At 67.6% G+C, this 55620-nt stretch carries 52 protein-coding genes, 1 tRNA gene and 1 pseudogene (2 of these 54 running past the window's edge); 21 read left to right on the top strand and 33 right to left on the bottom strand.

The features are described from left to right. Positions 1–184, top strand: the 3' end of a protein-coding gene (locus BS74_RS07905) for a flavodoxin family protein (protein ID WP_038057693.1). 470 nt of this gene lie to the left of the window's left edge; only the last 184 of its 654 coding nucleotides appear in the window; its start codon lies beyond the left edge, outside the window; the stop codon is at positions 182–184. Between the two features lie 4 nt (positions 185–188). Here BS74_RS07905 and tsaB read toward each other — a convergent pair whose 3' ends face one another. Next, positions 189–728: a tRNA (adenosine(37)-N6)-threonylcarbamoyltransferase complex dimerization subunit type 1 TsaB gene (gene tsaB, locus BS74_RS07900; RefSeq protein ID WP_038057691.1), complete on the bottom strand. Its 540-nt coding sequence runs from the start codon at positions 726–728 to the stop codon at positions 189–191. Positions 729–768: 40 nt separating this feature from the next. Here tsaB and BS74_RS07895 point away from each other — a divergent pair, with 40 nt between their 5' ends. The 4 genes from BS74_RS07895 (at position 769) to BS74_RS07880 (ending at position 6397) form a co-directional block, all read left to right on the top strand. Further along, positions 769–1962, top strand: coding sequence for a carbohydrate ABC transporter permease (locus BS74_RS07895; protein ID WP_038059043.1), 1194 nt, complete (start codon positions 769–771; stop codon positions 1960–1962). Next, entirely contained in the window at positions 1952–3145 is a 1194-nt protein-coding gene (locus tag BS74_RS07890) for a carbohydrate ABC transporter permease (RefSeq protein WP_038057689.1), read from the top strand. Before BS74_RS07895 ends, BS74_RS07890 begins: the two co-directional genes overlap by 11 nt. 55 nt (positions 3146–3200) lie before the next feature. Next, entirely contained in the window at positions 3201–4454 is a 1254-nt protein-coding gene (locus BS74_RS07885) for an ABC transporter substrate-binding protein (RefSeq protein ID WP_038057686.1), read from the top strand. A gap of 80 nt (positions 4455–4534) precedes the next feature. Beyond that, complete coding sequence (locus tag BS74_RS07880; protein ID WP_038057684.1) at positions 4535–6397, top strand: aldehyde ferredoxin oxidoreductase family protein; 1863 nt, start codon at positions 4535–4537, stop codon at positions 6395–6397. Between the two features lie 79 nt (positions 6398–6476). Here BS74_RS07880 and BS74_RS07875 read toward each other — a convergent pair whose 3' ends face one another. The 6 genes from BS74_RS07875 to BS74_RS07850 form a co-directional block, all read right to left on the bottom strand. Continuing rightward, a complete protein-coding gene (locus tag BS74_RS07875; protein WP_038057682.1) occupies positions 6477–7151 on the bottom strand; it encodes a DUF58 domain-containing protein in 675 nt (224 codons plus the stop codon). Next, positions 7148–8911, bottom strand: coding sequence for an adenosylcobalamin-dependent ribonucleoside-diphosphate reductase (locus BS74_RS07870; RefSeq protein ID WP_038057679.1), 1764 nt, complete (start codon positions 8909–8911; stop codon positions 7148–7150). Before BS74_RS07870 ends, BS74_RS07875 begins: the two co-directional genes overlap by 4 nt. Positions 8912–8920: 9 nt before the next feature. Next, entirely contained in the window at positions 8921–9889 is a 969-nt protein-coding gene (gene glpX, locus BS74_RS07865) for a class II fructose-bisphosphatase (protein WP_038059040.1), read from the bottom strand. A 109-nt stretch (positions 9890–9998) separates the two neighbouring features. Next, positions 9999–10640, bottom strand: a complete 642-nt coding sequence (hisIE, locus tag BS74_RS07860) for a bifunctional phosphoribosyl-AMP cyclohydrolase/phosphoribosyl-ATP diphosphatase HisIE (RefSeq protein ID WP_038057677.1) — start codon at positions 10638–10640, stop codon at positions 9999–10001. 5 nt (positions 10641–10645) lie between these two features. Further along, positions 10646–11404 carry an imidazole glycerol phosphate synthase subunit HisF gene (gene hisF, locus BS74_RS07855; protein WP_038057675.1) on the bottom strand — a complete coding sequence of 253 codons (759 nt, stop codon included), beginning with the start codon at positions 11402–11404 and terminating at the stop codon, positions 10646–10648. Next, entirely contained in the window at positions 11401–11643 is a 243-nt protein-coding gene (locus BS74_RS07850; protein ID WP_038057671.1) for a hypothetical protein, read from the bottom strand. The genes hisF and BS74_RS07850 overlap by 4 nt, the downstream gene beginning before the upstream one ends. 62 nt (positions 11644–11705) lie before the next feature. Here BS74_RS07850 and trmFO point away from each other — a divergent pair. Continuing rightward, positions 11706–13018 (top strand): annotated as a pseudogene (gene trmFO, locus BS74_RS07845) (methylenetetrahydrofolate--tRNA-(uracil(54)-C(5))-methyltransferase (FADH(2)-oxidizing) TrmFO). Between the two features lie 108 nt (positions 13019–13126). Here the strand turns inward: trmFO and BS74_RS07840 are convergent. The 5 genes from BS74_RS07840 to BS74_RS07820 are packed head-to-tail and all read right to left on the bottom strand — an operon-like array spanning position 13127 to position 18651. Continuing rightward, positions 13127–14581 (bottom strand): Mur ligase family protein, encoded by a 1455-nt coding sequence (locus BS74_RS07840; protein WP_038057666.1) that lies wholly within the window; start codon positions 14579–14581, stop codon positions 13127–13129. Then, entirely contained in the window at positions 14578–15186 is a 609-nt protein-coding gene (locus BS74_RS07835; RefSeq protein ID WP_038057664.1) for a deoxynucleoside kinase, read from the bottom strand. The genes BS74_RS07840 and BS74_RS07835 overlap by 4 nt, the downstream gene beginning before the upstream one ends. 3 nt (positions 15187–15189) lie before the next feature. After that, positions 15190–15798: a deoxynucleoside kinase gene (locus BS74_RS07830; protein ID WP_038057662.1), complete on the bottom strand. Its 609-nt coding sequence runs from the start codon at positions 15796–15798 to the stop codon at positions 15190–15192. Positions 15799–15818: 20 nt separating this feature from the next. After that, positions 15819–16868, bottom strand: a complete 1050-nt coding sequence (locus tag BS74_RS07825; protein WP_038057660.1) for a S1C family serine protease — start codon at positions 16866–16868, stop codon at positions 15819–15821. 4 nt (positions 16869–16872) lie between these two features. Beyond that, positions 16873–18651, bottom strand: a complete 1779-nt coding sequence (locus BS74_RS07820) for an arginine--tRNA ligase (RefSeq protein WP_038057658.1) — start codon at positions 18649–18651, stop codon at positions 16873–16875. A 62-nt stretch (positions 18652–18713) separates the two neighbouring features. Here BS74_RS07820 and BS74_RS07815 point away from each other — a divergent pair, with 62 nt between their 5' ends. Then, on the top strand, positions 18714–19787 hold the full coding sequence (locus BS74_RS07815) for an RCC1 domain-containing protein (protein ID WP_051946814.1): 1074 nt from the start codon (positions 18714–18716) through the stop codon (positions 19785–19787). Here the strand turns inward: BS74_RS07815 and uvrC are convergent. Continuing rightward, positions 19759–21549 (bottom strand): excinuclease ABC subunit UvrC, encoded by a 1791-nt coding sequence (gene uvrC, locus BS74_RS07810; protein ID WP_038057657.1) that lies wholly within the window; start codon positions 21547–21549, stop codon positions 19759–19761. The genes BS74_RS07815 and uvrC overlap by 29 nt on opposite strands. 105 nt (positions 21550–21654) lie before the next feature. Next, on the bottom strand, positions 21655–22875 hold the full coding sequence (locus BS74_RS07805) for an IS256 family transposase (protein ID WP_038055582.1): 1221 nt from the start codon (positions 22873–22875) through the stop codon (positions 21655–21657). A gap of 430 nt (positions 22876–23305) precedes the next feature. On the opposite strand from BS74_RS07805, the gene BS74_RS07800 reads away from it, so the two are divergent. Next, positions 23306–24265: a dipeptidase gene (locus tag BS74_RS07800; protein ID WP_038057655.1), complete on the top strand. Its 960-nt coding sequence runs from the start codon at positions 23306–23308 to the stop codon at positions 24263–24265. On the opposite strand, the gene BS74_RS07795 is transcribed toward BS74_RS07800, so the two are convergent. After that, a complete protein-coding gene (locus tag BS74_RS07795; protein WP_038057653.1) occupies positions 24248–24652 on the bottom strand; it encodes a PaaI family thioesterase in 405 nt (134 codons plus the stop codon). The two genes, BS74_RS07800 and BS74_RS07795, sit on opposite strands and share 18 nt — an antisense overlap. 21 nt (positions 24653–24673) lie before the next feature. Here BS74_RS07795 and BS74_RS07790 point away from each other — a divergent pair, with 21 nt between their 5' ends. From BS74_RS07790 to BS74_RS07780, 3 genes are read left to right on the top strand one after another with little or no spacing between them, the layout of a single operon-like run. Then, on the top strand, positions 24674–25306 hold the full coding sequence (locus BS74_RS07790; RefSeq protein ID WP_038057650.1) for an alpha/beta fold hydrolase: 633 nt from the start codon (positions 24674–24676) through the stop codon (positions 25304–25306). Then, positions 25303–25668 (top strand): alpha/beta fold hydrolase, encoded by a 366-nt coding sequence (locus BS74_RS07785; RefSeq protein ID WP_038057645.1) that lies wholly within the window; start codon positions 25303–25305, stop codon positions 25666–25668. The genes BS74_RS07790 and BS74_RS07785 overlap by 4 nt, the downstream gene beginning before the upstream one ends. 22 nt (positions 25669–25690) lie before the next feature. Continuing rightward, positions 25691–26125, top strand: coding sequence for a hypothetical protein (locus tag BS74_RS07780; protein WP_038059033.1), 435 nt, complete (start codon positions 25691–25693; stop codon positions 26123–26125). A gap of 35 nt (positions 26126–26160) precedes the next feature. Here the strand turns inward: BS74_RS07780 and truD are convergent, their stop codons facing one another. Then, positions 26161–27210, bottom strand: coding sequence for a tRNA pseudouridine(13) synthase TruD (gene truD, locus BS74_RS07775; RefSeq protein ID WP_038057644.1), 1050 nt, complete (start codon positions 27208–27210; stop codon positions 26161–26163). A gap of 14 nt (positions 27211–27224) precedes the next feature. Continuing rightward, the gene (locus tag BS74_RS07770) at positions 27225–28940 is read right to left on the bottom strand and encodes a M3 family oligoendopeptidase (protein WP_038057641.1); all 1716 of its coding nucleotides are present in this window, start codon (positions 28938–28940) and stop codon (positions 27225–27227) included. Positions 28941–29362: 422 nt separating this feature from the next. On the opposite strand from BS74_RS07770, the gene BS74_RS07765 reads away from it, so the two are divergent. Further along, positions 29363–31150 carry an RNB domain-containing ribonuclease gene (locus tag BS74_RS07765; protein ID WP_038057640.1) on the top strand — a complete coding sequence of 596 codons (1788 nt, stop codon included), beginning with the start codon at positions 29363–29365 and terminating at the stop codon, positions 31148–31150. A 22-nt stretch (positions 31151–31172) separates the two neighbouring features. Here the strand turns inward: BS74_RS07765 and icd are convergent, their stop codons facing one another. After that, positions 31173–32450 carry an NADP-dependent isocitrate dehydrogenase gene (icd, locus tag BS74_RS07760; protein WP_038057638.1) on the bottom strand — a complete coding sequence of 426 codons (1278 nt, stop codon included), beginning with the start codon at positions 32448–32450 and terminating at the stop codon, positions 31173–31175. Positions 32451–32585: 135 nt separating this feature from the next. On the opposite strand from icd, the gene BS74_RS07755 reads away from it, so the two are divergent. From BS74_RS07755 to BS74_RS07725, 7 genes are all read left to right on the top strand, one after another. Beyond that, entirely contained in the window at positions 32586–33698 is a 1113-nt protein-coding gene (locus tag BS74_RS07755) for an NAD(P)/FAD-dependent oxidoreductase (protein WP_038057636.1), read from the top strand. Between the two features lie 56 nt (positions 33699–33754). After that, complete coding sequence (locus BS74_RS07750; RefSeq protein WP_038057633.1) at positions 33755–34204, top strand: YbjN domain-containing protein; 450 nt, start codon at positions 33755–33757, stop codon at positions 34202–34204. Positions 34205–34251: 47 nt separating this feature from the next. Further along, positions 34252–34328 (top strand) — tRNA-Met (locus BS74_RS07745). A 154-nt stretch (positions 34329–34482) separates the two neighbouring features. Continuing rightward, on the top strand, positions 34483–35805 hold the full coding sequence (miaB, locus tag BS74_RS07740; protein WP_038057631.1) for a tRNA (N6-isopentenyl adenosine(37)-C2)-methylthiotransferase MiaB: 1323 nt from the start codon (positions 34483–34485) through the stop codon (positions 35803–35805). Between the two features lie 8 nt (positions 35806–35813). Further along, positions 35814–36173: a hypothetical protein gene (locus BS74_RS07735; protein ID WP_038057629.1), complete on the top strand. Its 360-nt coding sequence runs from the start codon at positions 35814–35816 to the stop codon at positions 36171–36173. A gap of 93 nt (positions 36174–36266) precedes the next feature. Next, the gene (locus BS74_RS07730; RefSeq protein WP_038057626.1) at positions 36267–37223 is read left to right on the top strand and encodes an FAD-dependent oxidoreductase; all 957 of its coding nucleotides are present in this window, start codon (positions 36267–36269) and stop codon (positions 37221–37223) included. A gap of 2 nt (positions 37224–37225) precedes the next feature. After that, entirely contained in the window at positions 37226–37783 is a 558-nt protein-coding gene (locus BS74_RS07725) for a molybdenum cofactor guanylyltransferase (protein ID WP_038057624.1), read from the top strand. Between the two features lie 60 nt (positions 37784–37843). On the opposite strand, the gene BS74_RS07720 is transcribed toward BS74_RS07725, so the two are convergent. From BS74_RS07720 to BS74_RS07695, 6 genes are read right to left on the bottom strand one after another with little or no spacing between them, the layout of a single operon-like run. Further along, entirely contained in the window at positions 37844–40702 is a 2859-nt protein-coding gene (locus BS74_RS07720) for a hypothetical protein (protein WP_038057622.1), read from the bottom strand. A gap of 3 nt (positions 40703–40705) precedes the next feature. Further along, positions 40706–41176, bottom strand: coding sequence for a hypothetical protein (locus tag BS74_RS07715; RefSeq protein WP_038057620.1), 471 nt, complete (start codon positions 41174–41176; stop codon positions 40706–40708). Then, a complete protein-coding gene (locus tag BS74_RS07710) occupies positions 41176–41961 on the bottom strand; it encodes a fimbrial biogenesis chaperone (protein ID WP_038057618.1) in 786 nt (261 codons plus the stop codon). The genes BS74_RS07715 and BS74_RS07710 overlap by 1 nt, the downstream gene beginning before the upstream one ends. A 58-nt stretch (positions 41962–42019) precedes the next feature. After that, positions 42020–42700 (bottom strand): hypothetical protein, encoded by a 681-nt coding sequence (locus BS74_RS07705; RefSeq protein WP_038057616.1) that lies wholly within the window; start codon positions 42698–42700, stop codon positions 42020–42022. 12 nt (positions 42701–42712) lie between these two features. Further along, complete coding sequence (locus BS74_RS07700; protein WP_038057613.1) at positions 42713–43450, bottom strand: hypothetical protein; 738 nt, start codon at positions 43448–43450, stop codon at positions 42713–42715. A gap of 55 nt (positions 43451–43505) precedes the next feature. Then, on the bottom strand, positions 43506–44063 hold the full coding sequence (locus BS74_RS07695; protein ID WP_245606094.1) for a hypothetical protein: 558 nt from the start codon (positions 44061–44063) through the stop codon (positions 43506–43508). Between the two features lie 412 nt (positions 44064–44475). On the opposite strand from BS74_RS07695, the gene BS74_RS07690 reads away from it, so the two are divergent. After that, positions 44476–46161: a hypothetical protein gene (locus BS74_RS07690; protein WP_038057609.1), complete on the top strand. Its 1686-nt coding sequence runs from the start codon at positions 44476–44478 to the stop codon at positions 46159–46161. On the opposite strand, the gene lon is transcribed toward BS74_RS07690, so the two are convergent. Further along, entirely contained in the window at positions 46158–48545 is a 2388-nt protein-coding gene (gene lon, locus BS74_RS07685; protein ID WP_038057607.1) for an endopeptidase La, read from the bottom strand. The genes BS74_RS07690 and lon overlap by 4 nt on opposite strands. A gap of 62 nt (positions 48546–48607) precedes the next feature. Next, positions 48608–49126 carry a hypothetical protein gene (locus tag BS74_RS07680; RefSeq protein ID WP_038057605.1) on the bottom strand — a complete coding sequence of 173 codons (519 nt, stop codon included), beginning with the start codon at positions 49124–49126 and terminating at the stop codon, positions 48608–48610. 38 nt (positions 49127–49164) lie between these two features. Here BS74_RS07680 and BS74_RS07675 point away from each other — a divergent pair, with 38 nt between their 5' ends. After that, positions 49165–50208 carry a quinone-dependent dihydroorotate dehydrogenase gene (locus BS74_RS07675; protein ID WP_038057603.1) on the top strand — a complete coding sequence of 348 codons (1044 nt, stop codon included), beginning with the start codon at positions 49165–49167 and terminating at the stop codon, positions 50206–50208. On the opposite strand, the gene BS74_RS07670 is transcribed toward BS74_RS07675, so the two are convergent. The 7 genes from BS74_RS07670 to BS74_RS07635 all read right to left on the bottom strand — a co-directional run. Continuing rightward, entirely contained in the window at positions 50198–50677 is a 480-nt protein-coding gene (locus BS74_RS07670; protein WP_038057600.1) for a Uma2 family endonuclease, read from the bottom strand. The two genes, BS74_RS07675 and BS74_RS07670, sit on opposite strands and share 11 nt — an antisense overlap. 4 nt (positions 50678–50681) lie before the next feature. After that, positions 50682–51965, bottom strand: coding sequence for a dihydroorotase (locus BS74_RS07665; RefSeq protein WP_038057598.1), 1284 nt, complete (start codon positions 51963–51965; stop codon positions 50682–50684). Then, positions 51962–52867 (bottom strand): aspartate carbamoyltransferase catalytic subunit, encoded by a 906-nt coding sequence (locus BS74_RS07660; protein ID WP_038057596.1) that lies wholly within the window; start codon positions 52865–52867, stop codon positions 51962–51964. Before BS74_RS07660 ends, BS74_RS07665 begins: the two co-directional genes overlap by 4 nt. Further along, positions 52864–53409, bottom strand: coding sequence for a bifunctional pyr operon transcriptional regulator/uracil phosphoribosyltransferase PyrR (gene pyrR, locus BS74_RS07655; RefSeq protein ID WP_038057594.1), 546 nt, complete (start codon positions 53407–53409; stop codon positions 52864–52866). Before pyrR ends, BS74_RS07660 begins: the two co-directional genes overlap by 4 nt. A 375-nt stretch (positions 53410–53784) precedes the next feature. After that, positions 53785–54531 (bottom strand): sulfite exporter TauE/SafE family protein, encoded by a 747-nt coding sequence (locus BS74_RS07645; protein WP_038057590.1) that lies wholly within the window; start codon positions 54529–54531, stop codon positions 53785–53787. A 5-nt stretch (positions 54532–54536) separates the two neighbouring features. Then, the gene (locus BS74_RS07640; RefSeq protein ID WP_038057588.1) at positions 54537–55472 is read right to left on the bottom strand and encodes a 2-hydroxyacid dehydrogenase; all 936 of its coding nucleotides are present in this window, start codon (positions 55470–55472) and stop codon (positions 54537–54539) included. Further along, on the bottom strand, positions 55469–55620 hold the 3' end of the coding sequence (locus BS74_RS07635) for a type II toxin-antitoxin system VapC family toxin (RefSeq protein WP_038057586.1). 250 nt of this gene lie beyond the right edge of the window; 152 of the gene's 402 nt are visible here — the last part of the coding sequence; its start codon lies off the right edge, out of view; its stop codon occupies positions 55469–55471. Before BS74_RS07635 ends, BS74_RS07640 begins: the two co-directional genes overlap by 4 nt.

Below are 55620 nucleotides of genomic sequence, written 5' to 3'. Positions count from 1 at the left end.
GGTCTACGCCCACCGCCGGGGGGCGGTGACCCTTAAGGAAAACCCGGAGCTCCTGGAGGATGCCCGCATCGCCGGGGAGAACCTGGTGCTCATGGCGGAGAGACTTAGGGGCACCCCTTTCCAAGAACCCCTTCCCAGCTACCAGTACCGCCTGCCCCGGCCACCCCAGGTGGCCGCCGACTGAGGCCTCAGAGGTAGAGGGGCTCCACCCCCTCGCGGGCGAAGGGCAGGAGCTCGTAGAGGGCCCGGGGGTCCGGGGGTGGGTCCAGGAGGAGGCCCGCTTGGGGGAGCTCCTCCGCTTGGAGCTTGCGGGGAGGGAGAAGCTCTTTGGGCCTTCCCTCCCGCCTGGCGTAGGTGGCCCCGTAGTAAAGGCGGTTCCTGGCGGTGAAGAGGGGGGTTAGGGGAGGGCCGCCCTCCTCTAAAAAGGGCCAGCAGGCGGCCAGGAGGGAGCCCACGCCGTAGACCCTAGCCCCTTGGGCCAGGGCGATGCCCAGCCCCGCGGCCAGGGCGATGCGGAGGCCGGTGTAGGACCCTGGGCCTTCCCCCAGGACCAGGGCCCCGATCTCCTCCTTGCGGGCGCCCACCTCGGCCAGAACCGCGTCCAAGAGGGGGAATAGGGCCTCCTCGTGCCGCCTTTCCACCCGCACCACCCTTCCCAAACCCTCCTCCCCTTGGAAGAGCCCCAGGGAGAGGTAGGGGGTGGCGGTGTCCAGGGTCAGGGTCCACATGGCCTTTATCCTAAAGGCCCTTGATATACTCCGGCTCGGAATGCGCGGGTTTCCGCTCCACCTGCTTCTGAGCCTGGGGGCGTTGCTCACCCTGGCGGCATACGCGGAGCGCCTCCGCTTCCTGCCGCCTTGGGCGCTGGAGGTGGGCCTAGGGGCGTACGCCCTCCTGGCCCTTTGGGGCCTCCGCCATGGCCTGCCTTACGCCCTGCTCCTCCTGGGTCTTTTGGCCCCCTGGGTTCCTCCCGCTCCCTTCCTGGCCCCCCTGCTCTTCGCTGTCTTCTTCGGGCGTACCCTGAGCGAGAAGCAACAGGGAGCCTTCTACGGCTGGGCCCTGGTCTGGCCTGCCTTGGCCCTGCTTTTGGTGTGGCACGTCTTCCCCACCTTTTACGCCTTCTACCTGAGCCTTTTTGAGAAGGTGAACTTCCTGCGTCCCGCGGCCTTTGCGGGGCTGGAGAACTACCGCATCCTCCTCCAAGACCCCCTTTTCTGGAAGGCTTTGGGCAACACCTTCTGGTACGTGGTCTTCACCGTGCCGGTGGGTCTTCTCCTGGCCACGGGGGTGGCCATCCTCCTCAACACCCAGGTGGCCTTCCTGGGGTTCTACCGCACCCTCTACTTCCTCCCCTACATCACCGCCCTCACGGCGGCGGCGGCGGTGTGGCGCTGGATCTACCACCCGGAGTTTGGCTTTCTCAACTGGGTGCTCGGCACCCCAGGCCTAGACTGGCTGAACACCCCCAAGGGGGTGTTTGCCCTTCTCCTCGAGCCCCTGGGGATCCCCCTCCAGGGGTTTTGGGCCGGCCCCAGCCTGGCCTTCGTGGCCATCATGGTCATGAGCGTGTGGCACTTTCTGGGCTACCAGGTGGTGATCCTCCTGGCGGGGCTCCAGGCCATCCCCAAGGAGTACTACGAGGCGGCGGAGCTGGATGGGGCGAGTTTTTGGCAAAAGCACCGGCTTATCACCTGGCCCCTCCTTTCCCCCACCACCTTTTTCCTCTTCACCCTCGGGCTCATCGGCGCCTTCCAGGTGTTTACCCAGGTCTACGTCCTCACCCCCACCGCCGGGGTGTTGCAGGACACCCTGACCCTGGCCTTTTACCTTTACAACAAGGGCTTCCGCGACTCGGATTTCTCCTACGCCAGCGCCATCGCCATGGTGACCTTTCTCCTCATCCTGATCCTTACCTTGGTCCAAAGGCGGGTTTTGGAGAGGCGGGTGAACTATGAGATTTAGACCCGGTGCCCTGCTCGTGCACCTGCTTCTTCTGACGGGTGGGCTGGTCATGGCCTTCCCCTTTTACTGGATGCTGGCCACCAGCCTGAAAAGCCCCCAGGAGGCCCTGCAGGCGAAGCCCATCTGGATTCCCGAGCGCATGAAGCCGGCGAACTGGTTCCAGGCGGCCCGGCTGGGGGATAGCCCCCTTTGGGGTGGGCTGGGATCAGGAAGGAGCGTGGAGCTGGTCTTCCCTGGGGATGCCGCGCGCCCTCCCCGGGCCTTTGTGCCCCGCACCCCTGGGGCTTTCTTTGACCCCCGGGCGGACGGCACCCGGGTGGAGGTGGCCTACCGGGAAGGGGCTTGGCGGGTGCGGCTTACCAACGCCACGGAGGCCCCCTTTCGCGTCCTCCCCCTGGTGGTGCTTTGGCCCAAGGAGGTTCCTCTGGAAGCGCCCTTGCCCCCCGACGCCCTCCGCTCCCAAGGGGAGTACTGGCGGCTGGAGTGGGTGAACGCGGTCCCTGGGGTTTTGGGGTACGTGTTCCACAACTACCTCGAGGCCTGGCACGCTGCCCCTTGGGGGCGCTACTTCTTCAATAGCTTCTTCACCGCCCTGACCCAGGTGGCGGTGGGGCTCTTCCTGGCGGCCTTGGCCGCCTTTGCCCTGGCCCGCATTCCCTTTCCCGGCAAGGAGGCGGTGTTCGTCCTGATCCTAGCCACCATGATGGTGCCGGGGGAGGTGCTCCTCATCCCCAACTACGTCCTCCTGGCCCGACTGGGCTGGCTGGACACGTACTATGCCCTCGTCGTCCCCTGGCTGGCCTCGGTGTTTGGCATCTTCCTCCTCCGGCAGTTTTACCTTTCCTTGCCCCAGGACCTTTTTGATGCCGCCCGGATTGACGGGGCGGGATACCTGACCCAGCTTTTCCGCATCGCCTTGCCCCTGAGCCTACCCGGGCTGGTTTCCTACGGCATCTTCACCTTCCTCGGGGCCTACAACGCCCTCCTTTGGCCCCTCATCGTCACCCAAAGCCCGGAGATGCGCACGGTGCAACTGGGCCTGCAGGCCTTCGTTTCCGAGGCGGGCTCGGATTACGGGGCCCTCATGGCCGCCAGCACCTTCGTGATCCTGCCGGTGATCCTGGGGTACTTCTTCGCCCAGCGCCAGTTCATCCAGGGCATCGCCCGGTCAGGGCTCAAGTGAGCCTGAAGATCTTCTGACAATAGACGCGGTATACTCCCCTTGGAGGTGTGAGGGTATGAAAAGAGTCCTGTTGCTGACCGCGGCCTTGGGCCTGGCCCTGGCCCAACAGGCCAAACCGGAGGACGTCATCAAGGAGCAGTGCGCCAAGGCCAAGGTGGTGGCTGAGCTCTGGCACGGCTTCACCGGCGGGGCGCCTAAGGCCGCCTTGGAAAACCTGGTGGTGGAGTTCAACAAGCTCCAGCAGGGGCGGTGCGTGCGTCCGGTGCCCCAGGGGAGCTACCGGGACCTCTCCACCAAGATCAAGGCCGCCTTCGCCGCGGGGAAGGTGCCGGCCATGGCCCAGGCCTACGAGAACAACATCGCCTTGTACCTGGAGGCCAAGGCCCTTTTGCCCGTGGAGTCCCTGGGGCTCAAGCTCCAGGGGGTGAACCTGAGCTTCCTGAACGCGGTGCGCTTCGGGGGCGTGGTCTACGGGGTGCCCTTCAACAAGAGCATCCAGGTCCTTTACTACAACAAGGACCTCCTGAAGAAGCACGGGGCCAAGGTGCCCACCACCTTGGAGGAGTTCGTGGCCACCAGCAAGAGGCTTTCCCAGGCGGAGGGCGGCCCCGTCTACTGGTTCCAGCCCGACGCCTCCACCTTCGCCTACTTCTTCTTCAACCTGGGGGGAAGCTACCTGCAAAACGGCAAACTGGTCCTGAACTCCAAGGAGGCGGTGGAGGCCCTTACCCTCCTGCAAAACGGGGTGAAGGAGGGCTGGGCCAAGGCCATCACCTCCGGCTACATCAACCAGAACCTGGGCTCCGGCCCCTACGCCTTCAGCGTGGACACCTCCGCGGGCTACACCTATTACCGCCAGGGGGCCAAGTTTGACCTGGGGGTAGCCACCCTTCCGGGCCGCGCCAAGGGGCAGCCGGGCTTCGGCCTGGTCCAGGGCACCAACCTGGTGGTCTTCCGCCAGGCCTCCAAGGAGGAGCAGGCGGTGGCCAAGGACTTCCTCCAGTTCGTCCTCTCCCCCAGGGCCCAGGCGGTCTTCACCACCGCCACCGGGTACGTGCCCGTAACCGAGGCCGCCCTGAAGGATCCCGTTTACCAGGCTTACGCCGCCGAGAACCCCGACTTCGCCACCATCGTGCGCCAAAGCCGCTACGCCAAGTTTGAGCCGGCTTTGGCGGAGTGGGAGCAGATCCGCTTTGACATCCTGGGCCAGGCGGTGAAGGAGGCCATCCTGAACAAGGCCGATCCCAAGGCGGCCCTGGACAAGGCCCAGAGGCTGGCCGAGGATCTTTTGGCGGGGAGGACCCGCTGATCCGCCCCACCCTGGCCCCGGCCAGGGTGGGACCCCGGATAGGCCCCTGGGGCCAAGGCTCCAGGGGTTAAACTTTAGCTATGCCCAAGGGCTATCACGACCGCGTGGCCTTCGTGGACCTTTCCACAGGGCGGATCTGGTATGAGAGCTACGGCGAGGCCTTCTGGCGCCGGTTTCTTGGGGGCAGGGCCCTTTCCGCCCACCTGCTTTTGAAGCATGTACCCAAGGGGGCAGATCCCCTAGGCCCGGAAAACGCCCTCATCTTTGCCCCTGGCGTCCTCACCGGCACCCCCATCTCGGGCTCAGGCCGCAACACCGTGGCCGCCAAAAGCCCCCTTACCGGGGGTTACGGGGACGCGGAGGCTGGGGGGTTTTTCGGGGCCGAGATGAAAAACGCCGGCCTGGATGCCCTGGTGGTCCTGGGCCGGGCGGCGGAGCCCGTCTACCTGCACGTGGAAGGGGGGGAGGTCTCCCTCCACCCGGCCTCCCACCTCTGGGGCAAGGACCCCCTCGAGGTGGAGGCCCTCCTCAAGGAGGCCCATGGGGGCCAGACCCGCGTGGCCCAGATCGGGCTTGCCGGGGAGAACCAGGTCCTCACCGCCAACGTCATCCACGACCTGGCCCACTTCGCCGGGCGGGGGGGCTTGGGGGCGGTGATGGGGGCCAAGGGGCTCAAGGCGGTCTCCGCCCGGGCCCGGAAGGAAACCTTGCCCGCCTACCACGACCCTGCCCTTCTTAAGGCCCTTGCCCGGCGTATGGCGGCGGAGCGCATGGACCGGGCGGCGGGCCTGGTCACCATGGGCACCGTGGGCACGGTGAAGCCCTTCAACCTGCGGGGGGTGCTCCCCAGCCACAACTTCCTGGACGGCTACCTGGAGGGGGCCGAGGCCCTGGACGGCACCAGCCTGGACGCCCTGGGCATCCGCATCGGCCGGGACACCTGCTACGCCTGCGCCATCCGTTGCAAGCAGGTGGTGAAGATCGAGGGCACGGGCAAGTACGACGTGCGCCCGGAGTACGGGGGGCCGGAGTACGAGGGGCTTGGGGCGTTGGGTTCCACCTGCGGGGTCACCGACCCTTACGCCGTGACCAAGGCCAACACCCTCTGCAACCAGTACGGCCTGGACGTGATCGGGGTGGGGGTGACCGTGGCCTGCGCCATGGAGGCGGTGGAGCGGGGCTACTTGGACGACGAGGGCCTGGGCCTACGCTTCGGCAATGGGGACGCCCTCATCGCCGCCATCGAGCGGCTGGCCCGGAGGGAGGGGCGGCTGGGGGAGCTTTTGGCCCAGGGGGCCAGGCGCCTGGCGGAGGCCATCGGCCACCCGGAGCTGGCCATGGAGGTGAAGGGCCAGGAGGTGCCCATGCATGACCCCCGCTTCAAGCGGGCCCTGGGGGTGGGGTATGCGGTGAGCCCCACGGGGGCGGACCACAACCACAACCTCCACGACACCGCCTTCGCCAAGGAGGGGAAGGCGTTGAGGGAGCTTCGCTTCTATGGGGAGGACTTCCAGCCCCTTCCCATAGAGGACCTCTCCGAGGCCAAGATCCGCATGCTCTGGACCAAGACCCGGGAAAGGGGCTTCGTGAATAGCCTGGTCATGTGCGACTTTGTGCCCTGGAGCCCGGAGGAGTGGCGGGAAGCGGTCTACGCCGCCACGGGGTGGCGGCTTTCCCCTGAGGAGATGCTCTTGGTGGGGGAGAGGACCCTGCAGCTCACCCGGCTTTTCAACCTGCGGGAGGGGATTGGCCCAGAAGAAGACCGCCTCCCCGAGCGCTTCTTCCAGCCCTTCCGCAGGGGGAACCCGGAGACCTCCTTGGACCCCGTGGCCTTCCGGGAGGCGGTGCGCACCTACTGGCGGCTTGCGGGGTGGGGGGAAGGGGGCGTGGATCCGGAGAGGCTGAGGGGCTTGGGCCTCGAGGCCTTCGCCCCGGCGCCCTGAGGGCCCACGCGCGGGGGTGGCCGAGGGGCGGGAAGGCCTTTCTGGGGCCCCCGTCGTGGCGCAAGCCACGACGGGGTACTTAGACGGGCTCCACCACACCCTGCCGCAGAAGGGCGGGCAAGGGGGGTTCGCCCACCTTCAAAAGGGCGTAGCGGCCCCGGAGGAGGGCCAGGAGGCGGAGGGCTTTTAGGTGGGCCTCCAGGGCTTCCCGGTAGGCCCTCGCCTCCTCGGGCCCCGCGGGGAGGGTTTCCCCGGTTTCCACGTCCCTTAGGAGGACCTCCTGGAGGGGTGGGGATATCTCCACGGGCGCCAGGATCTGGATCAGGATCGCCCGGCGGGGGAGGATTTTCGGCCAGGGAAGGGGATCTAGGCCATCGGTGATGAGGAGGAGAACCCCCGGGCCGCGGCGGAAGGCCTCGGGCCGGCCCCGGTCCATCCGGGCGGAGGCGTCCTCCTGGCGGGCGAGTTTCAAAAGAAGCCTGGCCACCTCCTCCCCGTAGGCCAGCTTCCCGTGGAGGCGCATGCTGGGGCTTTCGTCCAGGTGGATGCGGAACCGGCTCCTCCTGGGGGCGGTCTCCACCCGGGTGTAGAGCCTTCCCGTCTTGGCGTAGGCCCGCCAGTGCACCCGCCTGACCTCGTCCCCCGGGGCGTAGGGGCGGAGCTCGTAAAACTCACCCCCCAGGCCCTTCCTGCGGGCCAGGCGTTCCCCGGGGTAGGGGAGGTAGGGTTGGGTGGCGATGCGGTAGCGGGTCATGCCGTCTGGCAGAAGGTGCAAACCCCCACCGGGGGCAGGGGTTCGATGACCTCCTCCCGGCTTCCCTCCCGGAAGACGGTGATCCCCTTGCACCCCTCCTTCCAGGCGGTGAGGAAGAGCCTTTCCACCACCTCCTTGGGGGTTTCCCGGGGCAGGTTCACCGTGGAGGAGATGCTTTGGTCCACGTGGCGCTGGAGGGCGGCTTGGAGCCGCACCCGCTGGAAGGGGTCCACGGCGTGGGCGGTGGGCCAATCGGGTATCTCCCCGCCCCGCTCCTTGCGGTAACGCTGGAGGAGGGGGTGCTCCGCCAGGAACACCTGCCCCCCGGCGTGGCGCAGGTAGGTGAGGGCGAAGATGGGCTCTATGCCGCTCGTGACCCCCGCCAGGATGGAGATGGAGCCCGTGGGGGCGATGGAGAGGAGGGCGGCGTTCCTCAGGCCCTTTTCTATGGCCCGGATGAGGGCCTCAGGAAGGGCTTGGATGAAGGGGCTTTCCAGGTGCTTCCTGGGATCAAAGGCCGGGAAGGAACCCCTTTGCCTCGCCAGGTGGGCGCTTTCCCAGTAGGCGGTTTCCTTGATGCGGCGCATCACCGCCTCGGCAAACCTTAGGCTTTCCTCGGAGCCGTAGGGAAGCCCGAGCATGGCGAAGGCGTCCGCCAGGCCCATGACCCCGAGGCCGATGCGGCGGCTTTTCAGGGAGGCCTCCTTTTGCGGGCGGAGGGGGTGGCGGTTTTTGCCCAGGTCCACCACCGCGTCCAAGAAGCGCACCGCCAGACGGGTGGCCTCCTCCAACCCTCTCCAGTCCAGCCACGCCTTTTCCGTGAAGGGCTCCCGCACGAAGGCCGCCAGGTTGAGGCTTCCCAGGTTGCAGGCCCCGTAGGGTTCCATGGGGACTTCCCCGCACACGTTGACCCCCTCCACCTCCATCCCCCCGTACTGGGCCGTGGCCCAGCTTCTCACCCGGTCCCAGAAGAGGAGGCCGGGTTCGGCGCTGGCCCAGGCGGCTTCCACCAGCAGGTCCCAGGCTTCCTTGGCCCGGAGGGTGCGGGTTATACGCTCCCGGGGCGTGGTAAAGGAAAGCGTCCAGGGCTCGTCGGCCAGGGCGGCCTCCAAAAAGGCGTCCGTGGCCCTGAGGGAGAGGTTGGCGTGGCGCACCCGGCTCCGCTCGGGGTCGGTTTTGGCCTGGAGAAAGGCCAGGAGGTCGGGGTGGCGGTCGGAGAAGGTGAGCATGAGGGCGCCCCGCCGGCCCCCGCTTGCCCCCATGACCCCGGCCAGGGTGGAGAAGAGCTCCATGAAGCTCACCGCCCCCGAGCTTTCCACCCCGGCGTTCCCCACCTTGGCCCCCTTGGGCCTTAGGACGTCGGCGTTGGTGCCCACCCCACCCCCGTAGGCGAAGGTGCGGGCGGCCTCGTCCAGGAAGCGGGTGATGCCCCTCACGGAGTCCTCCCGGATGGGGATGTAGTAGCAGTTGAAGAGGGTGGACCGGCGCCAGTTTCCTAGGCCAAAGAGGATCCTCCCCCCGGGGACGAAGCGGAAGCCGGAGAAGAGCCACAAAAACTCCCGCTTGGCTCCCCTTTCCACCCGGGCGGCCCCTTGGGCCAGTCGCTGCCACATCTCCTCCGGGGTGGCCTCGAGGATCCTCCCCTCGGGGTCGCGGAGGGCGTAGCGGTTCAGAAAGACCGAGGCCCTGAGCTCATCCCCCCCGAAGAAATCCAGGGCGGCCCTCAGGGCTTCTTCCTCGGCGTAGGCGTGCCGGGGCACGCCCTCAGTCTACACGCGGATGGTGACCCGGGCTCCGGTTTCAAAGAGGTGGATGGAGTCAATAAACCGCACGGTGCGGGTGGCGTGGCCGAGGACGATGGAATGGGTCCGGGCCCCACCCCCAAAGAAGCGCACCCCCTGGAGGATGTCCCCGTCGGTGATGCCGGTGGCGGCGAAGACGATCTCCTTGCCCGGGGCCAGGTCCTCGGTGCGGTAGATGCGGTTCTCGTCCCCGCCCATGGCCCTAAGCCGGGCCCGCTCCTCCTCGTTTTGCGGGGTGAAGCGGGCCTGGATCTCCCCGCCCAGGCACTTCAGGGCGGCGGCGGCCAGGACGCCTTCCGGGGCCCCGCCGATGCCCATCACCGCATGCACCCCCGTGCCCCTTATGGCGGCGGCCAGGGCGGCGATCACGTCCCCGTCGGAGATGAGCTTCACCCGGGCCCCCGCCTCCCGGATCTCCCGGATGAGCCGCTCGTGGCGGGGGCGGTCCAGAACCACGATCACCAGGTCCTCCACGGCGCGTTGCAGGGCCAGGGCCAGGGCCTTCAGGTTGGCAGAAACGGGCCAGGTGAGGTCCACGAGCCCGGCGGCGGGCGGGGGGACGATGAGCTTTTCCATGTACATGTCGGGGGCGTGGAAAAGGCCCCCCCTCTCGCTCAAGGCGATCACGGTGACCGCGTTGGGGAGGCCCTTGGCGGCGGTGGTGGTGCCCTCCACCGGGTCCACGGCGATGTCCACCTCCGCACCCCCTTGGCCCAGGACCTCCCCGATGTAGAGCATGGGGGCCTCGTCCATCTCCCCTTCGCCGATCACCACCGTGCCCCGTATGGGAAGCTCGTTCAGCACCCGGCGCATGGCCTCGGTGCCCGCCTCGTCCACGGCCTCCTTGTCCCCCTTGCCCGCATAGCGGCTGGCGGCCAAGGCCGCCTGCTCCGTGACCCGCACCACCTCGAGGACCAACCGGCGCTCGATTTCCATGCTTCCATCATAAGGGGTGCCCTCGGCGGAATAGGCCGGGTGGCCCACGGGCAAGGCCCTTCCCGAAAGGGCGGCGGCCCCCGTGGCGGCGTAAGCCAGGATGGGGCCCTTAGCCGCTTGGCGGGGCTTCGGAGGCGGAAGGCTTATGGCGCGCCCAGAGGGTCTGGGCCAGATCCCCCGGCTCCAGCCCCATTTCCGCCAGGACCAGGAGGAGGTGGAAAAGGAGATCGGCGGCCTCCCAGCGCACCTCCTCCGGGTTTTGGTTCTTGGCGGCGATGATGAGTTCCCCCGCCTCCTCCCCGATCTTCTTCAGGATGCGGTCCAGCCCTTCCCGGTGGAGCCTGGCCACGTAGCTCCCCTCGGGAAGGGTCTTAAGGCGCTCCTGGATGGTGGCGTAAACCTGGCCCAGCACGAAGCCCAGGCCGGGGGTCCCGGGGAGGAGGGGGCGGTGGAAGCAGGTGCGCTCCCCGGTGTGGCAGGCGGGGCCCCGGGGGATCACCCGGTAGACCACGGCATCGCCGTCGCAGTCCAGCAGCACCTCCACCACCTCCTGGGTGTGCCCCGAGGTCTCCCCCTTGCGCCAGAGGGCCTGGCGGCTGCGGCTAAAGAAGGTGCTCTGCCTCGTCCTTAGGGTTTCCTCCAGGGCCTCGAGGTTGGCGTAGGCCAAGGTCAGGACCTCCCCGGTGCGGGCGTCTTGCACCACCACCGGGACGAGGCCCCGTTCGTCAAAGCGCACCGCGCTCAGGTCCATAGGCCTTAGTCTAAGCGCACGTGCACGCCCTTTTCCGCCAGGTAGGCTTTGAGCTCGGGGATGGGGATCTCCCCGAAGTGGAAGACACTGGCGGCCAAGGCAGCCTCGGCCCCGGCGGCGAAGGCCTGCAGGAAATGCTCCTTCCGCCCCGCCCCCCCGCTGGCGATCACGGGCACCTTCACCGCCTCGGCCACCTGCTGGGTGAGCCTGAGGTCGTAGCCCTCCTTGGTGCCGTCCCGGTCCATGCTGGTGAGGAGGATCTCCCCAGCGCCCAGCTCCGCCCCCCGCACCGCCCATTCCACCGCGTGCAACCCCGTGGGGATCCGCCCCCCGGCGATGTAGACCTCGGGGAAATCCCCCTTCCAGCGGGCGTCAATGGCCAAGACCACCGCCTGGGCGCCGAAGTGGTCCGCGAGCTCCGCCAGGAGCTCAGGGCGCCGCACCGCCGCCGAGTTCACGCTCACCTTGTCGGCCCCGGCCAGAAGAAGCCGCCGGGCGTCCTCCAGGCTGCGTACCCCGCCCCCCACGGTTAGGGGGATGAAGACCCTTTCCGCCACCTGGGCCACCACCTCCAGGAGGATGGCCCGCTCCTCGTGGGTGGCGGAGATGTCCAGGAAGACCAGCTCGTCGGCGCCGGCCTCGTCGTAGGCCCTTGCCGCCTCCACTGGGTCCCCCGCGTCCTTGAGGTTTACGAAGTTCACCCCCTTCACCACGCGGCCCGCGTGGACGTCCAGGCAGGGGATGATGCGCTTGGCCAGGCTCATAGGGGAGGGGTCCAGAGGGGTTCCGCCCCAGGAAGGGGGGTGATCCCTTCGCCGAAGGGGCAAAGGGGGCGGAGGTGGGCGCGGCTGGCCAAGGCCTGGGGAAGCCCGTCCGGTAGCCTTTTGTGCTCATGGGCGATGGGGGCCATCTGGTAGTCCTCGCCTTCCGGTAACCCTCGGCGGGCTTCCGGCAAAAGGGCCGAAAGGGCTAAGGTCTTTGCCAACCGGGGCCGCACCGCCATAGGGCCATTCTACCCACTGGCGGCCCTTTTCCCAAGGGCAGCTGGATGGTAGCATCTAAAGGATGGAACGGGTAACGGTGGTGGGCGGGGGCCTCGCGGGGAGCGAGGCCGCCTGGACCCTGGCGCGGCTTGGGGTGCCCGTGCGCCTTTTTGAGATGCGCCCGAAGAAGATGACCCCGGCCCACGCCACGGGGCGGCTGGCGGAGATCGTCTGCTCCAACTCCTTGGGGGGCGAGGGGCCCACGAACGCCAAGGGGCTCTTGCAGGCGGAGATGCGCCGGGCGGGGAGCCTCATCATGGAGGCGGCCTTCCGGGCCCGGGTGCCCGCGGGGGGGCCTTGGCGGTGGATCGGGAGGAGTTTAGCCAGTACATCACGGAGAGGCTTTCCCGGCATCCCTTGGTGGAGGTGGTGCGGGAGGAGGTGGCGGAGGTGCCTAGGGGCCTGGCCATCCTGGCCACGGGCCCCCTCACCTCCGATGCCCTTTCCCAGGCCATACGCCGCCGGTTTGGCGACCACTTCCTGAGCTACTTTGATGCCGCAAGCCCCATCGTCCTCTACGAGAGCATTGACCTCACCAAGTGCTTCCGCGCGGGGCGCTACGGGCAGGAGGCGGACTACCTCAACTGCCCCCTGACCGAGGAGGAGTACCGGCGGTTCTACCAGGCCCTCCTCGAGGCGGAGGAACACACCCCCCACGAGTGGGAGAAACGGGCCTTCTTTGAGGCCTGCGTGCCGGTGGAGGAGCTGGGAAGGAGGGGCTACCAAACCCTTCTCTTCGGCCCCATGAAGCCCGTGGGCCTCAAGGACCCGAGGACCGGGAAGGAACCCTTCGCCGTGGTGCAGCTCCGCCAGGAGGACAAGGCGGGGCGGATGTGGAGCCTGGTGGGCTTCCAGACCGGGCTCAAGTGGCCCGAGCAGAAGCGGCTCATCCGGATGATCCCGGGCTTGGAAAACGCCGAGATCGTTCGCTACGGGGTGATGCACCGGAACACCTACCTGAACGCCCCTCTTCTCCTGCGGGAGACCTTGGAGTTCAAGGAGGAGGAAGGCCTTTTTGCCGCCGGGGTCTTGGCGGGGGTGGAGGGCTACTTGGAAAGCGCCGCCACGGGATTCCTGGCGGGCCTCAACGCCGCCCGGCGCTACCGGGGGCTGGAGCCCGTGGCCCCGCCGGAGGAGAGCCTCCTTGGGGGGTTGGTCCGCTTCCTGGCCACCGCCAACCCCCAGGGCTTCCAGCCCATGTACGCCAACTGGGGGCTGGTGCCTCCCGTGGAGGGAAGGATGGCCAAGAAGGAGAAGCGGGAGGCCATGTACCAAAGGGGCCTCAGGGCCTTTGAGGCGTGGGTGGCTTCCCTAGGGCTGCTGGCCGCCATCTAAGAGCCCCGTCGTGGCTTGCGCCACGACGGGGGCCCCAGAAAAGCCCTGCGCATGCCCTTTATTTCCCGGCTATGGCTCCCGGGCTAGGCCCGTATCTTGCGGCAACCCCTACGCCTCGGTACCAAGGCCCAGGGCCTTAAGCCCTTCCAGGGCCACCGCCCTTTCGTCCCAGGGCAGGGCCAGGGTGCCCCGTTCCAGGGTGCGCTCGTGCCCCTTGCCGGCAAGGAGCACCGTGTCCCCCTCCCGGGCCTCGGAGAGGGCGCGGAGGATGGCCTCCTTGCGGTCGGGCACCAGCTCGTAGGTGCCCCCCTCCCGTGCGGCCGCCTCGGCCATGGCGTGGAGGATGGCCCTGAGGTCCTCCGTGCGGTGGTCCTCCTCCGTGAAAAAGGCCTTGTCGGCAAGCCTCGCCGCCACCCGCCCGATGTCCTCCCGCCTCCTGGGGTCCCGTTCCCCCGCGGCCCCCACCACCAGAAGAAGCCTTCCCCGGGTGGTGGCCCGTAGGGTCCTTAGGGCCTCCTCCAGGCTTTTTCCCGTGTGGGCGAAGTCAATGACCACCCGGAAGGGCTCCTTCTGCACCGCCTCCATCCGCCCCGGGACCCCGGGGAAGGTGGCGAGGCCCTCCAGCACCCTTTCCAGGGGAAGCCCATGGGCCAAGGCGGCGGCGCTTGCGGCCAGGGCGTTATCCAGGTTGTACCCCCCCAGCATGGGCAGATAGGCCTCCCCCGAGCCCCAGGGGGTGCGGAGGGTGAAGCGGAGGCCTTCCGCCTCCTCCCGTAAGCCCTCCCCAACGACCTCCCCCCCGGGCCCGAAGAGGAGGTGGGGCCGCGCCTTGAGGCGCTCCAGGTGGGGAAGGGCGGTGCTCAAGACCGCAAGCTCCGAGCGCTCCACCAATAGGGCCTTGGCCCCGAAGTAGGCCTCCGGGGTGCCGTGGAGGTCCAGGTGGTCGTCGGGGTAGAAGCTCACGAAGACCCCGATGCGGTAGGAAAGCCCCTCCACCCGCTTCAGGGCCAGGGCGTGGCTGGAGACCTCCAAGACCGCAGCCACAAGCCCCCTCTCCGCGGCCTCCCGTAAAAACCCGTACACCTCGGGGGCCTCGGGGGTGGTGAAGTGGCCAAAGGGGGGGTGGGCCTCCTCCCCCAGCCTCAGGGCCACGGTGGAGAGGAGGGCCGCCTGCTTGCCCCCGGCTTGCAGGAGGTGGTGGAGGAGGCTTGCCGTGGTGCTCTTGCCCTTGGATCCGGTGACCCCGAAAAGCTGTAGCCTCCGGTCGGGCTCCCCGTGAAACCGCCGGGAGAGTTCCGCCAGGGCCTGGCGGGCGTCCGCCACCTGCAGGTAGGGAACGGGAAGGCTCAAGGCCCTCTCCCCCACCACGGCGATGGCCCCCCGCCCCAGGGCCTCCGGGATAAAGGCGTGCCCGTCCAAGGGTTTGCGGTGGGGTAGGGGCACCCCCGGCACGGCCACGAAGACAAAGCCCGGCTCCACCCGCCTCGAGTCCAGGGTGAGGCCCAGGACCCTACGGGGCGGGGCCTTTAGGCCATAGGGGGCGAAAAGCTCCTCCAGGGTCATGGCCCGATCCAGGGACGCAGGGCCGCAAGAAGGGCTTGGCGGTCCTCCTCCCTCTCCACGAAGTCTATCCGGTCCGCCTCCACCACGAGGACGGGGGAGAGGTTCCAGGAGGCGATGAGCTCCTCGTAGAGGGCGTTGAGGCCGAGCAGGTAGCGGTCGGGGAGGTTTTGCTCAAAGGGCCTTCCCCGCTTCCGGATCCGCTCCCTGAGGGTGGGAAGGCTCGCCCGGAGGTAGATGAAAAGGTCGGGCTTGCGGAGGGCTGGGGATACGCTATGGAATAGCTCCAGGTAGGTCCGCCAGTCCCGTTCCTTAAGATGCCCCTGCCGGTAGAGGTTCTGGGCGAAGACCAGGGCGTCCTCGTAGACGGTGCGGTCCTGGACCACGGCCTGGCTCCCGTTCACCTCCAACAGGTGCTGGCGCACCCTACGCGCCAGGAAGAAGACCTGGGAGTGGAAGGCGTAGGCCCCCATATCCCGATAGAAGTCCTCCAGGTAGGGGTTCTCGCTCACCGCCTCGTACACCGGCTTCAGCCCGAAGGCCTCTGAGAGCAAGGCGGTGAGGGAACTTTTGCCGCTACCGATGTTGCCGGCGATGGCCAGGTACATGGCTTAAGGCTGGGTTTCCCCTTGGAGGAGGCGGGTTTTCACCAGGGCCACCACCCGCTCCTGGTCGGGGCCGGGCCGGCTATAGTCCAGCTGGTCCGCCTCCAGGACCAAAAGGGGATGGGGGTAGCGGGCGAAGTGGCGCTCGTAGGCCTCGGACAGGGCTTCCAAATAGCCAGGGTCCATCCCCTCCTCAAAGGGCCTGCCCCGTTTCCTTATCCGTTCCAACAGCACGGGCACCGGGGCCCGCAGGTAGACGGTGAGGTCGGGCGGGGGGAGCTTTAGGGAAAGCTCCCGGTAGAGGTCCAGATACAGGTCCCATTCCGGGCCTTCCAGATTCAGGCTGGCGAAGATGGCGTCCTGGTCAAAAAGGTAGTCCGCCACCACCCCGCCGAAGAGGGGCCTTTCCCGAAGGCGGGAAAGCTGCCGGTAACGGGATAGGAGGAAGAAGACCTGGGTTTTGAAGGCGTAGCGCTGCCGGTCCTGGTAGAAAAGGGGCAGGAATGGGTTTTCCTCCACCACCTCCAAAAGGGGCTCGGCCCCAAGCCTATGGGCCAGAAGCCGGGCCAGGGTGGTCTTGCCTGCGCCGATGGGGCCTTCTATGGCGATGTACACCCTTACCTCCGCAAGCCAACCTAACGGCTGGCGGGCCTGGCCACCATGGTGAGGGTGACCTCCAGCCGCCGCCCGTCCCGCCAAAGCGTGAGCCGCACCCGGTCCCCGGGGCGGTAGCGGGCGATGAGGCGCACCACCTCCGCCTTGTCCTTGACCCCCTTGCCGTTTACCGCCAGGATTACGTCCCCGAGGGCCAAAAGCCTCCCTTGGGCGTCCCGCTGGGCGCTCCGCAGGCCGGCCCGGGCCGCGGGGCTTCCCGGCTCCACCCGGTCCACCATGGCCCCCTGGGTGGTGGTGAGGCCCACCGCCCGGAGGAGGACCGGCGGGAGCTCGTCCAGGCTGACCAGGCTGGCCCCCAGCCAGCCCCGTTGGGGGATGCCAAAGCGCTCCAGGTCCTGGACGCTTTGGGCCACCAGCTCCGCCGGGATGGCCACCCCGATCCCTCCTACCCCCGAGGGGCCGCCCACCACGTCCGCCACCACCCCGATCACCTCCCCTTGCAGGCTCAAGAGGGGGCTTCCCGAGTTGCCCACGGTGAGGGGGGCATCGGTGAAGAGGTACTCCCCCACCTCGGCCCCCACGCTGGGGTCGGGGGAGGGGACCTCGAGGGGGCCTATGCCGGAGAGGATCCCGTAGGAGGCCAGGGGTCCTTGTCCGAAGGGAAACCCCACCAGCACCACCCCCATGCCCAGGGGAAGGCTGGCGCTGGGGGTTTTGCTGAAGGCCAGCACCCGGGGGGCCTGGAGGCCGCGCACCGTAAGGAGGGCGATGTCAATCCCTGGGTCCACGGCGAAGCGCTCCGCGGGGAAGGCGCGCCCGTCCGTGAGGCGCACGGTAAGGTCGGTAAGGCCCTGGACCACGTGGTAGTTGGTGACCACCCGGAAGGGGCTCACGAAAAACCCCGTGCCCACCACCTGGTTCTCCCCGGGGACGCTGGGGGAGCCCTGGACCCGGACCACCGCCGGCAGGGCCTTCTGGATCACCTGGCTTCGGGCCACCTCCTCGGGGGAGACCAGGCGCTGGCCCAGGGCCAAAAGGAAAAGGAGGAGGGCGGCGAGGGCAAGGCGCATGCCCTTACATTACCTCAGGGGCGGGGATGCCCAGGAGGGAAAGCCCCGTCTTCAGGGTTTGTTGCAGGCTTTGCACCAGGCCGAGGCGGAGCTCCTTTAGGCCCGGGGGTGCCGTGAGGACTGGGGTGGCGGGCCGCCCATCCTCCTTGGCGTTGTAGTAGGCGTTCCAGCTGCCGGCCAGGTCCAGGAGGTACTGGGCCAGCACGTGGGGCGTCCTCTCCTCCGCCGCTTCCAAGACCGCCTCCTCAAAGTCCAAAAGGGCCAGGGCCAGCTCCCGCTCGTAGGGGGTGGCCTGGGAGAGGTCGGGCTCGCCCCACTCCCCCGCCTTGCGCAGGATGCTGTGGGCCCGGGCGTGGGCGTACTGCACATAAGGCCCCGTGTCCCCTTCAAAGGAGAGGGCCTCGGCGTAGCGGAAATCGATCTGCTTCCGGGGCTCGGTCTTCACCATGGCGAAGCGGATGGCCCCCAGGGCCACCATCCTGGCCGCCTCCTCCTTGGCGGGGTGCTCGGGGTTCTTCTCCTCGATGACGGCGAGAGCCCGGCGCTCGGCCTCCTCCAAGACCTCGTCCACGCTCACCGCCAGGCCCTTCCTTCCCGACATTTGCTTGCCCTCCAGGAGCACGGTTTCGTAGGCCAGGTGGAAGGCGCCCTCGGCCAGGTCCGGCCTTCCGCTTAGGGCCAGGGCCGCCCGCACCAGGGCCTGGGGATGGCTTTGGCGGACGTCGATGACGTTGATGGTTTCCCGGGCCTTCGGGGTATAGGACTCCCCTGTGGGGGCGCTGGTCTTGAGGGCGGGGTAGTAGGGGTTCTCGTAGGGCCGGAAGTACAGGCCCTCCAGGAGGCCCATCTTCCAGAACTGGAAGGCGATGTCCTTGGCGTAGTAGGTGGCGGCCCCGCCGGAGCGCACCAGGACGAAGTAGGGATCCTCGAGGCCCGGGATGAAGGGGCTTGCGTTCATGACCAAGGCCCCGGCGTACTTGCCCTCCGTGGGGCGGAAGACGTGGGGGCTTCGCTTTAGGATCTCCAGGGCCTTGCCCAGAAGCCCAGCCCGCACGATGTCCGTCTCCCAGACCAAAAGGTCGTAGTGGGCCCCCAGGGCCTTCATGGTATCCATCTGGGCCAGGAGGATGCGGTTTACCTCCTCCCTCAGCTCCCCCCGCTCCAGGGCGTGGAGCACCTCCTCAATCTCCCCCTGGAGGTTCTCGTAGTCCGGGTCCTGGTGCAGGCGCACGTAGGCCCTCCCGGCGAAGTGGTCGTACTTTTCCTTTCCGTCCCAGGTGAGGCCGTAGTGCCTGAGGGCAAAGAGGGTTTCCGCCGCCTGGCGGCCCGTGTCGTCGATGTAGTTCAGCACCAGGACCTCCCGCCCGGCGTAGTCCAGGATGCGGGCCAGGCTGTCCCCCAAGGCCAGGTTCCGCAGATGGCCCACGTGGAGCTCCTTGTTGGGGTTCACCGAGGTGTGCTCCACGAGGACCAGGCCTTCCCGCTTGGGGAAGGGCTTCTTGGGCCTCAGGGCCTCCTTTAGGAGGTCCTCCGAGCGGATGCGGAAGTTCAAATACCCCCCCACGGGGATGGCCTCCTCCACGAAAGGGGGCAGGTCCAGGCGGTCCTTAAGCTCGAGGGCGATGGCCTGGGGTGGCTTTTTGAGCTCCTTCGCCAGGGCGAAGAGGGGTACCCCGTAGTCCCCAGGCTTGTCCTTGGGGGCCCGGGCCACCTTCAGGCGAAGGTCCAGGCCCAGCTCCTTTAGGGCGTGGTGAATGGCCTCTTCCAGGGCGCGGCGCACCATCAGGGGGTTATCTTACCCCAGGCTTTAGGCGGGGTTTAAACCCGTGGGGTTAACCTGGGGCCATGGGATGGCCAAGGTGGGGCGGGTTGGCCTTAGGGCTTTTGGGCATGGCCCTTGCCCAAGGGATGCTGGCGGCGGGTTCTGGGCACAGCCTTTTCCTTAGGCAAGGGGTGGTCAAACTGGGGGCCCTTTGGGGCTGGGGTTGGAACTACCATGGCCAACTGGGCGACGGGAGCTTCCTGAACCGCAACCGTCCGGTGCTTTTGCTCCAGGGTGTGGTGGCCGTGGCGGCGGGCGAGGCCCACACCCTGGCCCTGGACCCCGAGGGGAGGGTGCTGGCCTTTGGCCGCAACGAGGAGGGCCAGCTGGGCCTGGGTTCCCGGGCCAGCCAGGGCCGGCCGGTGCGGGTGGAGGGGTTGCCCAGGATCGTGGGCGTGGCGGGAGGGTATGGGCATAGCCTTTTCCTGGCGGAGGGCGGGGCGGTGTACGCCTCGGGGGCCAATGGCGAGGGCCAGCTGGGGGATGGGACCCTCGAGGGGCGGAGCGCCCCTGTGCGGGTCCAGGGGCTTCCCCCCGTGATGGCGGTGGCGGCGGGGTATTTCCACTCCTTGGCCCTGACCCGCGAGGGACGGCTTTACGCCTGGGGGGCCAACCTTTCGGGGCAGCTGGGGGACGGCACCGTGGAGTCCCGTTCCCGGCCCTTGCCGGTGGAGGGGTTATCCCGGGTGGTCCAGGCCGTGGGCGGGGGTAGCTTCAGCGCCGCCCTCTTGGAGGACGGCTCGGTGTATGTCTTCGGCCTGGATTCCGCTACCCCAAGGCGGCTTGCGGGCTTGCCCCCCGTGGTGGCCTTGGCGGCGGGCCGGGAGCACCTGCTTTGCCTGACCAAGGAAGGGGAGGTTTGGGCCTTGGGGGCCAACGAGGCCGGCCAGCTGGGGGACGGCACCCAGGAAGGGCGCATGGAGGCCCGCCGGGTGGAGGGCCTAAAAGGGGTCGTGGCCATCGCTGCCGGGGACGCCCACAGCCTGGCCCTGACCGCGGAGGGCCTCCTTTATGCCTGGGGAAGGAACGAGTACGGGCAACTGGGGGACGGGACCCGGGAAAACCGCCTCAGGCCGATGGCGGTGAGGTTTCCGTAGGGGGGTTTTCCAGGGCGGCCTTTAAGGCCTCCGCCGCCTTGCGGTTCATCCCGGGCAGGCGGGCCAGCTCCTCCAGGGAGGCTTCCTTTAGGGCCCTAAGCCCCCCGTAGCGCTCCAGGAGGAGGCGCTTGCGGGCTTCCCCAATGCCGGGGATGCCCGCAAGCACCCGGAAAAGCTCCTGGCTCCGCTGCTTTTGGTGGTAGCGGAGGCCGTTTTGGTGGGCCTCGTCCCGCAGGTGGATGAGGAGCCTTAGGGCGGGGTGGGTGAGGGCGAGGCGGATCTCCCGCCCCTCCGGGGTGATGAGGACCTCCTCCTTCTTCGCCAGGCCCACCAGGGGGATGCGCAGGCCCGCCCTTTCCAGGGCCCGGGCGGCCGCCCGCACCTGGCCCAGCCCCCCGTCGATGAGGAGGAGGTCGGGGAGGGGCAGGTCCTTGAGGCTTCCCGTAAAGCGGCGAAAGACCCCCTCCTCCATGGCGGCGTAGTCGTCGTTCCCCGCCTTTAGGCGCATCCTGCGGTACTCGGCCCGCTTGGGCCTTCCCCCCTCAAAGACCGCCAGGGAAAAGACCCGGGCCTGGCCCTGGAGGTGGCTTATGTCGTAGCCCTCGAGGCGGTAGGGCCTCTGGGATAGCCCCAGGATCTCCTGGAGGGCCTTGAGGGCGGGGTGGTCCCCCCGCCTTTCCCTTTGCTTGAGCTCGGTTTCCAGGGCCAGGCGGGCGTTCCTTTCCGCCAGTTCCAAAAGCCTTACCTTCTCCCCCTTTTGGGGTACCCTTAGCTCCACCCTCCGCCCGGCGCGGCGGCGGAGGAGGGCGGCTAGGCTTTCCAGGTCCTCCAGGGGGAAGGGAAGCAGGACCAGGGGGGGTAGGGGGGAGGCCTCCAGGTAGTGGTCCCGCAGGAAGGCCCAGAGGATTTCCTCAGGGCTCGCCTCCTCCTTTTCCACCACCCGGCTGATGCGCCCCAGGATACGCCCGGAGCGCACCTGGTAGAGCTGGACCACGGCCAGGGGGCCCGCCTGGGCCAGGCTCAGGAAGTCCAGGTCCCCCAGCTCCGGGTCAAAGGCCTGCTGGGCGGTGGCGAAGAAGGCCTTTAGGGCTTCCATCTGGTCGCGGATCTCCGCCGCCCGCTCAAACTCCAGCCTCTTGGCCGCCTCGCGCATCTTGGCTTCCAGCTCCTTTAGGAGCCCGTCCACCTTCCCCTCCAGCACCGCCTCCACCTGGCGCACCACCTCCCCATAGGCCTTAGGGTCCGCCAGGCCCACGCAAGGGGCCAGGCAGCGGCCCATGCTGTGGTTCAGGCAGGGGTAGCGCCGCCTTTTCATGGGGTAGCCCGAGTTCTTGCGCAAGGGGAAGAGGCGGTCGATCAGGGTCTTGATGCGCCTGAGGGCGCCCGCCTCGGGGAAGGGCCCATAGTACTTGGCCCCGTCCTCCTCCACCCTCCGCACCACCAGGAGGGTGGGGAAGGCCTCCCGGGTGAGTTTCAGGAAGGGGTAGTGCTTGTCGTCCTTCAGCAGGACGTTGTAGGGGGGGCGGTGGACCTTGATGAGGTTGGCCTCCAGCAGGAGGGCCTCCACCTCGTCCCGGGTGGCGATGAACTCCAAGGCGGTGGCCTCCTCGGCGATGCGGGCCGCCTTGCCCTCGGCGTGGAAGTAGCTCCGCACCCGGGCGCGGAGGTTCTTGGCCTTGCCCACGTAGAGGACCTCCTCCCCCCGTTTCCAGAGGTAGACCCCGGGGGTTTCCGGGAGGGGGGGAAGGTCAGTAGGTATCACGTCTTTTCATTTTAACTTGACACACTTCACAAAGGATTTGCTATACTTTGTTTGCAATGAAGACAGTAGCTGGGTGTATCGGCTTATTGCTTGCTCTTGGTCGTGTCAAGATTTATGTGTAAGCGTCTGTGTACGGGGGGCATACCTCTCCAGAAGCATCTTCTCCAGCACTTCCCGCACCTCAGCAAAGCCCTTCAATCGCCGCTCAGACCACCTCCCCTCCTGACGCTCCGCCTCCAAGTAAAGGAGCTTAAACACAGACTCGGGTCGGGGGAACTTATGATCCCGCACCTTCGTCCCACGCCTCACCTCCCGGATGAACCTCTCCATCAGGTTGGTGCTCCGCAGATAGGGCCAGAGCACCTGGGGGTAATCGTGGAAACGGAGCAGAGCCCCCGAGTTCTCCCACCAGGAGGCCACCAGGGAAGGGTACCTGGCACCCCAGGCCTCCCTCAGCCTCTCCAAAGCACCCAGGGCTTCCTGTCGGCTCCCCGCCATGTACACCCCCTTCAGGTCTTGGGCCAAAAGAGCCCTGTCCCGGGAACGCACCTGCCCCAGGCTAGAGCGCACCATGTGCACCACGCACCGCTGCCACCCCGCCATGGGATAAACCCTCCTGATGGCCTCCTCTATCCCAGGTAGACCATCGGTGACCAACAGCAACACCCGCCTTAGCCCCCTTTCCCAAAGCTCCTTCAGCACCTCCCCCCAGGCATGGGCGTTCTCCGTGGGAAGGAGCCAGAAGCCCAGAACCTGCCTCTCCCCTTTGGGGGTCACCCCCAGGGCCACGTATACGGCCGCCCTCTCCACCCCAAGTCCCTCCCTGAGCACCTTCAAGAAAAAGCCATCCAGGTAAACAAAGGCCATCTCCTCCGGCAAAGGCCGCTTCTGGAAAGCCTCGGCCGCTTCCAGCACCTGGTCGGTGATGGCGCTGATGGTTTCGTGGGTGTACCGGTGGCCCAGCAAGAGGCTCATCACCTCCGCCGCTTTGCGTTGACTCACCCCAGCGGCGTAAAGGGCAATGGCCACCTCCCCCACGTCCACCTGACGGCGGGCATAGGGTTGAAGGAGGCTGGGATAGTATTTCCCTTCCCGATCCCGGGGGATGGCCAGCTTCACCTGGCCAAAGGCGGTCTCCAGCTTGCGGGGGTAGTAGCCGTTCTTGCGTCCCCCGTGCTGGCGCAAGAAGGCTTCCCGGTCGGCGTCCAGGAGAATCTGCAAGACCTCGGTCACCGTCTGCCTCACCGCTTCCCTTAGCATCACCTGCAAGGTATCCTGGTCCACGGGGTACCTCCTTCCTAATCCTGGTACCCCCCTTTTATACACAAACCCCTACACATAATTCCTTACACGACCTTGCTCTTTGGGTGTTTTTATTTTCTTCTGCCACCGCTCAGGTGCGAAACCTTAAAAGCAACTTCCACGGACTCGTTGTACAAGAAGCCATACAAACTAACAGCAAAAATATCCATGCCATAGCCGAAGCGTTAGACTTGTTAGTTAAAAACCAAGGACAAAAATGCAAAAAGTTTGAGGGTTACACTTTACCAAGAGCCACACCCTCGTTTCAGGCCTTTCAAATGGATGCCAAACGAAAAGGGTTTAAATATCAGCTTTTGATGCGACAACAAAACCCCACGAGTTTAGTTGGGTTCTTTGTCCTCCGGGGCCCTAGGAAGCCGGATGTATATGGGGTATGGACTGTTCTTCTAGACCAGGATTTTGGCACTTTAGTTTTGTGTACACCTTGAGTTCGTTGGAGCCCCTGATAGACGCTCACCTGGACCTGGCCTATAACGCCCGGGCCCTAGGGCGGGACCTCACCCTCCCCCTGGACCGCCTCCGGGAGGTGGACCCCCACCCCGAAACCCCCTTGGTGACCCTAAGGAGCCTGCAGGAGGCCGGGGTGGCCGTGGCCTTCGCCACCCTCTTCGTGGACCCCCGGGAGGGGGGGCGGGAGGACTGGGAAGAGGAGGTCTGGGCCCAGCTCCACCTCTACGAGGCCTGGGAGGCGGAGGGGTTGGTGCGCCTTCTGCGGGACGGACGGGAGCTGGAGGCCCACCTAAGCCGCTTCCCCCAAGACCGGGTGTTGGGGCTGGTGCTCCTGCTGGAAGGGGCCCACGCCCTGGCCGCCCCGGAGGACCTCCTGCCCCTAAGGGAGCGGGGCCTAAGGCTCCTTTCCCTCACCTGGGCCACGGGGAACGCTTACGCCGGGGGCAACGCGGAGGAGGGCCCCCTGACCGAGCGGGGGAGGTCCCTCTTGGAGGCGATGGAGGCCCTGGGGATGGCCCTGGACCTTTCCCACCTGGCAGAGGAAGCGGCATGGCAGGCCCTCGAGGTCTTCTCGGGGCCGGTGTGCGCCACCCACGCCAACGCCCGGGCCCTGGTGCCTTCCCCAAGGCACCTTTCGGATCGGCTCATGGAGGCCCTGAGGGAGCGGGATGGGGTCTTGGGCCTGGTGCCCTTCAACGCCTTTTTGGACCCCAACTGGAAGCGGGGGGATCCCAGGCTTCCCCTCGAGGCCTTCTTCCGCCACAAGGCCCATGCCGAAGCCCTCCTGGGCCCCGGGAGGGTGGGCCTGGGTTCGGATTGGGATGGGGGTTTTGGCCTGGAGGCGGTTCCCCAGGGCCTGGACCGCCACCGGGACCTCCGGGCCCTGGGGGATGAGGGGTTTCTGGGGAGGAACTGGCTCCGCTGGCTAAGGGGCTGGTTCTAGGGGCACCACCGCCAGGGTGCACCGGCTGGCCGCCACCAACCTTGCCTCCTCGTCGTAGACTTTCACCTCCCACACCTGGGTGGTGCGGCCCACGTGCAAGGGCCTTCCCACCGCCCGGATGACCCCCGTTTGTTTCTTGCGGAGGTGGTTGCAGTTGATCTCCAGGCCGAAGGCGGCGTGCCCTGGCGGGCAGTTGAGGAAGCCTCCCACGCTGGCCACGCTCTCCGCCAGGGCCACCGTGGCCCCCCCGTGGAGGAAGCCGAAGGGCTGGTGCACCCGGGGGGTTACCTCCAGCTCGGCCACCACCTCCTCCTTTTCCAGCTTCAGGTAGCGCACGCCCAAGGTGCGGTCCAGGGTTTCCCGCTCTGGGATAGCTTTCCCTTCCATGCCCTGGAGTATAAAGGGGGCGTGGGTGAGATCCGCCTTTTCCCCGGCCTTCTGGGACCCCCTGCCGGCCTGGATTTCTTCCGGGACCTTCCCTCGGAGGAGGGTCTTCACCTCATCGCCTTCGCGGAAGGGGCCTTGCCGGCCTTAAGGACCGCCTTCCAGGAGGAGGTGCGGAGCCTGGTGCTCCTTTCCCCCATCCTGAGGCGGGATGCCCTTCTCTCCGCCAAGTTGGCCGCATTGAGGTTGGGCCTAGAGGCCTTGGGGCTGGAGGGATTCGCCCGGGTGGGGCGGGCCCTTTTCTTCGGCCCCCGGGCAGCGGCAAGCGAGGAGATCTTCGCCGTGTGGAAGGAGGGGTTATCGGAGGAGGGGGTCAGGGTCTGGCTGGACGCGGTGGAGGGGATTTCCGACGAGCGCCGCTGGCTTAGGGGTACGGAGGCCCGGGTCCTGGTGGTCCAGGGGGCCTGGGACGCCTTCACCCCTCCTTTTTACGGGAAGGAGGTGGCGGATTTCGCCAAGGGGGAAGCGGTGCGCTTTACCCTGGAGGAGGCCGGGCACCTGGTTCCTTGGGAGGCCAAGGAGGAGGTCTTGGACCTGGTTGGGGACTTCCTCCTGGGGGAGGCCTTCCGTCCCTTGCCTGGGGGTCTTGCCCTATGAGGCGGAGGGGGTACCTCCACCTCTACGGCCTGAACCTGGTCTTTGACCGGAGGGGAAGGGGGCCAGCGGTGGTCCTTCTGGCGGAGGAGGCGGCCGCTTGGCCCGAGCCCCTTCCCGAGGGGTTTACCTTTTACCTTCTGGACCTCCCCGGCCACGGTCGTACCGGGGGGCCCAGGATGGCCCCGGAGGAGCTGGCCGAGTACGTGGTGGGCTTTCTGGTGATGCTCAACCTGGGCTCCCCTCCCATCCTGGTCCGGGGGGTAGGGGAGGCGGTGGGGGAGGTGCTTAGGGGGCGGGGGTATCGGGTTTTTCCTGGAGATTCCTTAGGGCACGGCTTGCAAAAAGCCTTGAATATGGAGTAAAATCCACATGGGAGGTTTGGCCATGCGGAGGATTCTAGGGGTTTTGACGGTGGTGTTGGGCCTAGGTTTGGCGCAGTTTTCCGTGGAGAACTTAAAGCCCTCCCTGGCGGTGGTGGGGGGTACCCAGGGCTTTGGCGCTGAGCTTTCCTGGCACTGCCTCCTGTTCCAGCCACCCGTGGGGGAGGTGCGGCCGGCTTTGGACGTGGCCTATGTGGTGAACGGGGCCGTGAACGGGGCTTTTCTCTTCCGCTACCTCTACCCCCTGGCCGAGGGGCTGAAGGCGGGGGTGGGCCTGGGGGTGGCCTTCCCCGGCTTCCAGAGCGCCAACTTCTACTTCCGCGCCGATGCGGAGTACGACCTGAAGGCGGCTTTGGGCCTGCCCGTGTTCCTGGGCGGGGACGTGGGCTTGGCGGGGGGCGCCCTCGCTGCCCAGATGAAACTGGGCTACCGCTTCTAGGGGATCGGGCTCCATGGGGAGGGCGCGAGCCCTCCCTATTCTTCTTCTAGGGCTTCCTCAGGGGCGTCCACCTCCACCTTCATCACCTCCCGTAGGAGGCTGGTGGCGTAGGAGCCTTTGGGGAGGAAGAAGGAGAGCCATAGCCCCTCGGGAACCTCCTCCACCCGCCACTCCTGGAGGGGAACCCGGATGGGGCGCCTTGCCCCCCGCCTGAGGGCGAAGTCCTCGCGCCTGAGGTCGTAGCGGGCCAGGACCTCGTCCTCCAGGGCCCGGGCCGCCCCTTGGGCCTCGGGGTATTTCTTGCCGAAGAGGGGTCCCGTGGCGCTGATCTCCAGGCGCAGGGCCCTTTCCGCCTCCTCGGGGCGCTCCACCAGGAACTCTCCGCCCGTGGCGTGCTTCTTGGCCCAGTCCCCGGGGATGACCCGGTCGTATAGCCCCCGTTCCATGCGCAAGGCCACCCAGTCGTTGAAGAGGAGGCTCTGCAGGCTTCCCACCAGGAAGCGCTTCAGCCAAGGGCTTCCCCGCCCCTTGCCCCGCTTCACCAGCTCGTAGCCCCGCACCGGGTTCTTTCCCCCAAGGCCAAAGCGCTGGGGGCCGTAGTAGTTGGGAAGGCCCTTTTCCGCCAGTACCCTTAGGATGGCTTCCGCCTTCTCTTTGCCCTGTGCGCCCCGGATCAGGATGCGGAAGCGGTTTCCCTTGAGGTGGCCGGTGCGGAGCTTGTTGGTGTGGAGGCCGGCGTCCAGAAGCCTCACCCCGCGGAGGTTTTCCAAAAGGCAGAGGGCGTCCTCGTGGGTGCGGGGGATGGAAAACCACTGCCGGGTACGGGCGTGCTTGTCCTTGAGCCCCGCCACCCCGATCTCCTTTTCCGGCACCCCCACCTCGTCCCTTAGGAACTCAAAGACTTGCCGGGTGGTGAGCCCTTCCTTCTCCAGGAATAGGTAAAGGTGCTCCCCTTCCCCGCTGGGCAGGTAGGCGGGCACCTCCTCCACCTGGAAGTCCTCGGGGAGGAGGCGGATGGCTCCCCCCACGCCGGGGAGGTCTTGGGTGAGGTAGGGGTAACGCCCGGGGCGATAGACGAGGTCCATCCCCCTATTTTGCCTTAAGGAAGGGCCTTAAGCCAAGACTCCAGCACCCCGAAGCCGTAGCCGAAGAAGGCCTCGGAGGCCAGGTCCACCCCGGCCTTGGCCAGGATCTCCTTGGGACTGGCGCTTTCCCCCGCCTCGAGGACCTCCAGGTACTTGGGCACGAAGGCCTCCCCCTCCTCCCGGTACTTGCCGTAAAGGGCCAGGACCACCAGGTAGCCCAGGGCGTAGCTGTAGGTGTAGAAGCGGTAGTGGACGAAGTGGGGGATGCCTGCCCAGGCCGCTTGGTCCAGCTCGGTCCACGCCACCGCGTCCCCGTAAAGCCTTTCCTGTTCCTCCTGCCAGATCCCGTGGAAGGCCTCGGGGGAGAGGGCCGCTTCCCGGCGGGCCTCGAGGCTCCGCCGTTCAAAGAAGGTGTACATCACCTGGCGGAAGAGGGTGTTGACGGCGTCCTCCACCCTTTCCGCCAAGAGGAGGGTTTTTTCCTCCGGGGAAAGCCTCTCCAGGAGGAGGTCGTCCAGGAGGATCTCCGCAAAGACGCTGGCGGTCTCCGCCAGGGGGGTGGAGGCCCCGAAGTTGAGGAGGCGCTGCCTCCTGGCCAGGTAGAAGTGCACCCCGTGCCCGAGTTCGTGGGCCAGGGTGTGGGCCGCGTCCAGGTCGTCGGTGTGGTTGAGGAGGACGTAGGGGTGGGTGGAGGGAAGCCCCCCAGAGCAGAAGGCCCCGCCCCGCTTGCCGGGCCGGGGGTAGACGTCCATCCAGCGCCTTTCAAAGAACTCCCGGGCGATGGCCGCCACCCTGGGGGAGAAGCGGTGGAAGGCCTCCAGGACCAACGCCTTGGCCTCCTCAAAGGGCACCTTGGGCTTTTCCCGGCCCAAGGGGGCGAGGAGGTCGGGGCTCGCCACCCGCTCTTCTCCCAGGCGTTTGGCCTTCCAGCGGTAGTAGGCCTCCACCAAGGGGTAGTGGGCCCGGGTGGCCTCGAGGAGGGCCTCGATGTCCCCCACCTCCACCTCGTCCCTGAGGGCCACGGGCTCCAGGGGGTGGCGGTAGCCCCTGAGGCGAAGGTCCTGGAGATAGTCCAGGTAAACCGCGTTGAAGACCGCGCTGAGGGTGGGAGCCTCCGCGATAAGCTTCCCGTAAAGCGCCCGGTGGGCCTCCCGCCGCACCTCGGGGTCAGGGTCCCGGCGGAGGGCGCGCACCTCCATCTCGGTGAGCTCCCTTTCCCCCACCCGGAAGCGGAAGCGGCCGGTGTACTCCGTGTAGAACTGGCTCCAGGCGCTCCTTCCCACCAGGCCCTTGAGGTTTAAAAGCTCCTCCTCCCGCTCGGAGAGGGTGTGGGGGGCGTAGGCCCGTTGCCTTTGCAGGAAGTGGCGGAGGTCGGCAAGGCCCGGGTGGCGCAAAAGGGCCTGAAAGACCTCCTCGGGGAGCTTGCGCAGGGCCACCTCGAGGGGCAGGAGGCGGTTTCGCACCTCGGTGTAGCGGTTCCTGACCCGGTCCAGGAGGGCCTTGGCGGTGGGGTCCTGGGTGCGGGTGGCGAAGTAGAGGGAAGCGTAGTTCAGGGGTTTGTAGGCCTTCTCCAGGGCCTCCTCGTAGCGCCCCAGGAGCACCGCGGCCCGGCTGGGGTCGTGAAGGTCTTCGGGGTTTAGACCTTGGGCCAAGGTGAGGGCGGCCTCGAGGTCCTCGGCGATCCGGGGGTCCTCAGGCCCCGCGTAGAGGTCCGAAAGGTCCCATTCCACGTCGCCAATATACCTTTTTCCTAAGTGGCGACTAGGGGCTGGACTTCTGGCTTGAAAGGGGTCTTCCAACCCTTGCGCGCTTGGGCGGGGGCGCTGGCTCAGTACCCCGTCTTGGCCCAAGTCAAGACGGGGACCCCAGAAGGACTTTGGGCATCGCCCTTATTCCCTGCCCATTGCGGCAACCTCTATGCGCCAGCACTTAGAACCCATGAGCCATCCGGGGAGGGCTTGCCTTCAGTTCCTGCCCGGGGGTGGGCCATCGGGGCATGGGAGGTGGGCCTGGGTTTCCCGAGGGGGATTTGGCGGGGTGCTACCAGAGGGCTTCCGAGGGATCCTTTCGCGGACGAGGGGCTTCCTGGGAGCAACAGGGGGTCTCCCTCGGGGTGGGGGATAAGGGCGGGCCGTAGGGTATCCTTGGGGGCGTGGCCGCGCTCGTCATCTACAAGGGCAAGCCCGCCTTGGCGGAGGAAAAAGGGGACAGGCTGGAACTCACCCTTCCCGGGGGGGAACGGGCCAGGGTGCGCCCCAAGGATGTCCTCTGGCTCCATCCGGGGCCGGCCTCCTTGGACCTCAAGGTGCCTCAAGGGGAGGAGGAGGCCGCCTGGGAGCTCCTGCAGGGCCAGGCGGTGAGCCTCAGGGAGCTGGCCGAGCTGGTCTATGGGGCCTTCACGCCGGAAGCGGCCTACGGGGCCTACCTCCTGGCCCAGAGGGGGGAGCGCTTCCTCCTGGAGGGGGGAAGGGTGCGGGCCCGGACACGGGAGGAGGTGGAGGCCCTCCTCGAGGCCAAAAGGGAGCGGGAGGAAAGGGAGCGGCGGTTTGCCGAAGGGGTGGCCCGCCTGCGCCAAGGCCTTTTGGCCCCGGAGGACCGCCCCTTGGTCCAGGAGGTGGAGGCCATGGCCCTGGGGGAGCGAAGGGAAAGCCGGGTGCTCAAGGCCTTGGCCCTTCCCGAGACCCCGGAGGCGGCCCACGCCCTCCTCCTCCGCCTGGGGGTTTGGCGGTGGGAAAACCCTCACCCCAGGCGGCTGGGTCTGCCCCTGACCCCTCCGGACCTGTCCCTACCCCCCCTGCCGGAGGAGGCCCGGGAGGACCTCACCCACCTTCCTGCCTTCGCCATAGACGACGAGGGAAGCCAGGACCCGGACGACGCCGTCTATGCCGAGCGGGTGCCGGAGGGCTTCCGCCTTCTGGTCCACGTGGCGGACGTGGCCGCCCTGGTAGCTCCGGGAAGCCCCCTGGACCTGGAGGCCCTCCGCCGCGGGGCCAACCTTTACCTCCCCGAGGGCACGGTGCCCATGCTGCCCCAGGCGGCCACCGAGCGCCTGGGCCTGGGCCTTCAGCCGGTGTCCCCCGCCCTCACCTTTGAGCTTTGGGTTTCCGAGGAGGGGGAGCTTCTGGAGGAGCGCCTTTACCCCTCCTGGGTCCGGGTGCGGCGGCTCACCTACCGGGAGGCCCTGGGGGAGCCTGCCCTTGGGCCCTTGGCGGAACTGGCCCAGGCCTTTCACCGCAGGCGCCTGGCCCAGGGGGCCTTGGACCTCAGCCTTCCAGAGGTGAAGGTGCGCCTGGAGGAGGGGGAGGTGCGCCTCACCCCCTTGCTCCCCTACGAGAGCCGCCTCTGGGTGCGGGAGGCCATGCTCCTGGCGGGCTACGCCGCCGCCCACCTGGCCCTCAGGGAGGGCCTGCCCTTTCCCTTCGCCACCCAGGAGGCCCCTTCCCGGAGGGTGGAAGGGGAGGGCCTCGCCGCCATGTGGGAGCAGCGGAAGGCCCTGAAGAGGGCCCAGCTCAAGGCGGTGCCCGCCCCCCACAAGGGCCTAGGCCTTCCCCTTTACGCCCAGGTGACGAGCCCCCTGAGGCGCTACCTGGACCTGGTGGCCCACCAGCAGCTGAGGGCCTGGCTCAAGGGGGGAAAACCCCTTTCCCAGGAGGAGCTCCTGGAGCGGGTGGGGGCGGCGGAGGCCATGGCCGATATGGTGCGGGAGGGGGAAAGGAAGAGCAAGCTCCACTGGACCCTGGTCTGGCTGATGGAGAAGGGGTACGAGGGAAGGGGGGTCTTGGTGGAGAAGAGGGGAGGGCAGGGGGTTTTCCTCTTGCCGGAGCTGGGTCTAAGCGCCCAGGTGGCCTTGCCCAGGCCCTTACCCCTGGACGCGGAGGTCACCCTCCGCTTCCTGGAGGCGGACCTGACCCGCCTCGAGGCCCGCTTCGCCCTTGGCTAGGGGCCGATGCCTGGGGGTGGCCCTACATGTGCTCGATCAGGGCCCGGCCGAACTCGCTGGTCTTGAGGAGGGTGGCGGGCTTCCCCTCCGCCTGGAGGAGGCGGTGGAAGTCGTAGGTGACGAGCCCCTTGGCGATGGTGCGCTCCATGGCCTGGAGGATGAGGTCGGCGGCCTCGTTCCAGCCCAGGTAGCGGAGCATCATCTCCCCGGAGAGGATGACGCTGGAGGGGTTCACCTTGTCCTGGCCCGCGTACTTGGGGGCGGTGCCGTGGGTGGCCTCAAAGACCGCATGCCCCGTGAGGTAGTTGATGTTGGCCCCCGGGGCGATGCCGATCCCGCCCACCTGGGCGGCCAGGGCGTCGGAGATGTAGTCCCCGTTGAGGTTCAAGGTGGCGATCACCGAGTACTCGTCGGGGCGGAGGAGGATCTGCTGCAGGAAGTTGTCGGCGATCATGTCCTTGATGACGATCTCCCGGCCGGTCCGGGGGTTCTTCAGCACGTGCCAAGGGCCCCCGTCCAGGGGTACGGCCCCGTACTTTTCCCGGGCCAGGGCGTAGCCCCACTCCCGGAAGGCCCCTTCCGTGAACTTCATGATGTTGCCCTTGTGCACCAGGGTGACGCTGGGGAGGTCCTCCTTGATGGCGTACTCAATGGCCGCGGCCACCAGGCGCTCCGTGCCCTCCTTGGAAACCGGCTTGATGCCGATGCCCGAGGTTTCGGGGAAGCGGATCTTGGCGTAAGCCTTGGGGAACTCCCGCTGGAGGAAGTCCAGGACCTTTTTGACCTCCTCGCTGCCCGCAGGCCACTCAATCCCGGCGTAGATGTCCTCGGTGTTTTCCCGGAAGATGACCATGTTGACCAGCTCCGGGTGCTTCACCGGGCTTGGCACCCCTTTAAACCAGCGTACCGGGCGCACGCAGGCGTAGAGGTCCAGCTCCTGCCTCAGGGCCACGTTGATGGAGCGGATGCCCCCGCCCACCGGGGTGGTCAGGGGGCCCTTGATGGCCACCAGGTACTCCCGGATGAACTCCAGGGTCTCCTCGGGAAGCCAGATGGGTTCCCCGTAGACCGCATTGGCCTTTTCCCCGGCGTAGATCTCCGCCCAGGCGATCCTGCGCTTGCCGCCGTAGGCTTTCTCTACCGCCCTATCCAGCACAGGCTGGGCCGCTCTCCAGATGTCCGGGCCCGTGCCATCCCCCTCGATGAAGCCGATGATGGGGCGCTCAGGAACCTGGAGCACCCCGCCTTGGATGGTGATCCTTTCGCCGTCCTCGGGGATCCGGATGTGCTTGTAGGCCATGGCTTACCTCCGGGGCATAGCATACCCTCTTTGGGGGGGAAAGGTGTCCTGGGGGCCCCCGCGTGGCGTGCGCCACGGCCGGACTCCAAGAAGAGCCTCCCTCCCCTTGGGGCAACCCCCGCTTAGACTAGGGGCATGCCGGAGGCCCTGGTGGTGGGGGCGGGGATCGTGGGGTCGGCCTGTGCCTACCGCTTGGCCGAGGCGGGGCTAAGGGTCTTGGTTTTGGAAAAGGAGGCCACCTTTGCCCAGGGCTCCACGGGGAAGAGCGCCGCCGGGGTGCGGGTGCAGTTTTCCGAGCCCCTGAACATCCTTCTTTCCTACCATTCCATCCTGGAGTACCAGAAAATCCCCGAGGCCGGTTACCGGGCCATCGGCTACCTCTTCCTGGTGCCCCAGGGGTTGGCGGGGGTCCAGGAGGAAGCCTTGGCCACCCAGCGGGCCTTGGGGGTCCCGGTGGCCAAACTTTCCCTGGCGGAGGCCCAGGCCCATGTGCCCTTCCGGGAGGAGGGCTTGGCCTACGCCACCTTTGGCCCCATGGACGGGGTCATCGACCCCCATGGGGTGACCGCCTACTACCTGCGGGAGGCCAGGCGGCTGGGGGCCGAGGTGCGCTTTTCTGAGCCCTTGCTCTCGGCCCGCAGGGGCAAGGGCGTGTGGCGGGTGAGAACGCCCAAGGGGGAGTGGGAGGCCCCCTTTCTCCTCCTTTGCACCGGGGCCTGGACGGGGGAGGTGGGGCGGAGGCTGGGGATGCACCTTCCCGTCTACCCGGTGCGCCGCATGGTCTTCGCCACGGCGCCTGCCCCTTTCCCCCACGCCTTCCCCCTCACCATCGACCTGGCCACCGGCTTCTACCTGCGCTCGGAGGGGCCCCGGCTCCTCCTGGGCCGCTCCAACCCCGCGGAGCCCCCGGGCTTCCGGGAGGGGATGGACTGGGAATGGCTAGGGCCCACCCTCGAGGCGGGCCTTTCCCGCTTCCCCTTCCTGGAGGGGCTCGCCCTGGACCGGAGGGCCAGCTGGTGGGGTTACTACGAGGTGACCCCGGACCAGAACCCCATCCTGGGCTTCGTGGAGGAGGGGCTTTTGGTGGCGGCGGGCTTTTCCGGCCACGGGGTGCAGCAGGCGGCCATGGTGGGGAGGCTCATGGCCGAGGAGGTGGTCCACGGGCAGGCCCAGAGTCTGGACATCCGCCCCTTTCGCCTGGACCGCTTCCGCGAGGGGCGTTTTCTGAAGGAGCAGGGGATCGTGTAGGCTAAAGGGGTCCTGCAAGGTAGCCTCTGGCCTGGTCGGGACGGAAAAGGGGTTTTATGAGGGTGTGGCTGGCGGGATTGCTGTTTTTGGGATTGGCCTGGGGGCAGGCCCTGGTCAAGGGCTTGACACCCGCCGAGACGGAAGAGGTGTTGAAGGGGGCGGGCTGGGCCTACGAAAAGACGGACCTCCGGGAGTTCCGTCTGGAGATGGCCGGCCTGGAGAAGGTTTGGCTCTCCTTGGACTATTGCCAGGAGGAGCGCTGCGGGGTTCTCACCCTAAGCGCCGGCTTCACCTTGGCAAAGCCCTTGGGCCTCGAGGCGGTGAACGCTTGGAACCGCGAACGCCGCTTCAGCCGGGCCTTTTTGGACGAGGAGGGGACGGTGTGGGTGGAGTCCGACCTGGACCTCACGGGTGGGGTGAGCCTGGGGGCGGTGGAAGCCTTCTTGGAGCTTTTCGCTGCGGAGACCCTTCCTGCGTTCATGGACCACATCGGCTTTGAGCCTTGACCGCTTGGGGGCCCTCCCCTAAGATGGGGAGTGCCTGGTGCGCCTAGGGCGGCGTAGCTCAGGTGGTCAGAGCACACGACTCATAATCGTGGTGTCGTGGGTTCGAGTCCCACCGCCGCCACCAGCATCAGGACGCAAAGCTTCACCCCCCGGTAGCGTGGCCGGGGGGTGTTGCGGTTATTGGGAAGGGGGCGTGGGGACCGGGTGGCTTCGCGGGCTTGGGGCTTGCTACACTGAAAGGACGGGCCCGGGATCCCCCCGGTCGCCCTAGGAGGCATATGCGCGCCCACATCATTACCTTCGGATGCCAGATGAACGAGTACGATTCCCACCTGGTGCAAAGCGAGCTGGTGAGCCTGGGGTGGGAGTTGGTGGACTCGGTGGAGGAGGCGGACTTCGTCCTGGTGAACACCTGCGCCGTCCGCGGCAAGCCCGTGGAGAAGGTGCGCTCCCTTTTGGGTCAGCTCCGGAAGGAGAAGGAGCGCCGGGGCCTCCTTGTGGGCCTCATGGGTTGCCTGGCCCAGCTGGACGAGGGCCAGCAGATGGCCCGGAAGTTCGGGGTGGACGTGCTCTTGGGCCCCGGGGCCCTCACCTCCTTGGCGGAGGCCTTGAAGGGGAACGGGCGCTTCTGGGACCTCACCTTTAAGGAGGACCTTTTGGACTACATCCCCCCTCCTCCCAAGGGGGCCCTGTCCGCCCACGTGACCATCATCCGGGGGTGCAACCACCACTGCACCTACTGCATCGTGCCCACCACCCGGGGGCCCGAGGTTTCCCGCCACCCGGACCTGATCCTGAAGGAGATCGAGCAGCTGAAGGCGGCGGGGGTGGTGGAGGTCACCCTCCTTGGGCAGAACGTGAACTCCTACGGCAAGGACCAGCCGGGCTTCCCCTCCTTTGCCGAACTCTTGAGGATGGTGGGGCGGATGGGCATCCCCCGGGTGCGCTTCCTCACCAGCCACCCCGTGAACTTCACCGACGACATCCTCGAGGCCATCGCCGAAACCCCCGCCATCACCCGCTACATCCACCTGCCGGTGCAGTCGGGCTCGGACCGGGTGCTCCGCCGCATGGCCCGGGAGTACCGGCGGGCGCAGTATCTGGAGCGCATCCGGAGGATCCGGGAGGTTTTGCCGGATGCGGTGCTTTCCACGGATATCATCGTGGGCTTTCCTGGGGAGACGGAGGAGGACTTCCAGGAAACCCTTTCCCTTTACGACGAGGTGGGCTACGACCAGGCGTACATGTTCATCTACTCCCCGCGGCCTGGAACCCCTGCCTACAAGCACTTCCAGGACCTGCCCCGGGAGGTGAAGGTGGAAAGGCTCCAGCGCCTCATTGAGAAGCAGAAGGAGTGGAGCTACCGCCGCAACCTGGGGTGGGTGGGGAAGACCGTGGAGGTCCTGGTGCGGGGCGTGGCCAAGGAGGAGGGGTACGCGCAGGGGCATGACCGGGGGAACCACCCGGTCCTGGTCCCCGCCCACCAGGCTCCCACCCCTGGGCTCTACCAGGTGGAGATCAAGCAGGCCACCCCGCACCTGCTCTTTGGGGAGGTGGTGGGGGCCCGGGAGCCTGCCCCCATCCCCCTGCCCGTGGCCTAGGAGGGAGCGTGGGCCGGCACCTTTTGCCGTTGAGCGGGGCTTTGGCCCTTTTCCTGCTCCTTTTTGCCAGTTTTCGCTTCAGCCCTGGGGGTTTTCTCCTGGCCCTTTGGCTTTCCCTGCCCGTGTACCTGGGCCTACTCCACTGGCAGGGGAGGATCCTGTCCAGGGGGCCTTCCCGGGTAGCCCTGGAGCGGCTCGCCATGAGGGAAGCCTGGCGGAGGGGCGGTTTCTTGCGCCCAGAGGACCTGAGGCCCTTCCTGTCCCAAGGGGAGGCCCAGGAGCTTCTCCAAGGCCTTAGGGAGAGGGGGCTTTGCCAGGAGGAGGGGGAGGGGTACCGGTTTTACCCTACCCCGCCCCGGTCTGGTTAGGCGCCGAGAGGGGGCCGCTTCAACCCGGGGGGAAGTGGGCCCCGGCAAGGCCTTTTCCAAGACCTCATCCTGGGCCGGTTAGGGGAGGAGGGGATGGCGGGGTTAAGGGGGGAAGCCGAGGTGGTGGTCCTGGGGGCCGGGGTGGTGGGGCTTACCGCCGCCCGGCTCCTTAGGGAGAAGGGCCACCGGGTCTTGGTGGTGGCCCAGGGCCTGGGGGAGGCCAGCCGGGTGCCCGTGGCCTTGGTCAACCCCTTGCGGGGCACGCGCTTTACCCTGGCGAGGAGGGGGGAGGAGGCCCTCGAGGCGGCCCTGAGCTTCTATGGCCGCTTCGTGCCCCTACACCTGGGCGTGTACCGCCCGGTGCCGGAAGGGGAGAGGGGGAAGGTGGCCTCCCGGCTTGGGGGGCTTAAGCACACCTGGGAGAAGGGGGGCGTTTGGCTGGAGGAGGCCTTCTGGCTAGAGCCCAGGCCCTTGTTGGAGAGGCTTGCCCAGGGGCTTCCCCTCCTTAAGGCCCGGGTTTTGGCCTGGGAGCCCCCCTATTTGGTCTTGGAGGGTGGGGCAAAGGTCTTTGGGGAGGTGCTGGTCTATGCGGGTGGAGGCCAGGGGGCTCATCTTTTAGGCCTTTCGGGCCGGTACATTCCGGGGCTGGTGCTCACCCTTTTGGACTACTTCCCCCGGGCCATCAGCTACCGGGTCTACCTGGCAGGGAACGTCCTTGGGGGAAGCTACCTCCCCCACCAGACTGCCCCAGAGGCTCCGCCCCCCACGGAAGGGGAGGCGGAGTGGCTCCTGAAGGGTGCGGAGGCCCTTTTGGGTTACCGGCCCCAGGTGGCCTCGGCCTGGCGGGGGATGCGTTTCCGGTTGGCCCATCCCCCTGAGCCCTCCGGCAAGGGGGAGGCCCCGGGGGATGGGCCCCGTGCCCTTCAAGGGGCGGACCTTCCCTACCTTTTCCCCGTGGAGGGCGGTTTTGCCCTGACGGGTTTGGGCTCCACGGGGTTTCTTTACGCTCCCTGGTTGGCGAAAAGGCTTCTTGAGGGCCTAGGATGGTAAGCGTGTACTCGGGGGCGGTGATCGCCGGGGGGCTTTCCCGCAGGTTCGGGGAGGATAAGGCCCTTTACCCCTACCGGGGTAAGCCCCTTCTGCAATGGGTCTTGGATAGCCTAGAGGAGGCGGGGGAGCGCTTCATCGTGGCCAACCGGCCGTACCCCGGCTTCGGGGTGCCCGTGTACCCCGACCTTTGGCCAGGGGCGGATAGCCTTTCCGGCCTGCACTCCGCCCTCGTCCACGCCCGGTTCCCCTGGGTGGCGGTGGCGGCCACGGACCTCCCCTTCCTAACGCCAGCCTACTGGGGCTTCCTCTGGGAGCGCGCCCGCACCTCCCCCTACCCGGTGGTGGTGGCCTACAACCCCGAAGGCCATCTGGAGCCCCTCATGGCCTTTTACCACAAGGACTGCCTGCCCCAGGTGGAAAGGCAGCTTCGGGAGGGGGACTTTCTCCTCCGGCGGGTGATGGAGGCCTTGGGGGCCACCTACGTGCCCGCAGAGGAGGTGGTGGAGCGGTTTGGGGCCCAGGTCTACCTCAACGCCAACCGCAAGGAGGAGCTCCCCTGAGCCCCCTGCCCCGGGGGGAAGGAGCGGGCTTGGCCCCTTGGGGGCCCCACGACGGGGTACTCAGTCCCGCACCCGGATGCGGGCGGTGGTGGCCCGGGTGCCGTCCAGGTAAAGCTCCAGCTCGTAGCTTCCAGGGGTCTTGGGGGCCAGGAGGGTGCCGCGGAAGGTGAGGTCGTCCACCCGGTCTAGGGGGACGATGAGGGGTCCTAGGCGCACCTCCACCCGGTTTGCCCGCCGCAGGAGCCGGGCCTCGAGGCGCACCTCCTCTCCCGGGTCCAAAAGGGCCGGGGTCACCAGAAGGGTGGCCAAGGGGCCAGGGCGCACGGTGAGGTAGGCCCCGGCCTCGGCCCGCTCGGCTCCCCGTTCGGCCACCACCTTCAGCTCCAGGCTCCCCGGGTCCTCCACCGGGAGGTAAGCCCCGTAAAGCCCTTTCTCCAGGGGGCTCAGGGGGTAGGTGCGCCCCCCAAGCTCGGCCCAGACCCGGCTGGGCCCTCCTTGCACCTGGACCCTTAGGGGAAGCTCCGCCCCTGGCGGCAGTACCGCGGGCAGGGGCCCCAGGACCACGGCCAGGCTCTCCTCGGTGAGGGTGCGCACGATCTCCCGCACCACCGGCCTGGCGGCCAGGAGGACCTGGGGCAAGGGGCCGGGCTTTAGGTCCAAGGCCACGGGTTCGCCGGGCTCTTGCAGCTTGTCCAGGCTGGCTGGGTCCAGGCTCAGGGTGTAGCTCCCCGGGAGCAGGCCACCCATGACGAACACCCCCCTGCCGTCGGCCAAGGCGGTGCGGGTTTCGGCTCCTTGGAGCCTCACCCGCACGTAGGGGAGGGGAACTTCCCCCTCGTCCTTTTGGCCGTTGCGGTTTTCGTCCAGGTAGACCTGTCCCATAAAGCCCACCACCGTCTCCACGGGGAGGTCCAGGGAGAGGGTCCTTCCCCGCTCCACCCGCACCTCGGCCCGGCGGCGCAGGGCCAGGCTGGCCTCGAGGCCCCCCACCTCCAGGCGGTAGGTCCCGGGGTAGAGCTCCAGGCGGTACCGTCCTTCCCCGTCCGCGACCGCTTCCAAACTACCCACCTGCACCTTGGCCCCGGGCAGGGGGGGTTCTTCTATCCCCTTCACCCCGTCGCGGTTCCGGTCGTGGAAGACGACCCCTTCCACGTACCCCGTGGCCCGGCCCCCAAAGGCCTGGACCAGGGCCTCGGGGGTGTCAAACCCCCCCTTGGTCTCCAGGCCCCCCAGGGCCGAAAGCCTCAGGACACCCTCCGCATAGGCCCCCTCCAGCCCCAGGACCAGGCCGCCTTCCCGGTAGGCCAGGCCAAAGCGCGCCTCTGGGCGCTTTTGGTCCAGGTTGTAGCCCAGGCTGAGGGTGCCTTCCCAGGGGGGGAGGGCGCCCTGTGCGGCGAGCTGGATCTGCCGGCCGCTGGGGAGGGCGGTGTAGCCCCCCTGTAGGGCATAGTCCCGCTCCCGGTAGGTGGCGTACAGGGAGAAATGGGGCCCCTGCGGGTTGCGCCCCAGGGTCCCCCCAACCTCCACCCCGCCTTCCCGGTAGCGCCCGGAAAGGCCCACCACCAGGCCCCCTTGGGCACCCAGGGTGCCGCTGAGGGAGAAGGGCTGCCCGGGAGGGCGGTAGGCCAGCGTGTACAAAAGGCCGAGGTTATCGGCCAAGCGTAGGGAGAGGTTCTGGGTGGTGGCCTCGTCCAGGCGCGCGCTCAGGGTGGCGGAGCCTTGGAGCTTTCCCCTCTCGTAGGCCACCTCGCCCTTCAGCCCCCAGGGCTCCTGGGACCGGGTGGCGCCCGTCAAGCGGAGGCGGAAGCCGTCCAGGTATTCTGCCCTGCCCGAGAGGCTGAAGTCGCGGTGTTCCCACCCGCCCTCCAGGCCCACCCCTGCCCGCACCGCCTCGGGGTCCGCCTGGCGGCTCGCCACCCCGTAGGGGACCAGGGTGAGCCCCCCCTCCTTCCAGGCATAGCCCAGGCTGAAGCGCTGGCCCAGCCCACCCGCGTGCCCTGAGACCCGCCACGGGCCTTCTTGGTAGGTGCCGCCCACGCTCAGGCCGCCCCCCGCCCAGGCGGCGTAGCCTTGGAAGGGCCCAAACTCCCCGTCCAGCCGGTAGACCCCCGGGTACCCCCGGAAGTCCAGGGCGAAGCCCTCACCGAAAAAGGCCAGTTCCCCTACAGGCCCCTCGGGCTTCAGGGCCAGGCTAGAGGCGAGGCGCACGTAATCGGAAAGGGCGCCGGAGAGGCTGAGCGCCACGTTGTAGGCCAAGGCGCCCTGCCCGTACCGGCCCGTGAGGCCGAAGCGGTAGTAGAGGGCCTGGCGGGAGAGCTTCTCCGCCCCGGCGAAGGGCTGGATCACGGTTTCCAGCACCCCATAGGCCCGCACCTTGGGGTCCAGGCCCGAGTAGGCGAAGACCGTGGCCGTGTCCCGGTTGCGCCCCACCAGGCGCACCTCCAGGGTGACCTCCTTGGCCTCCCCTGGGGCCAGCTCCAGCACCTCCTGGGAGAGCCGGTAGGGAAGGAGGCTTCGCACCTCGAGGCGCACCCGGTCCTGGGCGTTGCCGGAGTTGCGGACGCTCAGGGTGTAGCTGAGGCTTTCCCCCTCCACCCCCTCGGCCCCGGGGGGAACCCGGAGCTCCACGCCGGCCCGCACGGGGATGCGCACCCGCACGATGCGGGTTTCCCGCGCGTCCTTAAGGACCAGGGTATGCTCCCCGGCCAGGGCCTCGAGGCCCACCAGGAAGTTCAGCACCCCCTCCCCTTCCACCCCCTCGGTGAGGGGAATGAGGCCCCTGGGGACCTCCGCTGCCTGGATGCGCCCTTCCCCCCGCACGGGCACGCTGAGGAAGCCCCCTGGCTGGGCCTCCACGGCCTCGGGGGCCTCGAGGGCCAGCCCCAAGCCCAGAAGGAGGAGGAGGGCCAGGGTGCGCATGGCCTAAAGCCGGCTTAGGGTGAAGAGGAGGCTACCCCGGTAGACCCCGGGCACCTCCTGCCCCGTGAGGACCAGGCGGAACTCCAGCACGTAGCTTTGGTATCCCGCCGTAGGCCCGCTTCCCGTGAGGAGCACCACCTTGGGCCCCAGGGGGATCCAGGGTCCGCCGTTCAGGCGGTACTCCACCTGGCTGGCGGGGATCTCCCCCCCGCTCTCCGCCAGGAGGGGGGTAGCCTCCACCTCCACGGCGAAGCCCCCCTCGAGGTTGGTGAAAAGCCGCAGGGTCAGGGGGCCTTGGGGAAGGGTGGGGGCGTAGGCGTAAGGGAAGCTGGGCGGGGGGTAGGGGCTTTGGGTGAGGTCAAAGACCACCTCCTCCGCGCTCAGGGAAAGGCTGGTGCCTTCCGGCAGGTTCACCCCAATGGGCACCTGGGCCAGGGCCCAGGCCAAAAGTAGCGGCAGCGCCAAGGATCGCATCACTTCACCTCAATCCGTCCTTCCCCGGCGATGAGGCTCGGGCTCCCGTAGTCCAGCACCGCCAGGACCAGGTAGCGCCCCGCGGGCAGGGGTTTTTCCAGCGGGGCCGGCAGCTCGTGGGTGGCCCCGGGGAGGCTGGCGGTCTCCGGCACCTCCCCCCGGGCCAAGACCCCCCCTTGGAGGTCGCGCACCTCCACCCGTCCCTTCAGGCGCAGGAGGCCCGTGCCCGTGTTCTGGAAGACCAGGCGCACCTGGGCCGGCCCTTCCCGGCTTGGCGGCAGGTAGCGGAAGCCCTGGATCCTTCCCGAGCGGCTCACCTGCCCCACCTCCACGTAGACCACGTGCCCCACCCGGGTCTTCACCCGGATGCCCAGGCCTTCCGCGCCCTGGCGGCTTCCCGCCGGCGCCGATTCAAAAAAGATGACGCCCCAGTACGTGCCAGGCTGGGCGTTGGCGGGTACCTGCACCGTGTAGCGCACCTCCTGGGTGCCCTGGGGCTGCAGGAGAAAGGCCAGGGGGGTCACGGAGAGCCAGCGGGTGAGGGAGCGGGGGTGGCTGCCCGGGTCCAGGTAGAGGGGCCTGCCGTCCGCCTGGAGGAGCACGTCCTGCAGGAGGGTTTCCACCTGCAGGGTGCCGCTGCGGCCCGGGTGGTCCACCAGGATGCTCCCCGTGAGGCTGGCCCCAGGGGTGGCGGGGTAGAGGGCCCTGGGGGGGCTCACCCCCACCCCGGTCTGGGCCTGGGCCGCGGTGAGGAGTAGGGCTAGCAGGGGAAGGGTTTTTCTCATGGCTAGATTCTAGTGGGGAAAAAGCCGCCCCCGGAAGCCCGGGGGCGGCCTTTAGGCTTTAGAGGGCAGCCAGCTGGAAGAGGAAGTTGAACTCGTAGGTGCCTGCCACCTCGGAGCCGTCAAACCAGAAGGCCTCGATGATGAGGTCGTCCAGCCAGCCGGGGAGGCGTTCGCCCAAGACCTTAAGGAGTTCCAAGGGGGTGCCGTCGTCCACGCCGTTAAACTGGACGAACTTCTCGTGGTTGAGGTCTTCTGCCACGTCCACAACGCCCCCCTGGCCGTAGTAGGGGCCTCCCACGGTCCGGGTCACCTTGAGGTCCAGTTCGCAGCCGTCCCCGTTGTTGCAGAACTTCTGCAGGACCTTCTGGTTGAGGCAGATCACGGTGCCCTTCTCGCCCTCGTCGATCTTGCCGTTACCGTTCAGGTCCTTGATGGCGGGGTAGGTGTCGATGGGGGTAAATGCGCCCGCCAAGGCGTCTTCTATGGCGTCCTCGAGGGTCCCCTCGTACCCCTTGGGCACCAGGTAGCACCCTTCGCCGTTCTGCCCAGGCACGGGGTTATTCAGGTCCACGATCCACTCGTCCTCCGTGAGGTGCAGGGCCACCCGCTGGGGGATGGTGAGGTTGATGCGCTCGGTGACGGTGGCCTGCTGGTCGCCCACGTTCCACTCCTCGCCGCCGCCATTGGCCAAGGCCAGGGCCAGGAGTGCGCTAACCGCCAGAAGGAAAAGCTTCCGCATGGCCCACCTCCTTTAGAGACCCGCCAGGGTGAAGGTGACGTCAATGGTGTAGGTGCCGTCCAACTCGGAGCCGTCAAACCAGAAAGCCTCCACGATCAGGTCGTCCAGCCAGCCGCCCGTGGGGCCGCTGCCCTGGGCCACCGCCACCGGGCCATAGGGCAGGGAGTTGGTGTAGAACCCACCCATGGGCATGTAGTTGATCAGGTCCGCCAGGCCAAACCAGCCGAAGCCGCTTGCGGGCGTGCCCGTCACGGAAACGCTCAGCTGCCAGCCGTCCGGGTCGTTGGAGAACTTCTGCAGGATCTTGTGGTTCACGCAGATGAGGGTGCCCTTTTCCTCATCGGAGAGCTTGCCATCGTTGTCGTAGTCCTTGGCCGCCGGGTAGGCCCCGATGGGACGGAAGATGCCGCCACCCAGGGCGTAGTTGATGAGATCCTCAGGGCTTTTCACCGTCTTGGGCACCAGGTAGCACCCTTCCGCGGGAGGCTTGGGGTCATAGGGGTTAAAGGTGTAGGACTCGGGTGCCTCAGGGGGTTCATTCAGGTTCAGGTTCCACTCGTCCTCGGTGAGGTGGAGGGCGTAGCGGGGCGGGATGATCACCTTCACCTTTTCCTTCACCGCCGCCTGGTCGTGGTTGTCGTCCCAGAGCTCCTCAAGCTCCCCATCCAGGTCGCCTTCCGAGGGGAAGTTCACCTGGGCGTAGCCCACCGCCAGGGCCAGGGCCAGAGCCAGAATCAGCCACTTCCTCATGGTCTCCTCCTTTACTTTCGCTGAGAAACCGAGAAGCCTCATGCCGAAAATCCTCCTAAAGGAGCGTGAGGGTGTAGACCAGCCAACCCTCGTACTCCCCTGGTGCCTCGGAACCGTCCAGCCGCAGCTTGATCCCCAGGGTGACCGACTGCCAGCCCCCGGGATGGTCGGTGACCTCCTCCAGGAGCACCCCGCCCTCCGGGCCGGAAGGCGCCGGGCAGATGTGGGAGGGGGGGCGGTCCCAGTCCGGGTGGTAGGCCAGGCACTTCCACTGGGGGGTGGGCGGAGCGCCGCCCCGCCCCGTGAGGACGGAGTGCATGGCGAAGTGGCTGGCGTCCAGCACCGCACCCTCCGGGCTAATGGGCTCGGTCTCAAAGGCCACGGAAAGGGCCCAGTGCCGCCTTTGGGTGAAGACGTGGAGCCGCATGGAGGGGTGGGTGAAGTACTGGGGGAAGCGCTTGGACCCAGGGATCACCCGGCCCTCCCCGTCCAGGAGAAGGGGAGGGTAGGGGCGTCCCTCCTCGTCCAGGAAGCGGCCATCCCCCCCATAAAGCCCCACGCAATGGGGGGGCACAGGACCCAAGGTGGCGCACCGGAGGTCAAAGACCACCACGGGATCCCGCAGGCAAAGGGTGGGGTCGCTGGGGTCCCGAGGGCAGTAGGGGGGTTGGCTGGGTTTCCCTCCGCCCCCCCTGCTGGCCCACAAGGGGCCTGCCGCTTGCCCACCTACCGCTGGGGGTTCCAACACCAGGGCCGCGCGTTCCGGAATCCGAACTTCCAGCCGCAAGGAGGCTTGGGGGCCGGCTGCCCCTAGGATGAAGGGGAGCAGGAGCCACACCCATGACCCAAGCCTCACCGTCCCACCTCCTTTCGCCTAGGAGGCTAGGCAGGGGAGCGTTAAGGGGGCGTTAAGGGGGGATGTGCTTTTTTGACGCCGGGTTGATCTGGGGGCGTTAAACTTAAGGCCAGGGGTGAGAGGGTTCTTAACGGTTTCTTAACGTTAGGGTTAACGGGAAGAGGAAGCCATGAAGGTCCGGTTACCCCTCTACGGTCCCGCCAGGGCGGAAGGACCCTTGGGTCCGCTTCCCCTGCGGCGGAAGGCCCTGGCCATCCTCTACTACCTGGCCCTCGAGGGGCCCACCCGCCGGGAGAAGCTGGCAGACCTCCTATGGGGCCACGGGGCGGCCCTACAGAACCTGAGGGTGGAGCTTACCCACCTCCGCAGGGTTTTCGGGCAGGGGACCTTTCAGGGAAGGGTCCTGGAACTTCCCCCGGGGGTGGAGCTGGATCGCACTCCAGGGGGTGAGGAGGTGTTGGAGGGCCTCGAGGACCTCTCCCCCTCCTTTGACGACTGGCTGCACCTGCAAAGGGCCCGCCTTGGGGTTCCAGAGGACCCCCTTTCCCTTCCCGAGCGGCTCCAAGGGGTGCGGCCTCCGGCCTTGGTGGTGCTCATCGGTCCCCCTGGGTCGGGGCGAAGGGCCTTAGCCCGGAAGCTGGCAGAAACCCTGGGCCTGCCCTTCCACGAGGGGCTGGGCCAGGGGGCGGGGGTCTTTTACCTTGCGGACCCTTTGCCCCCCCAGGAGGAAGCCCTTCGCCTTAAGCCCTCTCGTGGGCAGGTTTTGGTGGTGGCCAGGAGCCTTTTTGGGGAGGATCCGGCCTTTCTCCTGGCCTTGCGGGCCCGCTTCCCCGCGGAGATCACCCGGGTCTTAAGGGTTCCTCGCCTGGAGTTTTCCGAGGCTCGCCGCCTCTTTCTCCGCAACCTGCCTTTTATGGAGGCGGCCCGTTACTACCTGGCCAGCGGAGGCCGCCCGGAAGTGTTGCAGGAACTTTTGGCCATGAGGGATCCCTCGGCCCTGCCCCAAAGGGTGCGGGCCATGGTGGCCCTCGAGGCCCGCCACCTTTCCTTGGAGGGGCGAAGGGCCTTGGAGATCCTTTCCCTACACCCTGGGGCCTTCCCCTATGCCCTGGCGGAGGGGCTTGGCCTGGCGCAGCACCTGGACGAGCTGGAAAACCGGGGTTGGTTGGTCTTCGCGGAGGGGCGGTACCGCTTTAGAGAACCTCAGTTTCGCCCCTACCTGGCGGCCCAGCGTTCCCTGGGGGAATGCCTCCGTTGCCACCAGCGCATGGCGGAGGTGTTCCGAGGCCTCAAGGACCCGGTGGCGGAGGCCTACCACCGCAGCCGGGCGGGGGAACCCGTGGAGATCCAGGCCCTGGCCAAGGCCTTGAAGGAGTGGCGGAAGGTAGTCGCAGACCCGGGCTTTCCCTGGTCGGACTTTCCCCCGCAAACCCTTCTTTTAGGCCTGGGGCCTTCCTTGCCCTTGGAGGTTCCTGAGCCCCTTACCCTGGTTTCCTTGGATGGCGAGCCCGTGGAGGTCCCGTTGGTTTTGCAAGAACCCGCGGTGGTGCGCCTTTCTGGGCAGGTTTACCAGGAGCTTCCCCTGGGGCTTGGGGTGGATGCCCAAGCCTTTCCCCTGCGCCTTCTGGGGGAGGGGCGGGGCGTGTTTTTCCTGCCCACGGAGGCTAGGGCGGGGTTGTTCTGGGGAGCCGTGCTTCCCCAAGCGCCTTTGGACCATCTCTTCCTCCTGCCCCCCGGGGTTTACCGCCTGGGCCTGGGAACCCGGGGCTTGGCGGAGCTGTACCTCCAAGCCCACCGGCCGGTTCCGGGGGCGCTGCGGGTCCTGGCCCCTTTGGGCCAGGCGGTGGAGGTTTAGGCGCCGGCGCTCGGCTGGGGCCGGTCGGCGGGGGGCACCGGGGGCGGGGCGGGAGGCAGGAGGAGAAGGCGCAACACCTCCCCCACCTCCTCCACGAAGGTGATCTCCAGGTCCTTGAGGATCTCCTCCGGCACCTCCTTGAGCTCCGGCTCGTTCTCCTTGGGCAGGATCACCCGGAAGATGCCCGCCTGGTGGGCGGCGAGGAGCTTCTCCTTGACCCCGCCGATGGCCAGGACCTTGCCCCTAAGGGTGATCTCCCCGGTCATGGCGATGTCCATGCGCACCGGGCGGCCCGTGAGGGCGCTGGCCAGGGCGGTGGCCATGGTGATGCCGGCGGAGGGGCCGTCCTTGGGGGTGGCCCCTTCCGGCACGTGGATGTGCAGGTCAAAGTCCTTGTGGAAGCCCTCGGGCAGGCCCCACTCCTCCCGGTGGGCCCGCAGGTAGGTGAGGGCGGCGTGGGCCGACTCCTTCATCACCTCCCCCAGGTTCCCCGTGAGGTTCACCTTGCCCGTGCCCGGCACCGCCACCGCCTCTATGGTCAGCAAAGCCCCCCCGTAGGGCGTCCAGGCCAGCCCCTGGGCCGCGCCCAGCTGGGGGGCCTTCTCCGCCCGGTCGGGGCGGTACTTGGGCACGCCCAGGTAGGCCTCGAGGTCCTGGGCATCCACCACCCGCACCCCCTCCCAGGGGCTTTCCAAGTAGTCCTTGGCCGCCTTGCGGGCCACCTTGGAGAGCTCCCGGTCCAGGTTCCTCACCCCCGCCTCCCGGGTGTACTCCTGGATGATGCGCTCTATGGCCCGGTCGGTGATCTCCAGCCGGCCCTCGAGGCCCGCCTCCTTCACCTGGAAGGGCCAGCGGAAGTGGCGGGCTATAGAGCGCTTCTCCGGCAGGGTGTAGCCGGGGATCTCAATGACCTCCATCCGGTCCAGGAGAGGCCTGGGGATGGTGCTTAGGGTGTTGGCGGTGGTGATGAAAAAGACCCGGGAAAGATCGTAGGGCACGTCCAGGTAGTGGTCGGTAAAGGTGTGGTTCTGCTCGGGGTCCAGGACCTCCAGAAGGGCCGAGGCCGGATCCCCCCGCCAGTCGGAGGAGAGCTTATCGATCTCGTCCAGCAGGAAGACGGGGTTCACCACCCCCACCTGCTTCATCCCCTGGATGATCTTCCCCGGCAGCGCCCCGATGTAGGTGCGCCGGTGGCCCCTGATCTCCGCCTCGTCCCGCACCCCGCCCAAGGAGATGCGGTGGAACTTGCGGTTCATGCTGCGGGCGATGCTCTTGCCCAAGGAGGTCTTGCCCACCCCTGGGGGGCCCACGAAGCAGAGGATGGGGGCGTGGCCCCGGACCTCCTTGCCCTGGGTGAGCTGGCGCACCGCCAGGTACTCCAGGATGCGCTCCTTCACGTCCTTAAGGCCATAGTGGTCCTCGTCCAGGACCCGCTTGGTGACGGCGATGTCCAGGACCTCGGGGTCGGCTTCGGTCCAGGGAACCTCCAGAAGCCAGTCCAGGTAGGTGCGGCTCACCGTGGCCTCGGGGGAGCCGGGCTGCATGCGCTCCAGGCGCTTCAGCTCCTTTAGGGCCTTTTCCTTCACCCCCTCGGGCATGCCCTTCTTTTCTATGCGCTCCCGGAGCTCCTCGATTTCGCTTAGGAAGTCCTCCCCGCCACCAAGCTCCTTCTGGATGGCCTTCATCTGCTCCCGGAGGTAGTATTCCCGTTGGTTTTGGTCCATCTGCTCCTTGACCCGGGCGGCGATCTTCTTGTCCAGTTCAAAGCGCTCAAGGTCCCTTAGGAGCAGGGCCAGCACCTTCTTAAGCCTTTCCTCCACCTCCGGGGTTTCCAGGATTTGCTGCTTTTCCTCCAGGCTCCAGGTGGCGTGATGGGTTACCAGGTCCGCCAGGATGGCGGGGTCCAAGGTGCTCTTGACCGCTTCCTGCTGGTAGCGGTCCAGGCGGAGGGTCTTGTGGTTTTGCAGGTAGCGTTCAAAGGCCTCCTGCACCTCGTTCACCAAAACCCGGGCCAGGTGGGGGTCCTGAAGGGGGGGCTCGGGAAGCACCTCCCCCACGCCCCTCAGGTAGGGGGCGGCCACGTAGGCCACCAAGCGGGCCCGGTTCCTGGCCTCCACCATCACCTGGAGGGTTCCGTCGGGTAGGCGCATGGCCTGCTTGACCACCGCCAGGGTGCCCACGGGGTAGAGGTCCTCCGGGGTGGGGTCGTCCACCTCGGGGTCCTTCTGGGTTACCAGGAAGAGGTAGCGGTCGGCGTTCAAGGCCTCCTCCACCGCCCGTTTGCTCTTGGGCCGGCCCACGTCCACCCCGGTGGTGGTGTGGGGGAGGATCACGGTGTTCCTGAGGGGAAGCACGGGAAGTTCCAGGCGCAAGACGTCCTTCATCTACCCTCCATGATAACGCCTCCCCCAGGGCCGAAGGCACCCGGGGGCACAAAGGAGGGCGGTTAGAGGCCCACGGTCACGGTGGCCTTCAGGTTCTTGAAGGTGAAGTCCACGGGCCCGGCGGGCAGGCCTTGGTTTACCTCCACGCCCAGCCAGAGTTTGCCCGCTTGCACCCCTTGGGTGAGGTTCTGGCCGTTTAGGGCGAGGGGGCTGCTTTGGCTAAGGGTGAAGGAGGCGCTTCCCACCTTTTCGTCGTCAGGGCCCACGGGGCAGGCGTAGGCGTAGACGGTGGTGAAGTCCGAAAGGGCGATGCAGTTTGGGTCGCTGGCGGGATTTGTCAGACGGGCGTAGAGGTTCAGGGTGAGGGTTAGGGGCTGGTTGGCCTCGAGGACCCCGGAAACCTCCACGCCCTTCACAGGGACGCCGGGGAACTCCATGGGCTTTGCGGGGTAGACCACTCGCCCCAAGGTATCCCCCACCGCGGCCAGGGTCACCCTTTGTTCCGGAAGGGGCACGGTCACGCTCACCGAGCAGGCCGCAAGGAGAAAGGATAGACCAAGGGAGGCTAGCAAGCGCTTCATGGGCGCATTTTACCGGAGGAGCCCTTAGGATGAGGGGGATGCACCGCCTGCTCTTCGCCTTGGACCCGGAAACCGCCCACGAGCTCGCCTTGAAGGCCCTGGCCCTGTGGTCGGAAAGGGGACCCCTGCTGGAGGTGCCCGCCAGGCTCCTCAGGGTGGAGGATCCAAGGCTTGAGGTGGAGGCCCTTGGCCTCCGCTTTCCCAACCCCTTGGGCCTGGCGGCGGGGATGGACAAGGACGCAAGGGCCCTTGCGGCCTGGTGGGCCTTGGGCTTTGGCTTCGCCGAGGTGGGGACCCTTACCCCTAGGCCCCAGGAAGGGAACCCCAGGCCCCGCCTTTTCCGGCTTGTGGAGGACCATGCCCTCATTAACCGGATGGGCTTCAACAACCAGGGGGCGGAGGAGGCGGCAAGGAGGTTGAAGAGGTTTCGGGAAAGGGGGCTTTTTTTCCCCGTGGGGGTGAACCTGGGAAAAAACCGGGATACCCCCTTGGAACGGGCGGCGGAGGACTACCTAAGGGCCCTCCAGGCCCTGGAGTCTTACGGGGACTATTTCGTCCTCAACGTGAGCTCCCCCAACACCCCGGGGCTACGCACCCTGCAGGAAGGCCCCTTCCTGGACGAACTCCTTGCCCGTCTGCGGCCCGCCACCCGGAAACCCCTCCTCCTCAAGGTGGCCCCAGACCTCACCCTTGCGGCCTTGGACCAGGTGGTGGCCCTGGTCCAGAAGCATGGCCTCGAGGGCCTGGTGGCGGTGAACACCACCCTGGGCCGGGAAGGGCTCAAAAGCCCCCTGGCGGGGGAGGCCGGGGGGCTTTCGGGTAGGCCCTTGAAGGGGAGGGCCCTGGAGGTTTTACGCCACCTCGCCGCGGTGCCGGGCCTTACCCTGGTGAGCGTGGGCGGGGTGGAGGGCCCGGAGGATGTTTGGGAGCGGCTTAGGCTAGGGGCCCGGCTGGTGCAGGTCTACACCGGCTTCGTCTATGGGGGTCCCCTTTTCCCCCGGCGGGTGCTGAAGGGCCTTCTGAGGCTTATGGAAGCGGAAGGGATAAGGAGCCTGGGAGAAATGGCGCCCCCTAGACGGTGAGGGTGCAGCCGCAAAGCAGCTCAAGTTCCACGGGGGACACGTGGCGCCATGCGCCCTTCTGCCGGAGGTGAAGGACCAAGAGGGTATGGGGGTCGAAGATGACCACGTCCTTGACCCCCTGGGACAGGTAGAACCGGGGGGCGATCTCCAGGTCCTTGGCCTCGTATCCCCGGCTCACCACCTCCACCACCGCCTCGGGCAGGAGGGTGATGGCCTCGTCCAGTTCCTCCGGTTCTCGGCAAAAGAGGGCGATGTCGGGCCGCTTGTAGGAGCCGTCGGGAAAGCGAACGTACACGTCGGCCACGTGGATGCATGGGCATGAGGAACCCTCTTTGGGGCGGATGCTTTGGCGAATGCGGTCCACGGCCTTCTGGTGCCGGTAGGTGGGCTGGGCTTCCCAAAGGGGAAGCCCCCCCACCCACTCCAGACGCAGGCCCAGCTGATCGGCTTCCAGGAGCTTTTTCAGCACGCTCTTATTCTAACGCCTGGTACACCACCCGCCCTTCCACCAGGGTGAGAACCGGCCACCCCGCCAAGACCCAGCCCGCCCATGGGGAGAACCGGGCCTTGGAGGCGAAGGCCTTGGGGTCCACGGGCCGCTCCTTGGGGTCCAGGAGGACCAGGCTGGCCTCGGCCCCTTCCTCCAGGTGGATGGGCCTTAGGCCCAGGACCCTGCGGGGCCCATCGGTGAAGAGCTCCACCAGGCGCTTTAGGGGGAAGCCCCGCTTCCGGTGAAGCTCGGTGTAGAGGAGGGGGAAGGCCACCTCGAGGCTCGGGATGCCAAAGGGGGCCCTTAAGAGGTCCATCTCCTTCTCCGCCTGGGTGTGGGGGGCGTGATCGGTGGCGATGGCGTCCAGGGTGCCCTCCAGGAGGCCCTCCAGCAGGGCCTCCACGTCCTCTCTGGTGCGGAGGGGTGGGGCCACCTTGAAGATGGGGTCAAAGCCCTTCAGGGCCTCCTCGGTGAGGGTGAGGTGGTGGGGGGTGGCCTCGGCGGTCACGGGAAGCCCGGCCCCCTTGGCCTCCCTTAGGAGCTCCAGGCCCCGCTTGGTGGAAAGGTGCTGGATGTGGAGCCGGGGCTTTTTTTGCCCCCGGCGCAGGGCGTAGCGCAGGACCTCCAGGTCCCGGGCGATGCGGGCCGCCTCCGCCTCGGGGGGGTTTCCGGGAAGGCCGAGAAGGTCGGCCAAGGGGCCATCGTTCATCACCCCGCCCCGGCGCAAGGAGGCGTCTTCCGCGTGCACCGCCACCGGCAGGCCAAAAGCCGCCGCCCCCAGGAGCCCCGCCGCCAGCACCCCGGCGTCCTCGTTGGTGCGCCCGTCGTCGGTGAGGAGGGCGGCCCCCGCCTCCCGGAGAAGGCCCGCCTCGGTGAGGAGCCTTCCCTCCTGCCCCTGGGTCAGGGCGGCGGCGGGGTGGAGCCGGGCCAGGCCCAGGGCCTGGGCCTTCTTCCTTAGGGCCCTGACCGCCTCCGGGGTGTCCACGGGGGGGGTGGTGTTGGGCATGGACACCAGGTCCGTGTACCCGCCCCGCACCGCCGCCAGGAGGCCTGTGGCGAGGTTTTCCTTTACCTCCTGCCCGGGTTCCCGCAGGTGGGCGTGGAGGTCCAAAAAGCCTGGGGCCAGGAGGCGCCCCTTCCCCTCAATGACCCTCTCGGCGTCCCCACCCTCCAGGGAGAGGATGCGCCCCTCCCCCAGGAGGACATCGGCGGGACCCCGCTCCCCAAGAGCGTCCACCAGCGTCACGTTGCGGATCAGGATGGTCATCGTTCCCTCCCCACCAAGAGGTGGTACAGCACCGCCATGCGCACGGCCACGCCGTTATGCACCTGGCGGTTCACCAGGCTCCTCTCCGAGTCCGCCAGGGTTCCTTCCAGCTCCACGTCCCGGTTCATGGGGCCGGGGTGGAGGAGGGGAGCCCCCGGCTTGGCCTTTTGGAGGCGCTCTTCCGTCACCTGGTAGTGGGCGATGTAGTCCTCTAGGTTCACCAGCCCCGCCTCCATGCGTTCCCTTTGCAGCCTTAGGACCATGACGGCGTCCGCCCCCTCGAGGGCCTCCTCCAGGTGGGGGGTGAGCCGGGCCCCGGGAAGGGCCTGGGGGAGAAGGGTAGGGGGGCCTGCCGCCCACACCTCGGCCCCCAGGAGGGGAAGGAGCTCCAGGTTGGAGCGGGCCACCCGGGAGTGGAGGATGTCCCCCACGATGGCGATCTTCTTGCCCTCCAGGCTTCCCAGGGCCTCGAGGAGGGTGTAGGCGTCCAGGAGGGCCTGGGTGGGGTGGGCGCGGCGGCCGTCCCCCCCGTTGATGACCGCCCCCTTCACCCAGCGGGTGGCCTGGTGGGGCACCCCGGCGGCGTCGGCCCGGATCACGTAGGCGTCTATGCCCATGGCCTCGAGGGTCAGCAGGGTGTCCTTGTAGCTTTCCCCCTTCTGGAGGCTGCTGGTGGCCGCGGCGAAGGAGACCACGTCCGCGGACATCCGCCTTGCGGCCAGCTCAAAGGAGATGCGGGTGCGGGTGGAGGGCTCAAAGAAGACCGTGGCCACGGTGAAGCCCTGGAGGGCGGGCACCTTCTTCACCGGGCGCTCCAGGACCTCGGCCATCACCTTGGCGGTTTCCAGGAGGCTTTCCACCTCGGATTTGGTCCAGCCGGCAAAGTCCAGGAGGTGCCTCATGCCGCCTCCTTTTCCCAAAGCTCCACCCGGTCCTCCCCGTCCACCTCGGTGAGCTTCACCTTCACCACCTCGTTCCTTGCGGTGGGCACGTTCTTGCCCACGAAATCCGCCCGGATGGGGAGCTCCCGGTGCCCCCGGTCAATCAGGACCGCCAGGTAGATGCGCCGGGGGCGGCCTAGGTCCATGAGGGCGTCCATGGCCGCCCGGGCGGTGCGGCCGGTGTAGAGGACGTCGTCCACCAGGACCACCGCCTTGCCGGTGAGGTCAAAGGGGATGCGGGTCTGGCGCACCTGGGGCCTGACCCCGATCTCCGAGAGGTCGTCGCGGTAGAGGGTGATGTCCAGCACCCCCACGGGAACCTCCACCCCCTCAAACTCGCGGATGTAGCGGGCGATGCGCTCGGCCAGGGGGATGCCCCGGGTGTGGATGCCCACCAGGACCAGGCCCTCCACCCCCTTGTTGGCCTCCACCACCTCGTGGGCGATGCGGTACAGGGCCCGGCGCATCTCCTCGGCGCTTAGGAGCTCGGCCTTAAAGCGCACGGTTCACCTCCAAAAAGAAGCGGAGGCCAAAGCCTCCGCCCGGCTTCTTCCCTGGGTTTCCCTTATATCGCTCCATGGCTCCCCCTTTCCGGCCTCGCGGGACCGGTTTAAAGGCCGACCTCACCTTACCGCCTCTTCCGGGAAGGCGCAAGGGGCCCATCCGCCTAGGCCAAGGCCTAGGCGGGGGATGGCGGAGATCCCTAGCTCGGGGTTTTTCCCGGGTGACGCTCAGGGCCAAAACCCCCACCAGGACGCCCGCGATGAGGGCGTTCCACATGGCATCCAGGGGGAGAGGATGAGCCAGACGCCCAGGACCACGTTGGCCCAGTCCTGCCAGCGTCACCCCCTTTCACCTTTACGGTACGCCAGGGAAGGTCACCGTTTTTTGGCGGAGGGACGGAGGTACCGCCAGGCGGTCCAAAGAAGCACCCCGGCGAAGACCAGGCGCAGGGTGGCCTCGGGTAGGAAGTGGGCGGCCTCCCCTCCCAAAAAGGTGCCCAGGAGCACCCCGGGCACCAGGCCAGGGACCAGGAGGGCGTCCACGTTCCCCAGGCGGTGGTGGGTGTAGGCCCCCACCAGGCTGGCCGGGACCATGGCGAGAAGGCTCGTGCCCTGGGCGGTGTGCTGGTCCATGCCCAAGATCAGGACCATGGCGGGGACCATGATGGTCCCTCCCCCCACCCCCATCATGCCCGAGAGGAAGCCGGTGAGGCCTCCCGCCAAGAGAAGGGTGAGGTCTTCCCCCACCTCGCCCTGCACCCAACCCATGGGGGCCAGGTGGGGTTTCAAGAGGAGCAAGAGGGAAACGAACAGCAAAAACCACCCGAAGGCCCGCTTGAGGTCCTTTTCCGCCAGGCCGTGGGCGTAGCGGGCCCCCAGGCGGGCGGTGAAGATGGCGGTGGCCGCCAGCAGCAAGGCCGCCTTGAGGTTCAAGGAACCCTGGAGCCCGTAGGTCACCGCCCCCGTAAGCCCGGTGAAGAAGACCGCCACCAGGCTGGTGCCGTGGGCCTTGTGCTGGGAGAGCCTGAGAACCCCCACCATGAGGGGGATCATCACCGTGCCTCCCCCAAGCCCCACCAGCCCGCCAAAGGCCCCGCCGAGGAAGCCGATGAGAAAGCTCATGGGGGCTATACTACCGGGTTTGGGGGCTCGCGCCCCTCCAGGACGGCCAGCAGGTTTTCCACCGCCATCTCCGCCATGCGTTCCCGGGTCCTTCTTCCCGCCGAGCCCATGTGGGGGGTGATGACGGCGTTGGGGAGGGCGTAGAGGGGATGCCCCGGGGGTAGGGGTTCGGGGTCGGTGACGTCCAAGCCCGCCCCGAAAAGGTGTCCCCTGAGGGCCTCCACCAGGGCCTCGGTGTCCACCAGGCCGCCCCGGGCGGTGTTGATCAGGATGCTTCCCGGCTTCATGGCGAAAAGCCTTTCCCGGTTCATGAGGCGGTGCGTTTCCGGGGTCAGGGGGGCGTGGAGGCTGACGATGTCCGCGGTGCCTAAAAGCTCTTCCAGGGAGAGGTGGGGGTAGGGGAGGGGCTTGGGGGTGCGGCTGTGGTAGACCACCCGCATCCCGAAGGCCTCGGCCCTTTTGGCCACCGCCTGCCCGATCCGGCCCATGCCCACGAGGCCCAGGGTGAGCCCCTCGAGGTCCAGGCCCAGGAGGAGCTCCGGGTGCCAGGCCTGCCAGCGCCCTTCCCGGGCGTGGTCCACCCCCTCCACCACCCGCCGGGCCACCGCCAGGAGGAGGGCCAGGGTGAGGTCGGCGGTGGCCTCGGTGAGGACCCCGGGGGTGTGGGTCACGCGGATGCCCCGGGCTTTGGCCGCCTCGAGGTCCACGTGGTCCACCCCCACGCTGTAGCAGGCGATGACCCGGAGGCCGGAGGCCCGGTCCATCACCTCGGCGTCAATGCGGTCCTCCACCGTGGGGATGAGGCCTATGGCCCCCTCCACCTTGCGCAAAAGCTCCTCCCGGGGGAGGAAGAGCCCCTCGTGGACCTCCACCTCGAGGCCCCGCTCCTTGAGCCTTTCCAAGGCTTTGCCCGGCAGGGTGCGGGTGACGAAGACCTTCACGGCACCACCTCCAGCTCGGGGAAGGCCGTGCGGTAGGGCGCGGGGTCAAAGGTGGCCAGCCTGAGGCCGTGGTGCACGGCGTGGGCTCCGATGAGGAAATCGGCCAGGATGCGCCGGGGAAGCCCCCCTTCCCGCCGCTTCCGGGCGT

The sequence above is a fragment of the Thermus amyloliquefaciens genome (genome assembly GCF_000744885.1).
GTDB lineage: Bacteria > Deinococcota > Deinococci > Deinococcales > Thermaceae > Thermus > Thermus amyloliquefaciens.
The sequence above is the reverse complement of the archived record's forward strand: the minus strand, read 5'-3'. Positions and strand labels throughout refer to the sequence as shown.

Coding starts and splice junctions, on each gene's coding strand:
- BS74_RS07835 (WP_038057664.1), bottom strand. CDS start 15,186: ATGTACCTGGCCATCGCCGGCAACATCGGTAGCGGCAAAAGTTCCCTC.
- BS74_RS07665 (WP_038057598.1), bottom strand. CDS start 51,965: ATGACCATCCTGATCCGCAACGTGACGCTGGTGGACGCTCTTGGGGAG.
- glpX (WP_038059040.1), bottom strand. CDS start 9,889: ATGGAAATCGAGCGCCGGTTGGTCCTCGAGGTGGTGCGGGTCACGGAG.
- BS74_RS07880 (WP_038057684.1), top strand. CDS start 4,535: ATGCCCAAGGGCTATCACGACCGCGTGGCCTTCGTGGACCTTTCCACA.
- icd (WP_038057638.1), bottom strand. CDS start 32,450: ATGGCCTACAAGCACATCCGGATCCCCGAGGACGGCGAAAGGATCACC.
- BS74_RS07755 (WP_038057636.1), top strand. CDS start 32,586: ATGCCGGAGGCCCTGGTGGTGGGGGCGGGGATCGTGGGGTCGGCCTGT.
- BS74_RS07730 (WP_038057626.1), top strand. CDS start 36,267: ATGGCGGGGTTAAGGGGGGAAGCCGAGGTGGTGGTCCTGGGGGCCGGG.
- BS74_RS07700 (WP_038057613.1), bottom strand. CDS start 43,450: ATGAGGAAGTGGCTGATTCTGGCTCTGGCCCTGGCCCTGGCGGTGGGC.
- BS74_RS07815 (WP_051946814.1), top strand. CDS start 18,714: ATGGGATGGCCAAGGTGGGGCGGGTTGGCCTTAGGGCTTTTGGGCATG.
- BS74_RS07885 (WP_038057686.1), top strand. CDS start 3,201: ATGAAAAGAGTCCTGTTGCTGACCGCGGCCTTGGGCCTGGCCCTGGCC.
- BS74_RS07680 (WP_038057605.1), bottom strand. CDS start 49,126: ATGAAGCGCTTGCTAGCCTCCCTTGGTCTATCCTTTCTCCTTGCGGCC.
- lon (WP_038057607.1), bottom strand. CDS start 48,545: ATGAAGGACGTCTTGCGCCTGGAACTTCCCGTGCTTCCCCTCAGGAAC.
- BS74_RS07705 (WP_038057616.1), bottom strand. CDS start 42,700: ATGCGGAAGCTTTTCCTTCTGGCGGTTAGCGCACTCCTGGCCCTGGCC.
- BS74_RS07690 (WP_038057609.1), top strand. CDS start 44,476: ATGAAGGTCCGGTTACCCCTCTACGGTCCCGCCAGGGCGGAAGGACCC.
- hisIE (WP_038057677.1), bottom strand. CDS start 10,640: ATGGACCTGAGCGCGGTGCGCTTTGACGAACGGGGCCTCGTCCCGGTG.
- BS74_RS07750 (WP_038057633.1), top strand. CDS start 33,755: ATGAGGGTGTGGCTGGCGGGATTGCTGTTTTTGGGATTGGCCTGGGGG.
- BS74_RS07825 (WP_038057660.1), bottom strand. CDS start 16,868: ATGCGCCTTGCCCTCGCCGCCCTCCTCCTTTTCCTTTTGGCCCTGGGC.
- BS74_RS07850 (WP_038057671.1), bottom strand. CDS start 11,643: ATGGCGGTGCGGCCCCGGTTGGCAAAGACCTTAGCCCTTTCGGCCCTT.
- BS74_RS07675 (WP_038057603.1), top strand. CDS start 49,165: ATGCACCGCCTGCTCTTCGCCTTGGACCCGGAAACCGCCCACGAGCTC.
- BS74_RS07645 (WP_038057590.1), bottom strand. CDS start 54,531: ATGAGCTTTCTCATCGGCTTCCTCGGCGGGGCCTTTGGCGGGCTGGTG.
- BS74_RS07895 (WP_038059043.1), top strand. CDS start 769: ATGCGCGGGTTTCCGCTCCACCTGCTTCTGAGCCTGGGGGCGTTGCTC.
- miaB (WP_038057631.1), top strand. CDS start 34,483: ATGCGCGCCCACATCATTACCTTCGGATGCCAGATGAACGAGTACGAT.
- BS74_RS07820 (WP_038057658.1), bottom strand. CDS start 18,651: ATGGTGCGCCGCGCCCTGGAAGAGGCCATTCACCACGCCCTAAAGGAG.
- BS74_RS07785 (WP_038057645.1), top strand. CDS start 25,303: ATGAGGCGGAGGGGGTACCTCCACCTCTACGGCCTGAACCTGGTCTTT.
- BS74_RS07780 (WP_038059033.1), top strand. CDS start 25,691: ATGCGGAGGATTCTAGGGGTTTTGACGGTGGTGTTGGGCCTAGGTTTG.
- BS74_RS07890 (WP_038057689.1), top strand. CDS start 1,952: ATGAGATTTAGACCCGGTGCCCTGCTCGTGCACCTGCTTCTTCTGACG.
- BS74_RS07840 (WP_038057666.1), bottom strand. CDS start 14,581: ATGACCCTGGAGGAGCTTTTCGCCCCCTATGGCCTAAAGGCCCCGCCC.
- BS74_RS07795 (WP_038057653.1), bottom strand. CDS start 24,652: ATGGAAGGGAAAGCTATCCCAGAGCGGGAAACCCTGGACCGCACCTTG.
- hisF (WP_038057675.1), bottom strand. CDS start 11,404: ATGAGCCTGGCCAAGCGCATCATCCCCTGCCTGGACGTCCACGCGGGC.
- BS74_RS07660 (WP_038057596.1), bottom strand. CDS start 52,867: ATGAGGCACCTCCTGGACTTTGCCGGCTGGACCAAATCCGAGGTGGAA.
- BS74_RS07875 (WP_038057682.1), bottom strand. CDS start 7,151: ATGACCCGCTACCGCATCGCCACCCAACCCTACCTCCCCTACCCCGGG.
- BS74_RS07715 (WP_038057620.1), bottom strand. CDS start 41,176: ATGCGATCCTTGGCGCTGCCGCTACTTTTGGCCTGGGCCCTGGCCCAG.
- BS74_RS07720 (WP_038057622.1), bottom strand. CDS start 40,702: ATGCGCACCCTGGCCCTCCTCCTCCTTCTGGGCTTGGGGCTGGCCCTC.
- tsaB (WP_038057691.1), bottom strand. CDS start 728: ATGTGGACCCTGACCCTGGACACCGCCACCCCCTACCTCTCCCTGGGG.
- BS74_RS07710 (WP_038057618.1), bottom strand. CDS start 41,961: ATGAGAAAAACCCTTCCCCTGCTAGCCCTACTCCTCACCGCGGCCCAG.
- truD (WP_038057644.1), bottom strand. CDS start 27,210: ATGGACCTCGTCTATCGCCCCGGGCGTTACCCCTACCTCACCCAAGAC.